This is a genomic window from Ruegeria sp. C8 (assembly GCF_056537565.1).
The window spans coordinates 1-57,671 of sequence record NZ_JBQFRV010000019.1; the positions used below are offsets into that span (position 1 = coordinate 1).

At 58.2% G+C, this 57,671-nt stretch carries 54 protein-coding genes and 1 tRNA gene (1 of these 55 running past the window's edge); 26 read left to right on the forward strand and 29 right to left on the reverse strand.

Annotation, left to right across the window (positions count from 1 at the left end):
- Positions 1-248 precede the first annotated feature (248 nt).
- Positions 249-1,250, reverse strand: a complete 1,002-nt coding sequence (locus tag ACR0KL_RS19500; protein WP_480777405.1) for a molybdopterin-binding protein — start codon at positions 1,248-1,250, stop codon at positions 249-251.
- A complete protein-coding gene (locus ACR0KL_RS19505; RefSeq protein ID WP_480777406.1) occupies positions 1,247-2,215 on the reverse strand; it encodes an XdhC family protein in 969 nt (322 codons plus the stop codon). The genes ACR0KL_RS19500 and ACR0KL_RS19505 overlap by 4 nt, the downstream gene beginning before the upstream one ends.
- 225 nt (positions 2,216-2,440) lie before the next feature.
- Between ACR0KL_RS19505 and ACR0KL_RS19510 the strand changes: the two genes are divergently transcribed.
- Positions 2,441-2,941 carry a hypothetical protein gene (locus tag ACR0KL_RS19510; RefSeq protein WP_480539830.1) on the forward strand — a complete coding sequence of 167 codons (501 nt, stop codon included), beginning with the start codon at positions 2,441-2,443 and terminating at the stop codon, positions 2,939-2,941.
- Positions 2,942-2,944: 3 nt separating this feature from the next.
- On the opposite strand, the gene ACR0KL_RS19515 is transcribed toward ACR0KL_RS19510, so the two are convergent.
- Together ACR0KL_RS19515 and ACR0KL_RS19520 are read right to left on the reverse strand one after the other, a co-directional pair.
- Positions 2,945-4,204, reverse strand: a complete 1,260-nt coding sequence (locus ACR0KL_RS19515) for a vWA domain-containing protein (RefSeq protein WP_480777407.1) — start codon at positions 4,202-4,204, stop codon at positions 2,945-2,947.
- A 58-nt stretch (positions 4,205-4,262) separates the two neighbouring features.
- Positions 4,263-5,171: an AAA family ATPase gene (locus tag ACR0KL_RS19520; RefSeq protein ID WP_480777408.1), complete on the reverse strand. Its 909-nt coding sequence runs from the start codon at positions 5,169-5,171 to the stop codon at positions 4,263-4,265.
- A gap of 135 nt (positions 5,172-5,306) precedes the next feature.
- On the opposite strand from ACR0KL_RS19520, the gene pyrC reads away from it, so the two are divergent.
- On the forward strand, positions 5,307-6,344 hold the full coding sequence (gene pyrC, locus ACR0KL_RS19525; protein ID WP_170677815.1) for a dihydroorotase: 1,038 nt from the start codon (positions 5,307-5,309) through the stop codon (positions 6,342-6,344).
- On the opposite strand, the gene ACR0KL_RS19530 is transcribed toward pyrC, so the two are convergent.
- Positions 6,341-7,636 carry an MmgE/PrpD family protein gene (locus ACR0KL_RS19530; protein WP_170677813.1) on the reverse strand — a complete coding sequence of 432 codons (1,296 nt, stop codon included), beginning with the start codon at positions 7,634-7,636 and terminating at the stop codon, positions 6,341-6,343. The genes pyrC and ACR0KL_RS19530 overlap by 4 nt on opposite strands.
- Positions 7,637-7,674: 38 nt before the next feature.
- Positions 7,675-8,121, reverse strand: a complete 447-nt coding sequence (locus ACR0KL_RS19535) for a type II toxin-antitoxin system RatA family toxin (RefSeq protein WP_170376815.1) — start codon at positions 8,119-8,121, stop codon at positions 7,675-7,677.
- A gap of 73 nt (positions 8,122-8,194) precedes the next feature.
- Between ACR0KL_RS19535 and hpt the strand changes: the two genes are divergently transcribed.
- A complete protein-coding gene (gene hpt, locus ACR0KL_RS19540) occupies positions 8,195-8,731 on the forward strand; it encodes a hypoxanthine phosphoribosyltransferase (protein WP_170376813.1) in 537 nt (178 codons plus the stop codon).
- An 8-nt stretch (positions 8,732-8,739) separates the two neighbouring features.
- Here hpt and ACR0KL_RS19545 read toward each other — a convergent pair whose 3' ends face one another.
- Positions 8,740-9,882: an amidohydrolase gene (locus tag ACR0KL_RS19545; RefSeq protein WP_170677811.1), complete on the reverse strand. Its 1,143-nt coding sequence runs from the start codon at positions 9,880-9,882 to the stop codon at positions 8,740-8,742.
- Positions 9,879-10,829, reverse strand: coding sequence for a lipoyl synthase (gene lipA, locus ACR0KL_RS19550; RefSeq protein WP_170551141.1), 951 nt, complete (start codon positions 10,827-10,829; stop codon positions 9,879-9,881). The genes ACR0KL_RS19545 and lipA overlap by 4 nt, the downstream gene beginning before the upstream one ends.
- A 262-nt stretch (positions 10,830-11,091) precedes the next feature.
- Between lipA and ACR0KL_RS19555 the strand changes: the two genes are divergently transcribed.
- Complete coding sequence (locus ACR0KL_RS19555; RefSeq protein ID WP_170660320.1) at positions 11,092-11,640, forward strand: peroxiredoxin; 549 nt, start codon at positions 11,092-11,094, stop codon at positions 11,638-11,640.
- Between the two features lie 47 nt (positions 11,641-11,687).
- On the opposite strand, the gene ACR0KL_RS19560 is transcribed toward ACR0KL_RS19555, so the two are convergent.
- Both ACR0KL_RS19560 and ACR0KL_RS19565 read right to left on the reverse strand, forming a co-directional pair.
- Positions 11,688-12,611 (reverse strand): LysR substrate-binding domain-containing protein, encoded by a 924-nt coding sequence (locus ACR0KL_RS19560; protein ID WP_170526544.1) that lies wholly within the window; start codon positions 12,609-12,611, stop codon positions 11,688-11,690.
- Between the two features lie 47 nt (positions 12,612-12,658).
- Positions 12,659-13,741 carry a DUF6456 domain-containing protein gene (locus ACR0KL_RS19565; RefSeq protein WP_170677859.1) on the reverse strand — a complete coding sequence of 361 codons (1,083 nt, stop codon included), beginning with the start codon at positions 13,739-13,741 and terminating at the stop codon, positions 12,659-12,661.
- A gap of 241 nt (positions 13,742-13,982) precedes the next feature.
- On the opposite strand from ACR0KL_RS19565, the gene ACR0KL_RS19570 reads away from it, so the two are divergent.
- Entirely contained in the window at positions 13,983-14,282 is a 300-nt protein-coding gene (locus tag ACR0KL_RS19570; protein WP_170677809.1) for a DUF6477 family protein, read from the forward strand.
- On the opposite strand, the gene ACR0KL_RS19575 is transcribed toward ACR0KL_RS19570, so the two are convergent.
- Together ACR0KL_RS19575 and ACR0KL_RS19580 are read right to left on the reverse strand one after the other, a co-directional pair.
- Complete coding sequence (locus ACR0KL_RS19575; RefSeq protein WP_170677807.1) at positions 14,283-15,827, reverse strand: trimethylamine methyltransferase family protein; 1,545 nt, start codon at positions 15,825-15,827, stop codon at positions 14,283-14,285.
- Positions 15,828-15,962: 135 nt separating this feature from the next.
- Entirely contained in the window at positions 15,963-16,661 is a 699-nt protein-coding gene (locus ACR0KL_RS19580; protein WP_170470543.1) for an MgtC/SapB family protein, read from the reverse strand.
- Positions 16,662-16,831: 170 nt separating this feature from the next.
- Between ACR0KL_RS19580 and guaA the strand changes: the two genes are divergently transcribed.
- The 9 genes from guaA (at position 16,832) to ACR0KL_RS19625 (ending at position 26,157) form a co-directional block, all read left to right on the forward strand.
- The gene (gene guaA / locus ACR0KL_RS19585; protein WP_480777409.1) at positions 16,832-18,391 is read left to right on the forward strand and encodes a glutamine-hydrolyzing GMP synthase; all 1,560 of its coding nucleotides are present in this window, start codon (positions 16,832-16,834) and stop codon (positions 18,389-18,391) included.
- Between the two features lie 97 nt (positions 18,392-18,488).
- A complete protein-coding gene (locus ACR0KL_RS19590) occupies positions 18,489-19,394 on the forward strand; it encodes a DMT family transporter (protein ID WP_480554548.1) in 906 nt (301 codons plus the stop codon).
- 220 nt (positions 19,395-19,614) lie between these two features.
- Entirely contained in the window at positions 19,615-20,688 is a 1,074-nt protein-coding gene (locus ACR0KL_RS19595; RefSeq protein WP_480554550.1) for an OmpP1/FadL family transporter, read from the forward strand.
- Positions 20,689-20,793: 105 nt separating this feature from the next.
- The gene (locus tag ACR0KL_RS19600; RefSeq protein WP_480777410.1) at positions 20,794-21,690 is read left to right on the forward strand and encodes a DMT family transporter; all 897 of its coding nucleotides are present in this window, start codon (positions 20,794-20,796) and stop codon (positions 21,688-21,690) included.
- A gap of 50 nt (positions 21,691-21,740) precedes the next feature.
- Positions 21,741-22,613, forward strand: coding sequence for an ATPase (locus tag ACR0KL_RS19605; protein ID WP_480777411.1), 873 nt, complete (start codon positions 21,741-21,743; stop codon positions 22,611-22,613).
- A 35-nt stretch (positions 22,614-22,648) separates the two neighbouring features.
- A complete protein-coding gene (gene metA / locus ACR0KL_RS19610) occupies positions 22,649-23,566 on the forward strand; it encodes a homoserine O-acetyltransferase MetA (RefSeq protein ID WP_170677801.1) in 918 nt (305 codons plus the stop codon).
- Complete coding sequence (locus ACR0KL_RS19615) at positions 23,556-24,509, forward strand: alpha/beta fold hydrolase (protein ID WP_170677799.1); 954 nt, start codon at positions 23,556-23,558, stop codon at positions 24,507-24,509. Before metA ends, ACR0KL_RS19615 begins: the two co-directional genes overlap by 11 nt.
- A 49-nt stretch (positions 24,510-24,558) precedes the next feature.
- Entirely contained in the window at positions 24,559-25,428 is an 870-nt protein-coding gene (ppk2, locus tag ACR0KL_RS19620; protein ID WP_170638853.1) for a polyphosphate kinase 2, read from the forward strand.
- Positions 25,429-25,539: 111 nt separating this feature from the next.
- Complete coding sequence (locus ACR0KL_RS19625) at positions 25,540-26,157, forward strand: TetR/AcrR family transcriptional regulator (RefSeq protein WP_170487400.1); 618 nt, start codon at positions 25,540-25,542, stop codon at positions 26,155-26,157.
- Between the two features lie 3 nt (positions 26,158-26,160).
- On the opposite strand, the gene ACR0KL_RS19630 is transcribed toward ACR0KL_RS19625, so the two are convergent.
- From ACR0KL_RS19630 to pyrH, 14 genes are all read right to left on the reverse strand, one after another.
- Positions 26,161-27,219, reverse strand: a complete 1,059-nt coding sequence (locus ACR0KL_RS19630; protein WP_170677797.1) for an adenylate/guanylate cyclase domain-containing protein — start codon at positions 27,217-27,219, stop codon at positions 26,161-26,163.
- Positions 27,216-27,584, reverse strand: coding sequence for a group I truncated hemoglobin (locus ACR0KL_RS19635; RefSeq protein WP_170677795.1), 369 nt, complete (start codon positions 27,582-27,584; stop codon positions 27,216-27,218). The genes ACR0KL_RS19630 and ACR0KL_RS19635 overlap by 4 nt, the downstream gene beginning before the upstream one ends.
- A gap of 125 nt (positions 27,585-27,709) precedes the next feature.
- The gene (locus tag ACR0KL_RS19640) at positions 27,710-28,549 is read right to left on the reverse strand and encodes a glycosyltransferase family 25 protein (RefSeq protein ID WP_170677793.1); all 840 of its coding nucleotides are present in this window, start codon (positions 28,547-28,549) and stop codon (positions 27,710-27,712) included.
- A 21-nt stretch (positions 28,550-28,570) separates the two neighbouring features.
- Positions 28,571-29,434: a DUF1989 domain-containing protein gene (locus tag ACR0KL_RS19645; protein WP_170677791.1), complete on the reverse strand. Its 864-nt coding sequence runs from the start codon at positions 29,432-29,434 to the stop codon at positions 28,571-28,573.
- A 102-nt stretch (positions 29,435-29,536) separates the two neighbouring features.
- Positions 29,537-30,127 (reverse strand): YrbL family protein, encoded by a 591-nt coding sequence (locus tag ACR0KL_RS19650; protein WP_170677789.1) that lies wholly within the window; start codon positions 30,125-30,127, stop codon positions 29,537-29,539.
- Positions 30,128-30,264: 137 nt separating this feature from the next.
- Positions 30,265-30,354: transfer RNA gene (locus ACR0KL_RS19655), tRNA-Ser, on the reverse strand.
- 108 nt (positions 30,355-30,462) lie between these two features.
- Positions 30,463-32,877 carry a DUF3772 domain-containing protein gene (locus ACR0KL_RS19660; protein WP_170677787.1) on the reverse strand — a complete coding sequence of 805 codons (2,415 nt, stop codon included), beginning with the start codon at positions 32,875-32,877 and terminating at the stop codon, positions 30,463-30,465.
- Complete coding sequence (locus ACR0KL_RS19665; RefSeq protein WP_170677785.1) at positions 32,877-33,911, reverse strand: cysteine synthase A; 1,035 nt, start codon at positions 33,909-33,911, stop codon at positions 32,877-32,879. The genes ACR0KL_RS19660 and ACR0KL_RS19665 overlap by 1 nt, the downstream gene beginning before the upstream one ends.
- Positions 33,912-33,979: 68 nt before the next feature.
- Positions 33,980-35,095 (reverse strand): NUDIX domain-containing protein, encoded by a 1,116-nt coding sequence (locus ACR0KL_RS19670; protein ID WP_480777412.1) that lies wholly within the window; start codon positions 35,093-35,095, stop codon positions 33,980-33,982.
- Positions 35,096-35,126: 31 nt separating this feature from the next.
- Positions 35,127-35,567 carry a TrgA family protein gene (locus ACR0KL_RS19675; protein WP_170469704.1) on the reverse strand — a complete coding sequence of 147 codons (441 nt, stop codon included), beginning with the start codon at positions 35,565-35,567 and terminating at the stop codon, positions 35,127-35,129.
- A 16-nt stretch (positions 35,568-35,583) separates the two neighbouring features.
- Complete coding sequence (locus ACR0KL_RS19680) at positions 35,584-36,792, reverse strand: class I SAM-dependent methyltransferase (RefSeq protein ID WP_475217642.1); 1,209 nt, start codon at positions 36,790-36,792, stop codon at positions 35,584-35,586.
- A gap of 69 nt (positions 36,793-36,861) precedes the next feature.
- Complete coding sequence (locus tag ACR0KL_RS19685) at positions 36,862-38,286, reverse strand: cryptochrome/photolyase family protein (RefSeq protein WP_480777413.1); 1,425 nt, start codon at positions 38,284-38,286, stop codon at positions 36,862-36,864.
- 48 nt (positions 38,287-38,334) lie between these two features.
- Complete coding sequence (locus ACR0KL_RS19690; RefSeq protein ID WP_480777414.1) at positions 38,335-39,561, reverse strand: aminotransferase class V-fold PLP-dependent enzyme; 1,227 nt, start codon at positions 39,559-39,561, stop codon at positions 38,335-38,337.
- Positions 39,562-39,611: 50 nt separating this feature from the next.
- Positions 39,612-40,355 carry a UMP kinase gene (gene pyrH, locus ACR0KL_RS19695; protein ID WP_170469717.1) on the reverse strand — a complete coding sequence of 248 codons (744 nt, stop codon included), beginning with the start codon at positions 40,353-40,355 and terminating at the stop codon, positions 39,612-39,614.
- 85 nt (positions 40,356-40,440) lie between these two features.
- On the opposite strand from pyrH, the gene miaA reads away from it, so the two are divergent.
- The 5 genes from miaA to ACR0KL_RS19720 all read left to right on the forward strand — a co-directional run bounded on the left by miaA (position 40,441) and on the right by ACR0KL_RS19720 (position 48,183).
- Positions 40,441-41,334 (forward strand): tRNA (adenosine(37)-N6)-dimethylallyltransferase MiaA, encoded by an 894-nt coding sequence (miaA, locus tag ACR0KL_RS19700; RefSeq protein ID WP_170677779.1) that lies wholly within the window; start codon positions 40,441-40,443, stop codon positions 41,332-41,334.
- Positions 41,335-41,685: 351 nt separating this feature from the next.
- A complete protein-coding gene (locus ACR0KL_RS19705) occupies positions 41,686-43,356 on the forward strand; it encodes an ABC transporter substrate-binding protein (RefSeq protein WP_170677778.1) in 1,671 nt (556 codons plus the stop codon).
- A gap of 122 nt (positions 43,357-43,478) precedes the next feature.
- Positions 43,479-44,525 (forward strand): ABC transporter permease, encoded by a 1,047-nt coding sequence (locus ACR0KL_RS19710; RefSeq protein ID WP_170376750.1) that lies wholly within the window; start codon positions 43,479-43,481, stop codon positions 44,523-44,525.
- 14 nt (positions 44,526-44,539) lie between these two features.
- Positions 44,540-46,003 (forward strand): ABC transporter permease, encoded by a 1,464-nt coding sequence (locus ACR0KL_RS19715; RefSeq protein WP_170469726.1) that lies wholly within the window; start codon positions 44,540-44,542, stop codon positions 46,001-46,003.
- Positions 46,004-46,095: 92 nt separating this feature from the next.
- Positions 46,096-48,183 (forward strand): dipeptide ABC transporter ATP-binding protein, encoded by a 2,088-nt coding sequence (locus tag ACR0KL_RS19720; RefSeq protein ID WP_170551194.1) that lies wholly within the window; start codon positions 46,096-46,098, stop codon positions 48,181-48,183.
- 81 nt (positions 48,184-48,264) lie between these two features.
- On the opposite strand, the gene ACR0KL_RS19725 is transcribed toward ACR0KL_RS19720, so the two are convergent.
- Positions 48,265-48,843 (reverse strand): lytic transglycosylase domain-containing protein, encoded by a 579-nt coding sequence (locus ACR0KL_RS19725; protein WP_170376744.1) that lies wholly within the window; start codon positions 48,841-48,843, stop codon positions 48,265-48,267.
- 203 nt (positions 48,844-49,046) lie between these two features.
- On the opposite strand from ACR0KL_RS19725, the gene ssb reads away from it, so the two are divergent.
- Positions 49,047-49,550, forward strand: a complete 504-nt coding sequence (gene ssb, locus ACR0KL_RS19730; protein ID WP_170677777.1) for a single-stranded DNA-binding protein — start codon at positions 49,047-49,049, stop codon at positions 49,548-49,550.
- A gap of 18 nt (positions 49,551-49,568) precedes the next feature.
- Positions 49,569-50,639: a site-2 protease family protein gene (locus ACR0KL_RS19735; RefSeq protein WP_480777415.1), complete on the forward strand. Its 1,071-nt coding sequence runs from the start codon at positions 49,569-49,571 to the stop codon at positions 50,637-50,639.
- Positions 50,640-50,648: 9 nt separating this feature from the next.
- On the opposite strand, the gene aroB is transcribed toward ACR0KL_RS19735, so the two are convergent.
- The gene (aroB, locus tag ACR0KL_RS19740; protein WP_170677773.1) at positions 50,649-51,761 is read right to left on the reverse strand and encodes a 3-dehydroquinate synthase; all 1,113 of its coding nucleotides are present in this window, start codon (positions 51,759-51,761) and stop codon (positions 50,649-50,651) included.
- Entirely contained in the window at positions 51,762-52,349 is a 588-nt protein-coding gene (locus tag ACR0KL_RS19745; protein WP_170677770.1) for a shikimate kinase, read from the reverse strand.
- Positions 52,350-52,428: 79 nt separating this feature from the next.
- Here ACR0KL_RS19745 and ACR0KL_RS19750 point away from each other — a divergent pair, with 79 nt between their 5' ends.
- The 5 genes from ACR0KL_RS19750 to ACR0KL_RS19770 all read left to right on the forward strand — a co-directional run.
- Positions 52,429-52,578: a hypothetical protein gene (locus tag ACR0KL_RS19750; RefSeq protein ID WP_170677768.1), complete on the forward strand. Its 150-nt coding sequence runs from the start codon at positions 52,429-52,431 to the stop codon at positions 52,576-52,578.
- Entirely contained in the window at positions 52,568-54,091 is a 1,524-nt protein-coding gene (locus ACR0KL_RS19755) for a hypothetical protein (protein WP_480777416.1), read from the forward strand. The genes ACR0KL_RS19750 and ACR0KL_RS19755 overlap by 11 nt, the downstream gene beginning before the upstream one ends.
- Positions 54,091-55,044 carry a tyrosine recombinase gene (locus tag ACR0KL_RS19760; RefSeq protein WP_480777417.1) on the forward strand — a complete coding sequence of 318 codons (954 nt, stop codon included), beginning with the start codon at positions 54,091-54,093 and terminating at the stop codon, positions 55,042-55,044. Before ACR0KL_RS19755 ends, ACR0KL_RS19760 begins: the two co-directional genes overlap by 1 nt.
- A 63-nt stretch (positions 55,045-55,107) precedes the next feature.
- Positions 55,108-56,415, forward strand: a complete 1,308-nt coding sequence (locus ACR0KL_RS19765) for an HlyC/CorC family transporter (protein WP_170376728.1) — start codon at positions 55,108-55,110, stop codon at positions 56,413-56,415.
- 356 nt (positions 56,416-56,771) lie between these two features.
- Positions 56,772-57,671, forward strand: the beginning of a protein-coding gene (locus ACR0KL_RS19770; protein WP_480777418.1) for a GcvT family protein. Its footprint extends 1,518 nt past the window's final position; the window shows 900 of its 2,418 coding nt (coding positions 1-900); its start codon is at positions 56,772-56,774; the stop codon falls past the right edge of the window.

The window sequence follows — 57,671 nt, forward strand, 5'->3', positions numbered from 1 at the left end:
TCAAAGACAAATGATCCCGCAAAAAACCAGACAATAACGTCCGACCCTCAACTTCACCGCTCACAGACATGCCATTCACAGTCAGCGATATATTTGGCATAAGACCTCCCCTTCTTTAGCTCATTCGCTTGGGGCGAGTTAAACACGGGAGGTCTGGCTTGAGAACAGGAATTTGTCGCTTTTTGACACCAGAGGGACTCAAAAGACCGATGCCATAAACTCATCGGCGCCGCCTGTAGGCCTCTGACCTACTTCTTCCGTTGCGCGCGAGGTTGCGGCCGGGTCGGGATTTCCTTGAGCAGACCACCCACACCCATCGCAGCAATATCAGCACCAGTGGTCTCAACCCCGCAGGCGACCCGCGACAAAACCCAATCAGCCCCGTTCAAAGCCGGAGAGCGCGCGCATCCCGGCAGGCCGATCACAGGTCTTGTGTCCAACGCCCCCAGAAACAGCAAATTGCCCGGATCCACCGGCATGCCGAACCGATCAACATCCCCGCCTGCGGCGCGCACGGCGGACGGGGCCACGTCGTTCACATCCGACGTGGCCGAGGCCGTCAGGATCATCAGCACATCGCCTTCGGAACGATCAATGGCCGATGCAAGTTGATCGGTTTTATGCGGGACGATCTGCACATCGCACAGGTCCATGCCAAGAGCTTCGACACGCCCGCGCATGGCTGCGATGCCCTTTTCATTGGGCGGTCCTCCGGCGATGTCCGTCACGATCAAACCCGCGCTGCGATAGACCGGCGCGACTAGGCGGACCGAGGCCTGCGCCAAGGCGGCCGCGCGTTGGACATCGGCTTTGGGAACGGCGTATGAGATCACCTTGATTGTCGCGACCATACCGCCCGCTGTCATCTGTTGATGCTGCGGGACCGTTGCGACGGTGATCATTGGATTGATGCGGTTGAATTGCTCGAGCGCGGCCACATCCAGCACCACCACGCCAGGTCCCTCAGCCAGAAGGTTCACACGGCCGGTAAACGCCTCGGTCAAGCGCAGGTTGGCGTCCGTGGGATCGGGGACCAGAGCTCGGGCCAGCAATTCGGCGGCCTCGTCCTCATGACAGTCGCCGGGTTCCAGACGGGCGACGATGACCTCGTCAAACCCAGCGCTGGACAATTGCGAGACATGCTCGGCAGTTAGCATGAGCCCTTTGCGCAGCTTTTGGTCCGAGACTTTGACGGAATGCGCGAGCATGGCTCCGGCGGCTTCGGTCACGGGCACAGGGCCGAATTTCATGCCTTACCTCGCAGAACGGCGGTCATCTGAGCCAGAATGGCCACGGCAATCTCGGATGGACCTGCCGCACCGATATCAAGACCGATCGGACCATGAATGCGCGCGATCTGAGTTTGGCTAAACCCCGCCTCGGTCATCCTCTCAACCCGTTTGGCATGGGTGCGGGTCGACCCAAGGGCGCCAATGTAGAACACATCCGCATCCAACGCGGCCTGCAGGGCCGGATCATCCAGCTTTGGATCGTGGGTCAACAGGACAATGGCCGTGCGCTGATCCAGACCCAGCTTGGCGACTGCTTCATCCGGCCAATCGGTCAACAAGGTCTCTCCGGGGAAGCGGCTGTCTGAGGCAAATGCCTCACGCGGGTCGATGACGGCCGGGTCGTAGCCCGCAATCCGCGCCATCGGCACCAAGGCCTGCGCGATGTGAACCGCACCGACGATGATCAACCGCAACGGCGGGTTGTGAACGGCGACGAAGGTCTTGCCGTCTTCCTCGAACCCAGACCGATCCATACGCAACCGATCCGCATAAGCATTCCGGCGCAAGGCCCTGTGTCCGCTGTCTGTATTCACTTCATAAGCAAGCGGTTCGCGGCGCGCACGGGCGGCTACCAACTCGGCCAGCATCGGCTCAGGCAGGACAGAACCGACCGGCTCGACTAAAACCCGGATGGTGCCACCACAGGCCAGACCGACGGCAAACGCATCTTCGTCGCTGACACCGAATTCAAGCAGGCGCGCCTCGCCCTCATCAATGGCTTCAATGGCTTCGACGATAACAGCGCCTTCGACGCAACCGCCCGAGACGGACCCTTCGATCCGCCCGTCCCTGCCGATCACCAGTTGAGACCCCACACGACGCGGTGCGCTGCCCCAGGTTTCGACAACAGTGGCCAGCGCGGCACCGCGGCTGCTACGGTGCCATTCCAAAGCGCGTTCCGGGCTGCTGTCGAATCGATCCATCGAATCCTCCTGGCTTGTTGCAAACCAACATAGGCAGCCTTGGGCCAATGAAAAGCGAACGTTAGTCGGAGACGGCAGACAATTCGCGACTATGTGGGCAGTAAAAGGCCGATTTGATATTCACACTCTCAAAGGATTGATTGCGAATACCCCACGTCTTAAGTTGAAACCGCGCCTGAATTTGGATTGGGCGCTCTCAATAAATTTCTCAACGGAGACGAAGAGTTGAAACGCATTCTTACACTGGGAACGGCGCTCGGCCTGTTGGCCTCGACCGCTGTATGGGCTGATACATTCGAACGCTACGGTGAGGTTGAAGGCTGGAAAGTCTTCATCGACAACGAAAAGAAATCCTGTCTGATTGAGGCCGTGGATGACGCGGAAAACGTTGTTCAGATGGGCCTGACCGAGGATCGCGGTGTGGGTTACGTTGGTGTTTTCACCAAGGCGGAAACCAATATCAAACGCGGTGAGAAAGAAGCCGTGGCAATCCTGCTGGGTGATAACCTTTATGTGGGTGAGGCCACTGGCATGAAGGGCAATATCACCAAGGGTTATTCCGGCGGTTATGTCCTGTCCGACGACCCACAATTTGCGGATGATTTGGCCAAGAAACAGGTCATGATCGTCTTCCCCGAAAAGGAATTTGCGTTCACCGTTGATCTGACTGGAACTTACAAGGCCATGGAAATGGCGCGTGAATGCAACGAAAAGCAGCTGGGCTAAACCCTAGCCGGAAAGCGCGGACATGAGCCGCGCTTTCTCTCCGACATCGTCCTGAGCAGAAATGACAGTGGCGAGGTCTTCCAGAGACGCAATCGAATGGCCCGCGCGGAAGCTGTCGACATGGGGCAGCATCGCCGCCACACCCTGCGCTTTGGGGGCGAACCCATCCCAACGCAGTAGCGGGTTCAGCCAGATCAAACGCCGGGCCGAAAGATGCAGACGCTCAGTCTCTTTCGCCAGGGCCTCGGACGCGCCGCGATCCAGCCCGTCCGAGATCAGCAGAACCACCGCACCCTGCCCCATGACGCGCCGCGACCAGTCCCGGTTGAAGGCGTGCAAGCAGTCTCCGATCCGCGTGCCCCCTTCCCAATCCTGCGCCTCGGCCCCGGCGGCAGCTAGGGCGGCATCTACATCGCGCTGGTGCAGGTGACGGGTGATATTGGTCAGTTGGGTGCCGAAGGTGAAGGCATAGACCTTGGCCCAGCCAGCCCCCTTGGCGTTCGAAACCGTGTGCAGAAAATGCAGGATCAGGCGGCTATACTGGCTCATCGAACCGGAGATATCGCAGAGCACGACCAGATTGGGCCAGCGCGGCCGGGGTTTTTGTTTCGCGATATCGTGCAGCTCTCCGCCCTGACGCATGGCGGCGCGCAGGGTTCTCGCCCGGTCGATCCGGTGGCCGATATGGCTGGCCTGGCTGCGGCGGCTTTCGATTGGTTTCACCGGCAGGCTGAGGCGCGACAGGAGGCGCTTGGCCTGCGCTATCTCATCAGTACTCATCTGTTCAAAATCCAGACTGCGCAGACGTTCCTCGGCCGAGGCGGTTTGCGAAGCGTCAATCTCAAGCTCGGTCTCGCCCAGCTGCTCCTCGGAGGTTTCAGGCTGATCGCGTTCAACCCCGTCAAGCAAGGCCTCAGCCGCGCGTTTTTCACCTGCGTCGGCTTTGCGTTCTTCCTGCACCCCACGAATGGCGGGCAGCATCATGGACATCATGTGTTCTAGATACCTTGGGTCGCGCCAATAGAGGCGAAAGACCTGCGCGAAGACGGTGCGATGTTCGGGGCGGTTCACGAAACAGGCGTGCAGGGTCCAGTAAAAATCCTGCTTTTCGGTGAAGCCTGCGGCCTCAACGGCCCGAATGGCATCCACCACACGACCGGTGCCGATCGGCAGCCCGGCTTTTCGAAGGGCGCGGGCGAAATGTGTGATGTTCTGCGCCAGCTTCGGGTTTTCGGGAATGTCGAGCGGGATCTGTTCGGCCATCAGCGTTCATGGGGGCTCTGCCCCCATACCCCCGAGGTATTTTCAAACAGAAGAAACATCAGGCCGGTTCTAAATCGGCCTTGGCTTCGTCAAGAATGCGTTTGGCCTCGGACCCTTGCAGTTTCTGGATATCGTCCTGGTATTTCAGGATCGCACCGAGGGTATCTCCGATCACTTCGGGGCTGAGGTTGATCACGTCCAGCGCAAGCAGGCATTTGGCCCAGTCTATGGTTTCGGCCACGCCGGGTTTCTTGAACAGGTCTTCGGTGCGCAGGCGCTGCACGAAGGCCACGACCTCGCGACTAAGCGATTGGGCCGCTTCGGGCGCGCGGGCGTTCAGGATTTCAATCTCCCGATCGAAATCCGGGTAGTCGACCCAGTGGTAAAGGCAGCGGCGTTTGAGGGCGTCATGTACCTCACGCGTGCGGTTGGAGGTGACAATCACCACTGGCGGTTCGGGAGCTTTTACGGTGCCGAGTTCCGGGATTGTGACCTGAAAATCACTGAGCGCCTCCAGCAGAAAGGCCTCGAATGGTTCATCCGTGCGGTCAAGCTCGTCGATCAGCAGCACCGGCGCGCCGTTTTCATCGGGCCTCATGGCTTGTAGCAAAGGGCGTTCGACGAGGTAGTCATCCGAGAACAGCTCGGTCTGCAGGGCAGAACGGTCTGCGCCGCCCGCAGCTTCGGCGGTTCGGATGGCGACCATTTGCGCAGGAAAGTTCCATTCATAGAGGGCAGAGGACGCGTCCAGCCCTTCGTAGCATTGCAGGCGGATCAGCCGGCGACCAAGCCCGGCGGCCAGCGCCTTGGCGATCTCGGTCTTACCGACACCGGCCTCGCCTTCCAGAAACAGCGGCCGGCCGAGTTTGAGCGACAGGAAGACGACCGTTGCCAGTGCACGGCCGCAAACATAGCCCTGTGCGCTTAGCATGGTTTGAACCGCGTCTATGGAATCTGACTGTGTCATGTGCTGAATTCTCCCTTGCCACAAAAGGTCATGGCCGCGCCTGTGCGTCAAGGCCATCACCCATTTCTGAGCTACGACGTTCGAACGAGTTGACAAGGGCTTTTCCGGCGGCGGCCTCTGTGCTAGCGGGGGCGCATGACCGATAGCATCACGATCCGCCGCCCCGACGATTGGCATCTGCACCTGCGCGATGGCGCGATGTTGCAGGCCGTCCTGCCCGAAACCGCCCGCCATTTTGGCCGTGCGATCATCATGCCCAATCTGGTGCCTCCGGTGGTGACCGGCGCGCACGCCGCCGCCTATCGCGAACGTATCATGGCTGCGCTGCCCGAAGGGATGACGTTCGAGCCGCTTATGACTCTGTATCTGACCGAAGATACGGATCCAGAAGACCTCGCCGCTGCACATGCAAGCGGGTTGGTCAAGGCGGTCAAGCTATACCCGGCAGGTGCAACGACCAATTCGCATTCGGGTGTTCGGAATTTCGACAATGTGCGTCCGGTGCTGGAGAGGATGGCCGAGATCGGCCTGCCCCTTTGTGTTCATGGCGAGGTCACCGATTCCGAGATCGACATTTTCGATCGTGAGGCTGTGTTCATCGACCGCGTTCTGGATCCAATCCGCAAGGCCACGCCGGGCCTGCGCGTTGTGATGGAGCATATTACGACCCGCGACGGGGTTCAGTATGTTGCCGCCAACGAGGCCGATCTAGGAGCGACGATCACGGCGCACCACCTGATCATTAACCGCAACCACATTCTGGTGGGCGGGATCAAACCTCACTACTACTGCCTGCCCGTCGCCAAACGTGAAGAACACCGGCTGGAGCTGCTGAAGGCCGCGACCTCGGGCGATCCGCGCTATTTCCTGGGCACGGACAGCGCACCGCATACGGATGACAACAAGGAAATGGCTTGTGGCTGTGCGGGCTGTTTCACGGCAACCAACACCATGTCCTTGGTGGCCGAGATGTTCGACCGCGAAGGTGCCTTGGACAAGCTGGAAGGGTTTGTGTCGTTGAATGGTCCGGCCTTCTATGGCTTGCCGGTGAACGAAAGCTCAATCACGTTGACCAAGGGAGACCCGGTCGAATACCCGTCGAAGATCGAAAGCGGCGATGGCCCTGTCACCGTATTCGACCCTGGCTTCCCGTTGCACTGGCGCGTGGTTTAACCCGCCAGTTTTGCAGCCAGATCGCGGGCGCGACCTCCGGTGCGCAGCATCGACCAGATCGCGTCCGCCTCGTCCCCTCCAATCAGTTTCGACGCTTTGGCCCGGACACGGTCTTCCCGATCCGCCAGAGACATCGGAGCCATCAGATCATGGGTAACCTCGCGTCGCACGCCGTCGCGCCGCAGCAGCTTCAGATGGGCCTGGGTCTCGGTCAGGGTCTCATCCGCCTCGACCGTGATACGGTCTCGCAAAGAGCGAATTCGAGGATCGGCGCAGACCTTTTCGGTGTAACTGCTTGGCAAAGCGGTGTCGTAGCCAAGCGCCTGCATAGCGATCACCGTGCGATAGGAAAACTTCGCCCCCAACCCCGTGGTCGGAGACATCTGGTTGCACACGCTCATCCAACGCGGATGGGTTTTGACCTTGATTTCAGCCACTTCGGGTTCGGCAATATCCAGACGCAGAGCAGCCTCAAGCGCGGCGTGTAAACCGTGGCAGCAGGCGTGGAACTTGTGGCTGACCGATTCGAACAGCCATTCCTCTCCTAACCCGTCCAGCGCCGCCGACGCATCCGCTGCGCCCTGATGGGTGGCGCCAAATCCGTACTGGCCCTCTAGCGCACTCGCATTGGGCTCAAAGCCCCGTTTAATCAGCAACGCGGCCTCGATCCCGGCCGATGCGCCCAATCCTGCGTTGTAGGGTTTGCCCATGGTGCCGAATTGAGCTTTCAGACCGGCCGCGCGCGTGGCCGTAAGGCCAAGAACTTCCTGAATCTGGTTGGCATCAAACCCAAGAACCCGACCCGACGCAACCGCCGCCCCAAAGGCCCCCGCAGTCGCCGTTTGGTGAAACCCGGCCTGATAGTGGTCTCGACCGAGCCAGAGGCCGATACGGATCGAAACCTCCATCCCGATCAGGGCCGCTTCCAACAGATCAACGAGGATACGGTCATCCCATTCCGAAACCGCCAAGGCCGCTGGTAGTATAGCAACCGACGGATGGCCGATATGGGCGAAATGGGTGTCGTCATAGTCCAGCGCGTGGGACACCGTTCCATTGACCAGTGCCGCCGCACGTAGAGGTGCTGCCCCGCCGCCGAACAGATGGGCCTGTGCTACGCCGCCCTCCTCCTGCACCATGTCCCGAACGGCGACTGACACGGGCTCGGGTACACCGGCACGACCCACGGCGATCCAGTCGAGAACGGACAGAGACGTAACAGCCCGCGCCCGCGCGGTTGTGTTGACGGGGCCAGCGGCAAAACTCGCGAGCGTTGAGGTAAGTCCAGACATAGCGCGCAGTCTAGCGCGCGTCGGTCGTTGGTAAAGCCTTAGCTGTAAAGCTCGGCGGCACGCGCCTCGAACGCGCGCACGATGCGCTGCATGGCCTCGTTGAAGACAACACCAATGATCCCTTGCAGGATGGCGTTCTTGAACTCGAAATCTACATGGAACGAAACGTTGCACCCACCTTCAGGGGCGTCTTCAAACTGCCAGTCCGATTTCATGTATTTGAACGGGCCGTCCAGATATTCGGTGTCTATCTTCTTTTGACCGGCAAACAAGGTCACCCGACTGCCAAACCTTTCGCGAAACACCTTGAACGAGATCACCAAATCCGCCTCCATCACCTCGGCCTCGCCAGCCGCATAGGTCTTGCGGATACGCGCGGCGGCACACCAAGGCAGGAACTTGGGATAGCTCGCCACGTCAGCAACCAGATCATACATCTGCTGGGCCGTGTAAGGCAGGTGACGCGTTTCCGAGTGGATAGGCATGGCAATCCGGCATTAGAAGGTGACAATGGCGCGTCATGTCGTATGTTGCGCGCCAAAGATCAAGGGGGCTGTGATGACTGACCGCGCTTATGTGATAGATGAGATGATCTCGGCCAAGGCAATTGCAGCCAGAATCGAAGAGCTTTGCCGCGAAATTACCGAAGAATTCGGCAATACCGACAAGCTAGTCGTCGTCGGCCTGCTGCGTGGCTCTTTCGTGTTCATCGCTGATCTGGTCCGTGAGTTGGACCTGCCGATCGAGGTGGATTTCCTTGAGGCCTCCTCTTACGGAGACGCGATGGAGAGCAGCAGAGAAGTGCGAATTCTCAAGGACTTGCGCGGCGCGATTGAGGGTCGCGATGTGCTGGTGGTCGAAGACATCGTTGACACGGGCCATACGCTGAACCACGTTACCAACCTGCTACGCAGTCGTAAGCCGAAACGACTGAAGTCCATTGCCCTGCTGGACAAACCCAGCCGGCGTGAGGTTGATTTTCGTTCAGATTGGATCGGGTTCGAAATCCCTGATGAGTTCGTGGTGGGCTACGGAATCGACTACGCGCAGCGCAATCGCAACTTGCCGTTCATCGGCAAGGTTCGGTTTACCTGAACGCGACCTCAGCCCAGCACCTGCCGGATCGCCGCTAAAAAGACGCCCGTACCAATTGGGATCAGCGCGTCCGGGAAATCATAGTCGGGATTGTGCAACTGGGGGTGATCTCGCCCTGCTCCCAACCAAAACATCGCCGATTTTGCGCCTTTGCCGAACTGGCCAAAATCTTCCGAGAACCTTTGCGGCTCGTCGCTCAGCTTGCACGCAACAGATTGATCCGCACAGGCCTCGGCCAAAATAGTCACCGCCTCGGAATTGTTGGTGCAGGCCTCGAAGACATCCTCATAGGTGATCTCGGCACTCAAGTTCTCGGACTTGGCGACCTGCTGAACCAAAGCCTCAGAATCGGCAATGAGCTTTGCCATCCGGTCGTCTGACACGGTACGCAATGTCACCCACAGCTCAGCTTGACCGGGAGCGACGCCAAAGGTCTGCGCTCCGAGGCTGGCATGCGTGATCGTGGTCAGCGCGTAGTCAGCGTTCAGGGCGCCTGCCGTGCCAAGCCGTGTGAGTTCTGGGATCAATGCGGACAACGCGCCCGCCGGAGAAACCCCGTCCTGCGGCGCGGCGGCATGCGAGGTCTTTCCGGTTAATGCAATCCGCATACCGCGAGAAGCGCAGTTGGTTGGCCCCTGACACAGCTCAACCTCGCCCAGTTTCAGCCCCGGCAAGTTATGAAGAGAAAACACGTAATCCGGCGCAAGCTTAGCGAATGCAGGATCGTCTCGGAACGCCTTGGCCCCCTGCCCGGTTTCTTCAGCGGGTTGGAAAATCAGAACCACCCGTCCGCGCGTCGGGCGCTGTTCCTGCAACGCAAGCGCCACACCGAGAACCATCGACATATGGCCGTCATGCCCGCACAGATGCCCTTTACCCGGCACCGTCGAGACATACGGCTGCTCCGAGAGTTCCTTGATCGGCAACCCATCCAGCTCACACCGAATGGCGACGGTGGGACCGGTTGTACCGCTGTCGAAGACCGCCGCAACTCCGTGCCCGCCGAGGTCGGTCAGCACGGTATCCGCCCCTGCGCGACGCAGCTCATCAGCTATGCGCGCGGCAGTTTCACGCTCTTGCCCAGAAAGTTCGGGATGTTGATGCAAACTATGGCGAAGCGCTGTCAGCTGCGCCAATCTATCAGGCGTCACGCTTGCCCCAGCTTCGCCTGCCGTGCCGCACGCAAGCGCGCGAAATCATCCCCCGCGTGGTAGGACGAACGCGTCAGCGGAGTGGCAGAGACCATCAGGAAACCCTTGCCATACGCGGCTTTTTCATAGGAGGCGAACTCTTCAGGCGTCACGAAACGGTCCACAGCGTGATGCTTAGGCGTCGGTTGCAGATACTGACCAATGGTCAGGAAATCTATGTCCGCAGCGCGCATGTCATCCATGACCTGACCGACTTGCTGCTTGTCCTCACCCAGACCGACCATGATGCCGGATTTGGTGAAGATCGACGGGTCCAGTTCCTTCACTCGCTGCAACAGGCGCAGCGAATGGAAATACCGCGCGCCGGGGCGCACCTCGGGATAGAGGCCCGGTACGGTTTCGAGGTTGTGGTTGAACACATCCGGCTTGGCCTCGACCACGGTCTCAAGCACTTCGGGCTCACATTTCAGGAAATCGGGCGTCAGAATCTCGATCGTGGTCTTGGGCGAGCGGTGGCGGACGGCGCGAATGGTCTGTGCGAAATGATCTGCTCCCCCATCTTTCAAATCGTCCCGGTCAACCGAGGTGATCACGACGTGGTTCAGACCCAATTTTTGCACCGCATGCGCCACACGACCCGGCTCAAACGCGTCCAGCGAGTCCGGACGTCCCGTGGCGATGTTGCAGAAGGTACACCCGCGGGTACAGATCTCGCCCATGATCATCATGGTGGCGTGACCCTGGCTCCAGCACTCACCCACATTGGGGCATCCGGCCTCTTCGCAAACCGTCACCAGATTGTTTTCACGCATGATCTTATGCGTCTCGGCATAGCCCTTGCCGCCTGGCGCCTTGACCCTGATCCATTTCGGCTTCTTAGGCTGGGCATTGTCCGGGCGATGCGCCTTTTCGGGGTGACGTTGTTCTGGGATTTTCAGATCGCGCACGGGCAGTTTTCCTAACTTTGGGTCAACTTTGTGTACCCATAACATAAAACACTCGCGCCTGTTACACCAGCGACGCATAGCCGCTATGCACATATCTCGCGAGCGTCAAATTAGTTCAAACTTAAACTATATTTTTCGCACGTAAAATCAATGGATAAGCCAATCAAACCTTTCTTGCAGATACAGCATTTCATGGATTGCATGCAATTTAGAACTGATTTAAATCGCCAGAAAGTCACAACTGAATCACAGGAACTTGAACATGAAGACCGGCGCAAAACTGCCCGATGTGACCTTCCATACGCGCGTCCGCGACGAGGCCGTCGAAGGCCCCAACCCGTTCCGCTGGGAAGACAAGACAACCGCCGATTATTTCGCTGGCAAACGAGTGATCCTGTTCTCGCTGCCCGGCGCTTTCACCCCCACATGTTCGACCTACCAGCTGCCCGGATTTGAAAACGGTTACGCCGATTTCACCGCCAAGGGTATCGACGAGATCTACTGCATGTCCGTCAATGACAGCTTTGTCATGAACAAATGGGCGCAGGATCAAGGCCTGCAGAACGTCAAGGTCATCCCTGATGGTTCGGGTGAGTTCACCCGCAAGATGGGGATGCTGGTCGACAAGGACAACCTTGGTTTTGGCATGCGCTCGTGGCGCTATGCTGCCATCATCAATGACGGCGTCGTCGAAGCATGGTTCGAAGAGCCCGGTCTGATGGATAACTGCCCCGAAGACCCGTATGGCGTGTCCTCGCCAGAGACTCTGATCCAGCATTTGGAAGCAGCCGCCGAACCCGCGCTGGCGTAAATCTGGAACTTAAGAGCTGAATACAGGCCCGCTTCTAGCGGGCCTTTTCATATCCGCGTGGCCGAAACGATCTGTTCCCCCACATCCCGGATTACCTGGGCCAAACGATCCACCCATCCGTCGTCTGTTGTTGATGCACGCCGAACAAGCCCCACCGTGCGCGCCGGTTGCGGGGCGCCGAAACGCAATAGCTTCATGCCCGGAACAGCTTCTGATTCCGATTTTGCGGCCAATTCGGGCATCAGGGTCAGGCCGAACCCCTCAGCAACCAATCGGGAAAGCGTCGCAAGCGAAGAGGCCCCCATGTTGATCTGTCCACTACCCCGATCCTGACCGCAGACCTCAAGCGCTTGATCCGTCAAGCAATGGCCATCCTCCAACAGCATCAATTGTGCTGATTGCAAATCCAGAGGGCGCAGCATCTCGGGGCTGGTGTTCACACGTTGCAGCCGCGCTGCGCTGCCTGCCAGCAGGAAGTGATCCTGGAACAACGGCGTTTCGCGGAATTCCGAGCCACCGGCTGGCAGGGCCAGAACCGCAGCGTCGATCTCGCCTTCGCGGAGCAAAGACAGCAACCGTTCGGTCCTCGCCTCGCGGATCTGCACGCGCAGCGAAACATCTGCGGCGCGTAGACCACCCAGAACGCCGGGCAGAAGATACGGCGCAATTGTCGGGATGATCCCGATCGACAACGACCGATGGCCGCCAGAATGATCCCGCGCGAACTGGTCCAGCCGCACAGCTGCCCCCAGCACCTGACGCGCATGTTCCAGAACGTCTCGCCCCAGTGGCGTCAGCAGGATGTCCCGCGCCTGACGCTCGAACAGTACACCACCCAGCGTTTCCTCAAGCGATTTGATCTGAACGGACAGCGCAGGTTGCGACACATTGCAGACCTGCGCAGCGCGGCCAAAATTGCGCTGCTCGGCCACGGCTTGAAAGTACTGCAACTGTTTCAGCGTAAAATTCATAGCCCTTGATTATCACCAAGGGCCAAAACCACAAGAGAGAGTTATCTCTAGCCGATCATGCGATCTTGGCCAGAGAGATCTTCATAGTGTCGTTTCAGGCGCTGCAACGCGATGCGCAGAACGATCTTGCCCGAACGCGCCGACCAGCCCATGCGCTTTTCGGCCAGCTCCAGCCCCTCAAGATAACAACAACAGCGCAGCGCGACGTCACTTAGCCCCGGACCAAGGTCCGACAACGCGCGCGCCACACGGTCTTTCGCGTCCGACGCCCCTCGCCCACCGTGAGATTCACTGTCGAAATTGCCGCGCCCGCCCCCAGTCAGAAAGCGATCCCAGTTCTGCGCAACCTGCGGGCCGATCTGCGCCAGTTCAAAGTCTTCGCGCAAACGCTCCCCGGCACGGACCAGCGTTTCATCGAGAAAGGGTTTACCGTCCCGGTCCCGCCGCCGCGCCAAGGCGATCAACGGGCTTTCCGCAGCACTATAACGCATGCGTTGGGCGCGTTCAGGGGCGTCTCCGTTTGACTTCGGTTGGAACGCTGCCTGTGCTTCGGCCATGCTGAACTCATTTCGCGACCGAGCCTTGTTTTCCACCTTGGCCACCAAACGGTTGAGCGCCGCGCGCCCCGATGTTGAGATCCGGTATCGGGAAATACGGCCCGGATTGTCACAGGAAATCCAGTCCTGCAAGGCAAGCGCCTGTGCGATCTTGCAGTCAACAACGGCCGTCCTAGTGGTTCCGGCCTCACCGGTGTCACGCACGACCACGGCCTTCTCCATATCCTCGGCCACCGCCAAAACCGATCCCGTCTCACATAGGCGTCTCAGCACACGCAGCGCTTCGCCCTCGAATGAGTCGTCTTCCTGGTTGTCCTGTCCGCCTGCGTCAAAGCGGCGCGTCCGATCAGAGACCGAGAAATGCGTCTCGGCCAGCGATTGCAGCGCCGCATCGACCAAAGGATCATCGCGGCGCATTTCGACCCGTCGGATTTGTCTGAGAATGGTCGAGGCATGGCACCCGGCCGATCTTGCGATATCCCGGATCGACTGACCGGTTTCCGTGTGCGCAAGGTAACGCTGTGCCCCCTCGGGAACCCATGCCGGAATAGTGAATGCCACGTTGTTTTCCATATTCATTTGCCCTCGTCGACAAAACAGACTGCCACTTTTGCCCCCCGAAATTAAAGTTAACCAAATCTAACTAGAGGTGGTTTCGTTACTCGTTCGTTAACCCCGGAGCGCAGCAACCAGATTTGATTCAAAAAGATAAACAGTCGTGAAACCAACGTTCGGGGCGACCCGTAAGGGCGCAACACCCGCTTAGGTTGTGTGACAAACAGGGCGTCAATTTTCCGAACAAGAGGCACCTGAAATGCGAGACCTGATGACCATGATCACGACCCTGCGCCGCCCTCGTCTATTGGCGCGCGCTGCAAAATTCGGGGCGCAGGATTACAACCGTGATCGGCATCTTCAGCGCATCCTTGGCTATGGTCGACTGCCGGGGAACGGGGCCGCTCTGATGCGGCTTATGGATATGGAGAGAGAGCAAGATACGCTTCGAAAAGAAGAGGACGCCGCCTATTCTCTGGTCAGGCATCTTGATCTTCTGATTGCGCTTTTGGGTGAGGCGCAGCTGTACCAAGCCAGCCGCGCCACACAGTTCGAGTGATCAGGTAAATGCGTCCGGCATCGAGGCTTTCTTGTCTGCGATATAAGCCTCCAGCGCCTCTTTGGTGGCCGGGTCCATCTGCGGCTGCTGGTAGTTGGCCAGCAGATGCTCGACCCGGGCCGAGGCCAGCTGACGCGTATCGCGTGAACCTTCATCCTGCCAGGTCTCGAACGGTTTGTAGTCCAGCACCTCGGTTTTCCAGAAGGCTTCCTTGAAGTTGGCCTGCGTGTGCTCGCAGCCAAGATAGTGACCGCCCGGTCCCACTTCGCGGATCGCACCCATCGCCTGTGCGTTCTCGTCATAGGCGACACCTTTGGCCAGACCGTGCAGAACACCAAGTTGATCGGCATCCATCACGAACTTCTCAAAGTCTGCAACCAGACCGCCTTCGAGCCAGCCGCACGAGTGCAGCATGAAGTTCACGCCCGACATCAAACCCATGTTCAGAGAGTTCGCGGTCTCATATGCCGCCTGCGCATCAGGCAGTTTCGAGCCACAGAACGACCCCGCAGAGCGGTAGGGCAAGTTGAGGCGGCGGGCCAGCTGACCTGCACCATAGGTGATATGCGCGGCCTCGGGTGTACCAAAGGTCGGCGCGCCCGAGTTCATGTCAATCGAAGTCACGAACGCACCAAAGATCACGGGTGCTCCCGGACGGATGATCTGGCTATAAGCGATACCTGCCAGCACCTCGGCCAGAACCTGCGTCAGCGTCCCTGCAACCGACACCGGCGCCATCGCACCACCGACGATGAAAGGCGAGACGATGCAAGCCTGATTGTTCTTCGCGTAAACCTCTAGCGACCCCATCATCACATCGTCAAAGGTCATCGGCGAGTTGATGTTGGTCAGCGAGGTCATCACGGTGTTGTTCTGAACGAATTCCTTGCCAAACAGAATCTCGCACATCTCAACCGAATCCTGTGCGCGGCTAGGGTCGGTCACGGAACCCATGAAGGGTTTGTCCGACAGTGTCATGTGCGCCATCAGCATATCGAGGTGGCGTTTGTTCACCGGAATATCGGTCGGTTCGCAAACGGTACCACCCGAGTGGTGCAGCCACTTGGACATGTAGGCCAGTTTCACAAACTTGTTGAAATCATCCATGGTCGCATAGCGACGACCACCCTGCGCATCACGCACGAACGGAGGGCCGTAGACAGGCGCCAGAACCATGTTGCGGCCGCCGATCACAACCGATTTCTCGTGGTTGCGGGCGTGCTGAGTGAACTGGCTCGGGGCCGTTTTGATCAGCTGGCGCGCCAGACCACGCGGGATGCGCACGCGTTCGCCATCAACATCCGCACCCGCATTGCGCCAACGCTCCAGCGCGGCGGGATTGTCGACAAAGTTGACGCCAACCTCTTCCAGAATCGTTTCGGCGTTGTGCTCGATGATCTCCAACGCTTCTTCGTTGAGGACCTCAAAGTTCGGAATGTTCCGCTCAATGTACTTTGCGGTGTCGATCCGAACCGCAGTGCGTTCTGCCCGGCGGGCGGCTCCGCCACCACCGCGACCTCGACGACGTGCTGATGCTTCAGCCATTTTTCCTCACCATACTTTGGATGTGTTGATTGGGGTTCTATCTAGCCCGCCAACACTCGCTACTATTGGAAGATAACGGCTATTGGCACATAAAAGCGACATTACGCCGCGACGTGACCCTTTAAAATAACGGTTTCAGGTCTCGTTCGCGTCTTCCCACTCAACACTCAGAATCCCCGGTTCAAGAATAAGTGGCGCTGCGATTTTGTGTTGCACGTTTTCGGGATGATCTTCGGTGGAAACGAGAATTTCCAGTGTTTGCAAACCTTTGTCGTCTGCATCTCCCTTTTGAAACCCGACAATGCGCACCCCGTTTTGCGCCAAAGCCTGCAGCGCCGCGGCACGGACCTCTGCCTGCGCATCTGCCGCGCACTGCACGAGGATGCGGAACTCTTGCGTCAAGGGAACCCCGGCACGTGTCGTTTTTTTCAACCATTTCACCAAAGGCCGCAGCCCCAGATTCACAAAAATGACAAAACCCGTCATCATGATCGCAAAGATCCAGGCACCACTGCCAGCCATCATCCCAACAGCCGCTGAACACCACAAGGTCGCCGCCGTGTTCAAGCCGTGAATGGTGAACCCGTGCCGAAAGATGATGCCAGCACCAAGAAACCCGATCCCCGATACGACCTGCGCGGCCACGCGTGTCGGACTCACCTCATCTGGGTAGAGCGCCGAGAACACCACAAAAGCCGCGGCGCTTAGGGCCACCAGCGCATTTGTGCGCAAACCTGCCATACGTTGGCGCACCTGACGCTCGGACCCGATCAACGCCCCGCAGAACATGGCCAAAGCCAGATTCAAAGCGGCAAGTTCAACAGCTATGGGCAAACGCATCTCTCCTATTCGGGTGTCCGCATGACGCAGACGGAAAAATCGTCATATTTTTGTTACAAAACTTTTACAATAGCCGAAACGCAGTTTCCCTGAAATGCGGGTATCCGCCCTTCAGCAAAGACCTTTCTCTTGCGAATTCGTCACGCTTGGCCTATGGCCCGCACATGAGTGATACATCCCACGACCGCCTTCTGATCATCGACTTCGGCAGCCAGGTAACGCAGCTGATTGCACGCCGTCTGCGCGAGCTGAATGTCTATTGCGAAATCCATCCCTACCAGAACGTCACCATGGAATTTGTGCGCGAAATGGCGCCCAAGGCGGTGATCTTTTCGGGTGGGCCGGACAGTGTCACGCGTGAGGGCTCTCCGCGCGCGCCGCAAGAGATTTTCGACTATGGCGTTCCGATCCTGGGCATCTGTTATGGCCAGCAGGTGATGATGCACCAACTGGGCGGCAAGGTCGAAAGCGGCCATGGCACTGCCGAGTTTGGCCGCGCCTTTGTCACTCCGAAAGGTCAGCTGGATATCCTGAAAGACTGGTTCGCGGATGGTGATGAACAAGTCTGGATGAGCCACGGCGACCATGTCAGCGAAATCGCTCCCGGGTTTGAGGTTTACGGCACCTCCGCCAACGCGCCGTTTGCCATCACGGCAGACAGCAAGCGCCATTTCTACGCTGTGCAGTTCCACCCCGAGGTGCATCACACGCCCAAGGGCGCGAAACTATACAAAAATTTTGTGAAGCTCGCCGGGTTCAGCGGCGACTGGACGATGGGTGCCTATCGCGAACAGATGATCGAGAAGATTCGCGAGCAGGTCGGCGACAAGAAAGTCATCTGTGGCTTGTCCGGCGGCGTCGACAGCTCGGTGGCCGCGATCCTGATCCACGAAGCGATCGGTGATCAACTCACCTGCGTCTTTGTTGACCACGGGCTGCTTCGCAAGAACGAGGCGCAGGAAGTCGTCGGCATGTTCCGCGACAACTACAACATTCAGCTGATCCATGCGGATGAAAGCGATCTGTTCCTGGGCGAGTTGGACGGTCAAAGCGACCCCGAGACCAAGCGCAAGATCATCGGCAAGCTGTTCATCGACGTGTTCCAGAAACACGCCGACACAATCGACGGCGCCGAGTTCCTGGCCCAAGGCACGCTCTACCCTGACGTCATCGAGTCCGTCTCGTTCAGCGGAGGCCCTTCGGTCACGATCAAGTCGCACCACAATGTTGGTGGCCTGCCCGAGAAGATGGGTCTGAAGCTGGTCGAACCCCTGCGTGAGCTGTTCAAAGATGAGGTCCGCGCGCTGGGTCGCGAGCTAGGTCTACCGGACAGCTTCATCGGCCGCCACCCATTCCCCGGACCGGGTCTGGCTATTCGCTGCCCCGGAGAGATTACCCGAGAGAAGCTGGAAATCCTGCGGGAAGCCGATGCAGTCTACATCGACCAGATTCGCAAACACGGGCTCTATGATGAAATCTGGCAGGCCTTTGTAGCGATTCTTCCCGTCCGCACCGTCGGCGTCATGGGCGATGGCCGCACATATGACTACGCCTGCGCGCTGCGTGCCGTGACGTCAGTTGATGGCATGACGGCCGACTATTACCCTTTCAGCCACGAATTCCTGGGCGAAACCGCCACTCGGATCATAAATGAGGTCAAGGGCATCAACCGATGCACCTATGACATCACCTCGAAACCTCCGGGAACGATTGAGTGGGAATGAGAAAAAAGCCGGGTTCTGACCCGGCTTTTTTGTTTCTCCGACACTGAGAAAAGTGATTTAAAGTCAGACATCTAAACCAATCGTTAAGAGGCGCAGCGTGCAGGGCGACAAAACGCAGTTTGGTAAGGCCGCTCTGTGGATGACCGGCGCCATTGCCTCGTTCTCCTCAATGGCCGTCGCTGGTCGAGAACTGAGCCTGCATCACGATACTTTCGAGATCATGATGTATCGCAGTTTTGTCGGCGTGCTCATCGTAGCGCTAGTACTGACGGCGACCCGCAAATGGCATCAGGTCACAACCGAGCGTCTTGGTTTGCACGCCCTTCGCAACACGTTCCATTTCACCGGCCAAAACCTTTGGTTCTACGCCGTCGGAGTGGCCCCTCTGGCGCAGGTTTTCGCGCTTGAATTCACCCAACCGATCTGGGTTATCCTGCTTTCTCCGCTTCTTTTGAAAGAGCGCCTGACCGCGATCCGCATGACATCGGCACTGATCGCGTTTGCTGGCGTCCTGATGGTGACAAGACCCGGAACCTCAAGCCTTTCTCCGGGCATTCTCATGGCTGCTGGAAGCGCGATTTTCTTCGCGTTTACAACAATCACGACGAAACAACTCACCCGCCATGCAAGTATCGGATGTATCGTGTTTTGGCTGACTGTGATGCAGGCGGTTCTGGGCACGATTGCGGCAGGGATAGACCAGCAAATCGCATTGCCAACGCTGCAGACTGCACCCTTTTTGTTGCTGGTTGGTCTGGCCGGTCTTTTGGCGCATTTCTGTATCACAAACGCGCTTGCAATCGCCCCGGCGACCGTGGTGGTGCCGTTCGACTTTGCCCGCCTGCCGACAATCGCGGTTGTCGGTATGCTTCTTTATCATGAACCACTGGATCACTGGACGCTGCTCGGAGCAGCCGTGATCTTTTCAGGTATCTTTCTGAATGTTTGGTCCGAAAATCGTAACAGTTTAGCAACAGTTCGTGCCGACACTCATAAGAAGTAACGCACGGTCACTAGTTGACGATAAAATAGACACCGAGACAGTATCGGGCATTCAAATCGAGCGGGTCGGCATCCGTACACTCACACGATGCCATACAGGCCTTCAAGGGACAGTAAGGGAGGAATACATGAGAAAGGCGCTACTATCAGCGTGCGCGCTTTGCGTGGGGACAACGGCTGGCCACGCTGGCGGCCTGGACCGAAGCGGTCAGGGCATAAACTTGATTTTCGAAGAAGGATCGGTAGTGCAGTTCCGGTTGGGATATACGAAGCCTAGGGTGAGCGGCTCACTACTTGATGCGAACCCCGGCAGCCCAACGCAGGGGCAGGTTATCGACTCTGGAAACGTAGCAAACGACTTCTTCACGCCACATCTCGGCTACAAAACTTCTCTAACCGAGAAGCTCGACTTTGCGATTATGTATGACGAGCCCTTCGGTGCCGATATCGCGTATGGCCCCAACTATCCTCTTTCTATCAACCCAATCCCGGGTGGACGAACAGGCGTACTAGAAGCGAAAGCGGATACCGAAGCAATTACGGCTTTGCTTCGCTACAAGTTTGATGGCGGCTTTAGTGCGATCGGCGGGGTCAGGGCCCAGCGAGTGAGCGCCAGCGTCACGGTCCCGGCCGCCGCAGGCTACGAAGTTAGTACTGATGCAGACGTGGCCTTTGGGTATGTCGTAGGCGTCGCTTGGGAAAAACCGGAAATTGCAGCGAGGGTTGCGCTTACCTACAACTCCAAGATCAGCCACGATTTGTCTCAAACAGAGTCGGTAAATCCAATTCCGGGCGCTGGTATTCCACCTGGAACAGTAGCGACCTTTGATACGGATTCTGAGGTCGAAACGCCACAGTCGATCAATCTGGATTTCCAAACCGGCGTAGCACCCAAAACACTGCTATTCGGCTCGATCAGGTGGGTTGATTGGCCGCAATTGGAGTATGATCCGCCAAACTATCCGCCGACCACTGCACTGGTTAGCTATGGCAATGCCACCTACACTTACACTCTAGGTTTGGGATACCAGTTCTCTGAAGAGTTTTCAGGCGCTGTGACGTTAGGCTATGAAACCGACGAAGGAGAACCGGTGACCAACCTGGGTCCCACAGACGGTTTCTGGAGCATCGGTCTTGGCGGCACCTACTCTCTGGAAAAAGCCAAAATCTCGGCGGGCGTTCGCTACACCGATATTGGTGACGCAACGGCTGACGGTGGGTTTGGTCAAACAGCTGACTTCTCTGGCAACAGCGCTTGGAGTGTCGGTTTCCAGATCACCTACGCACTGGACTAATCACCCCCACACAAAAACCAATCAGACCCCGCCGTTTCGGTGGGGTCTTTTTGTTTCCGCATCTTTCGGGTCGCCGCATGAACTCAAAGCTGCCACAACCTGTTCATGGAACAACAAAAACACCTATCCCCCCGCGCATGGGCTGAGCTTTCGCTGCTGGGTGCCATCTGGGGCGCATCTTTCGTTTCAATTCGGATTGCGCTGGACACGATACCAGTGATGACCTCGGTGCTGCATCGGACATTCTGGGCCATGTTGGCCTTGTGGTTGGTCGTTTGGCTCAAGGGCCTGAATGTTCCGACCTCATCACGCCTGTGGTTTGGTTTTCTGGTCATGGGACTGCTCAACAACGTGATTCCGTTCTCGCTGATGGCGTGGGGGCAGTTGTACATTGACACCGGCCTCACGGCGATTTTGAACGCGGCAACGGCTATCTTTGGCGTTCTCATTGCTGCCCTCTTCTTTTCCGACGAGAGGTTGACATCACCGCGCCTTCTCGGCGCAGGACTGGGCTTTTTCGGTGTCTCAATCGCAATTGGTATCAGCAACCTCACCAGCTTCAGCCTGCAAAACACAGCTCAACTTGCCATCCTCGCGGGCACTATATCCTACGCATTTGCCGGCGTTTGGGCTCGCAAACATCTAAGCTCCCTCCCCCCGATTGTCGCGGCTGCAGGGATGCTGACCGGCTCGACCCTTTTCATGATCCCGATTGCCCTCATGACAGACGGCATCCCAAGCTTCAGCCTGCCTGCGGTCACATGGGCGGCAATCGCGTATTATTCCCTGATTGCGACGGCGGGTGCTTATCTTCTCTACTACCGGGTCCTTGCGATGGCGGGCAGTGGCAATCTGTTGCTCGTGACCCTCATCATCCCACCTGTCGCGATCGTTTTGGGCGCCTTGCTGCGAGACGAGGCACTGGATCCACGCGCCTATGTCGGCTTTGCCGTGCTGGCCGCGGGACTATTGATCCTCAACCGAGCCGTCCCACGCGATTGACGCCGCCGCCTGCCCGATTTAGCAAAGGCAAAAACAAGGGACAGCGCAAGATGATCTACAGCTCGGCAAGAGATTGGCGTGGGGCTGCACGCAAGAAGGTGCTGTTTTTCGGCATGTCGGGGCTGGGCAAGACCTATGTATCCAACATCCTGCGGGACAGCGGTGGCTGGTTTCACTACTCGGTCGACTACCGGATCGGCACCCGCTACATGGGCGAATACATCGCCGATAACGCCAAGGCTGAGGCGATGAAAGTCCCATTCCTGAGGGAACTTCTGCTGTCGGATTCGATATATATCGGCTCGAACATCTCGTTCGAGAACCTGACCCCTGTCGCATCCTATCTTGGCAAACCCGGTAATCCGGCGCTTGGCGGATTGGAGATGTCCGAGTACCGCCGCCGACAGGAGCAATTCCGACTTGCCGAAATTCACGCCCTTCTGGACACCGAATATTTCGTGGATCGGGCAGAGCGTCTTTATGGATATCCGCATTTCATCTGCGACACCGGCGGGTCGATTTGCGAGTGGGTCGACCCGGATGATCCAGCGGATCAACTGATGTCCGAGTTGTCAAAACAGGCGCTGATGATCTGGCTGAAGGGTGACGAAGACCACACGGCCGAGTTGGTCCGACGCTTTGACAAGGCCCCCAAGCCGATGTCCTATCAGGCTGAATTCCTGACCCGCGTCTGGGCCGAATATCTGGATCAACACGGCTGCTCCGAGTCTGACGTAGACCCCGACGCGTTCATCCGGTGGACCTACGCTCAGGCGCTTGCCCATCGTCAGCCCCGGTACGAGGCGATGGCGAAAAACTGGGGCGTTACAATATCGGCCAAGGATATCGGAAAGGTGCGTGATGCGGCTGATTTCGATGAGTTGATCGAACGCACCCTTGAGACCAGGCGCGATCGCGCCTAACTACCTCCTCCTAACCTACTCAAAAGTCTGACCCGATGCCGATCAAAATCCCATCCGAACTGCCCGCCTTTGACGTCCTGACCCAGGAAGGCGTCATGGTCATGGCTGCGGATCAGGCAATGCGGCAAGACATTCGCCCCCTGCGGATCGGACTGCTGAATCTGATGCCCAAGAAGATCCAGACCGAGAACCAGTTCGCACGTCTGATCGGGGCCACTCCGCTGCAGATTGACCTGTCTCTGATCCGCATGACCGAGCATCGGACCAAGAACACCGCCGCTGCGCATATGGCCGAGTTCTATAAGCCGTTCAAGGACGTGAAGGACCAGAAGTTTGACGGCCTGATCATCACCGGTGCGCCGATCGAGCATCTGGAATTCGTTGATGTCACCTATTGGGAAGAACTCCGCGAGGTGTTTGAGTGGACCCAGACCAACGTCCATTCCACGTTCGGGGTGTGCTGGGGTGGTATGGCGATGATCAACCATTTCCACGGCGTGAAAAAACACATGCTGGACGCCAAGGCCTTTGGCTGTTTCCGGCATCGGAACCTACTCCCATCCTCTCCATTTTTGCGAGGATTCTCGGATGATTGCGTTATTCCCGTCAGTCGCTGGACCGAGATGAAACAGGCTGAGATCGACGCCGCGAACGGTCTCGTCACGTTGCTGGGCAGCGATGAAGCAGGTCCTTGCCTTGTCGAAGATCCGGCGCATCGTGCGCTCTATATCTTCAACCATTTCGAATATGACAGCGATACGTTGAAGCAGGAATATGATCGGGACATCGCCAATGGCACACCGATCAACGTGCCGATGAACTACTATCCGGATGATGATCCGACGAAAGCGCCGCAGAACCGGTGGCGCAGCCATGCGCATCTGCTCTATGGTAACTGGATCAATGAAATATATCAGTCCACACCATTCGATATGAGTGAAATTGGCAGCTAAGATCTGGATACTCCTGACGCTGGGCCTGATCGGCTTCTCAGCGTTTACCTTGTGGCGCGCCGCCCAGAGCGAGGCCCGCGCTGCGGAGGCGTTTCCACCCGAAGGCCAGATACTCGACGTGGATGGAATTGCCGTGCATGCGGTTGTCATGGGGGATGGCCCTGATGTGGTCTTGATCCACGGCTCCAGCGGAAATACCCGCGACATGACGTTCGCCTTGGCCCCTATTCTGGCCAAAGACTACCGCGTGATCGTGTTTGACCGTCCCGGCCTTGGCTATTCGGACAGTTTCAATCCCCAAGGCGAAACCATCCAGGAACAGGCGGATATCCTGCAACGCGCCGCTGCCCAACTTGGCGCAGAGAAACCCATCGTCGCCGGACAGAGTCTAGGAGGGTCAGTGGCGCTTGCTTGGGCAGTGACCCGGCCTGACAATCTCTCGGGCCTCGTGCTGATCGCCCCGGCCGCGATCCCGTGGGAGACGCCGCTGGACAATTTCAACCGATTGGCAGCAACCAACCTAGGAAGCGCGCTTGCCCTGCCCCTCATCACCTCTTATGTGCCGGAGTCTTATGTCGAAACGGCCCTCGACAAAGTGTTTGCTCCGCAAACTGCACCCGAAGGCTATGCCGAGCATTTCGGCCCCGCCCTGACGATGCGCCGCGCCTCAATGCATGCCAACGCAAAACAACGGGTCCGGCTGCTGGAAGAGATTGAGCGTCTGCAGCCCCGATACGGTGAAATCTCTGTGCCTACCGAAATCATTCACGGCACGGCAGATACGACGGTCAAGCTGGATTGGCACTCAACCCGCTTGATCGAACAAATCCCCGGTGCCGAGCTGATCGAGCTGCCGGGCATCGGCCATATGCCTCAGGTCGTCGCAGCCGATGAGGTCGCCGCCGCCATAGACCGCGCCGCACAACGGGCGGGTTTGCGTTAGGCCAGCACCTAATCCATAGTAAGATATGGATTTTATCGCGAGGTAGCTCATGGCCCGGTCAGAAAAAGGTGCAATCGAGAAGTATTACCGCAAGAAAGCGCCCGGTGACGTGCGCAAAATGATCGAAAAGGCTAACAAGGGCGACATCCTGAATCCAAGCTATCCTTACGCCGAAAAAATGAAGACCAAGGACTACGAGCAGCAGATCGAGGCGCTGCAAATCGAACTGGTTAAAATGCAATCCTGGGTCAAAGAAACCGGCCAACGGGTCGCGATCATCTTTGAAGGCAGAGATGCGGCGGGAAAAGGTGGCACCATCAAGCGGTTCCGCGAGAACCTGAACCCACGCGGGGCGCGGAATGTTGCGCTCAGCAAACCCTCGGATTCCGAGCGCAGCCAATGGTATTTCCAACGCTATATCCAGCACTTGCCCTCGGCCGGTGAGATCGTTTTTTTCGACCGCAGCTGGTACAACCGAGGCGTCGTGGAAAACGTCTTTGGGTTCTGTAATCAGGAGGAGCGCGAACGGTTCTTCCGTCAGGTGTTACCGCTGGAAACCGGGTTCGTGAACGACGGGATAAGCCTGTTCAAATTCTGGCTGAACGTCGGCCGTGCTGAACAGCTGAACCGCTTCTTGGCGCGTGAAACGGATCCGCTGAAACAGTGGAAACTCAGCCCGATTGATATCGCCGGTTTGGAAAAATGGGATGAATATACTCAGTCGATCTCTGAAACTCTGACCCGATCACATTCGGAAAACTGCCCATGGACGATCGTGCGATCAGACGACAAAAAACGTGCGCGCCTTGCTGCCATCCGGACGGTGCTGCTGGCTTTGGACTACGATGAAAAAGACGAAAAAGCCATCGGCGAGAATGATCCGAATATCTGCGGCGGGCCGGATGTCTGGGAGTCCTGACGTTAATAAAGGGCTGGGCAAGAATTGATCGCTTGGGCGTTGGACCATTGGCTGAAATTGGACTATCTCTTGGCACCCGAACACGTGAAAAACCAATAACCTGAGGCCGGAATGACGAAGCGCGGGTATCACCACGGAAACCTGAAGCAGGCCTTGATCGAGGCCGCGCTGTCGTTGATTGAAGAGAAAGGCCCCACTGGTTTCACCCTGTCCGAGGCCGCCAAGACCGCCGGGGTCACTCCTGCTGCCGTCTACCGGCACTATCACGGGCGTGAGGACCTGATTGCCGAAGCCGCCCGGCAAGGGTTCGAGATGTTCGCCGACCTGATGCAATATGCCTATGACGAGGGCCAGCCATCCGCTCTGGCCGCGTTTGAGGCCACCGGGCGCGCCTATCTGGCCTTTGCCCGCAAGCATCCCGGCCACTACATCGCCATGTTCGAAAGTGGGATTTCCCCGAACCGCACGCCCGAGCTGTCGTTAGCGTCAAACCGGGCCAAAACGGTTCTGGAGAAGGCCGCTGCGGACCTGTCTCAACATATCCCACCTGAAAAGCGGCCTCCCGCGTCCATGTTCTCGGCCCATATCTGGGCGATGAGTCACGGTGTGGTCGAACTCTATGCGCGCAACGCGACAGGTGCGACCTCCCCCTTTTCGCCCGAGGACCTTCTGGAAAGCGGGATTGGGATTTACCTGCGCGGGCTGGGTCTGGTGCCGCAGGACGACTGACCCTCAGAACAATCGGCTTCCTTGATTGGCACTGAGGCCCGATGAGACGTTGATCAGGTCCATCTCTCCCATCCCCTTGATCTCGACCCGCCCCAGATCTGAGACCTGAAACTCATCGATCAACGCGTATTTCATCGCCTCTGGCGCCACGATATTCATCGGGTTTGCAAAGACTTGTAGGCGAGCAGCGATGTTTACCGCTGGGCCAAACACGTCATAGACATATTTCTGAATGCCCACGACCGACCCAACAGCAGGCCCCATACCTAGACCGATCCGGGCCTGCCATTTATGCGGATGGCTTTCGTTTCGACGTTCCAAATACCGCAAGAAGCGCACCGCGCAATGGGCAACAGCGGTGGCATGGTCGGGCGTCGCATCCGGCATGCCAGAGACGGCCAGATAGGCGTCCCCTATCGTTTTGATCCGCTCGCAACCGTATTGCTCGACGATCCGGTCGAAGGCCGTGAAGATATCATTCAACTCGCTCAACGTGACCGTCGGGTCGGTTTTGGCAGCAAAATCCGTGAACCCGACGAAATCCAACATCACCACCGAGACTTGATCGAACAACTGAGGGGTCACGACGCCAAAAGTCTTGAACTCTTCATACACCGCGCGGGGCATCACGTTCAGCAAGAGGCGTTCAACCCTCTCCTTCTCGCGCTCCAATTCACGCGTGTTGCGCTCGACCATGGTAGAGTAGCTGTCGATCATGCTCTCAAGCTCGCGAATGCGCGTGATGTTCTGGCATTCCACGATCAGCACCTGTTCCGACAACCCACTGGCCAGTGAGACAGTGACTGCAAAGATCAGAGTCCGGCGCTTGGGTTTGATCTGAAGCTCGACCGAATACCGGAGGCCGGATTGCTTGACGTCTTCCAGCTCTCTCGCATCGAGGTCCGGCAGAATATCTAACAGAGACTGCTTTTTCTCGGGCTTGCCAAACCATTCGGCGAAGGGGCTGTTATGAAAGACGAATTTCAGATCCGACGCCCGCACAACGGCAACACCAACGCCGATGGCACGCAGCAGCTGTTCGTTGATGGCAAGGATGCTCATGCCGCGTCACGGCTGACGATGATCGAGCGTTTGCCTTCAATCGCGCCAAGGGCCGTTTTGATATCGCGCTCGGACATGCCATGCATCTCAAGCGCTTCGCCGAATAGCTCCGCCATGACATCAAAATGGTCATGAGAAATGCCAAGGTGGCGATGCACAGCCTCGATCCTATCGTCGCTGAACGCAGCAGGACCACCGACCAGGGAAGAGACGAACTTGGTCTGATGGTCAATCAGGCGCGGCATGTCGATATCTTCGAAGAAATGCCCGATGTCGTCGGACTCCAGCGCTATTTCGTAGAAACTCATCACCACACGGCTGATGGTTTTGAAGCCGCCGTATTTCTCGTAAAGCGTTTGTGACACCCCAACACCCAGTCAATAACTAGAAATAACGCCACAACCTTATATCAAATTGGTATTTTTGTTAATGCTTTTGAAAACTTGAGTTCTTCAGCCTCGGTTTTCCACCAGGGTGCTCGAAACAGGCTTCAGACAAGAAGGTCTGTATCAGTTGGAATGAACCCAACAAACCCACCCTGGTCGAGCAATTTTTTTTGCCCTCCAAAGCGCCAACCAAGCTTGCGTTTTGCCGCGAATAGCTCGCGCCGAGCCCGGAACCAGAACGGGCCTTTGTCCAAGCCGGTATTGGTGGATTGATCCCCTTCCCGCTCGCTGGTCTTGACCTGTTTAAGATCCTGCTGCTGCTTCGACCAGATCATCTGCACACCCACAGCCGGGAACACCTGATACATCCGCCAATCTGGCCGGGGGATCGATACGAAATCGTCCAGATGGTCCGAGTACTGCTGAGACCAAGCCAGCAGTTTGCGACACCCCTCCTGCGACAGAACATAGGCCGCAGCACTTGGGGCCATTTCCAGCATTGGGCGAACTGTAACTCTGCCTATCTCTTCCTCTGCTCCAAAACGCAGGCTGCGCGGCGAGTAGTCCAACTTTGCGAAATCGAACCTGTCCGCGTTCTCGACGAGGCTGTCGATCACCTGCCCCAGTCGGGACGACATCTCGACATCATCCTCGAAAATTGCGGCCGCCTTCAGATTTTGATCCACTGCTTGCTGCCAGACGGTGCGATGGCTTTCAAAACAGGCGATCTCGCTTTGCTTCAAACCCCAGCGAGAACCAACGCCCGGCACATACCCATTCCCCTCCAGAGCATCCGCCTGACGTGCGTCAACCGCGCTGAAGCGGATCGGTTCGATCACGCCAGCTTTTGCGAACTGCGCCTCCATAAACGCGCGGCGTTCGGGAACCCGGTCAAGGTTTATGTAGAACACAGCCGTCTCCAGCTGCTCATCCGCTTGCGTCACGCGCTTTCCTTTCGCTGTCTTCTATACGCCATGCGTCCGGTCATAGGCCGAGACACTGGGCTGCACATGCGACTGCCGCGCGGCTTCACCCGGATCGAAGACCTCGATCAGCAACGGATAGCACGCAGCGGTGTCCGAGGAATGCTCTGAGGAACAATCCCCACCAGGACAGGCTGAGAGGCCGACGATCAGGTCGATCTCGGCATGGAATTCAAGATAGTCACCTGGACGCACCGGGCTGGCCTTCATGAAGTACTGGCCGGTATCGCGCGTGAAACCGGTACACATGAAGACATTCAGAACGTCATGCACATAGGTCTCCGCCTCATGCAGAGGCAGATCGCAATGCTGCGCCAAGGCCCGGGTCAGGTTCGAATGACAGCAATAGTGGTAGTCATCCCCCGACAGCAACCGACCGGTATACGGGTCGCAGCGGGTGCCGATCACGTCATGAACGGAGCCCCCAAAAGCGTCAAAGCCGTACCAGTCCAGCGTATCAGCCGTGATCGTCGCCATGGGCCGCATATTTGGGAAGGTCGACCACATGCGGTCTCCGGTCGAAAGATGCGTACCGTGTAGGGCGCGGGTTTTACCGGAGTAGAACCGTTCGGTCAGATTGTGTTTGTTCCACAGGTTCAGATCGCCAACCTGCGCGCCTTCGACGGATGTGATGCGGAAAAAAGCACCAGCTGGCACGTCGATACAGGCGGCATCGCGCGGTGCGGCGGTGACCTCGGCAGTTTTCTCGGATGTGTCCCGCAAGCGGGTCAGCCCATCTAGATCAGGGCTGGGCAGAGTTTCAGGTGGATAACAGATGACAGGGCGGATAGCCTTGCGACCTTCAGCATCAGTTGGGGCCGGGAAATTTGGGGTTGAGAGTTTCACTTAGCACCTCCGCCAATTTGGGCTGTCTTGCACCTAACATCGCCAGACATAAAGCAAATACAGGACAGCGGCCAATGCTCAAATCGGTCCATTCTGACGTAACTAACCCGCCATGCGCGCACGCCGCCGCGCCATGGATTTGCGAAACGCCCAATCGCTGAACAGTGTCAGAGGCAACAGGACCCTCTCACCCAGCCCGTCAATGACGACGAGTTTGCCACCGCGCTCTTGCGCGCGCACGATGTTTCCTATCCCCATGTCACCGACGATGATGCGTCCGCGCTCCAGATCATCCAGCAACTCCAGCAAGTCGGCCCGCAGCTTCTGAAGCACATCGGGATCTCCATTCGCAGCCATCATCTCTGCATGCAGGGACGGGGCGAGATCCCCATCCGGGCCGGTCATCTTTTCCACAACGATTGCAGGCCCCCGCGAAGTTGGTGCATAGCCCATGAATTTCGCCAGACGCTCAATCTCGGGGCAGCCGCGATGCAGCGCGGCAAGGTATTCGTTCGCTTCGCGGTTCCACTGTCGCAAATTGCCATAACGCCATTCCGCATAACGCGGGATAAGGTGGTTTCGCTTCGGCTCATCCACGCGGACTTTCAACAGGGCGCCATCCATTTCTGGATGCTGGAAGATTTCATAATTCTGGCTTGTACGCAGAGGCACCCGCCCCGTCAGGTCAATCATGTTCGTCCGTCTGTCCTGTGCAGAAAATTCGCGTCGAACGGCACTATATGGCTGTCATGGAACTGATACAATGCAACCAGATCTCGCCACACAAAACGCTCATATCTAGGTGCGACATACACTGATCAGGGGGATTGTGGCGGAGAGACAGGGATTCGAACCCTGGAGACGGTTTCCCGCCTACACACTTTCCAGGCGTGCGCCTTCGACCACTCGGCCACCTCTCCGTGAGCGCGATATGTGACGCAATGCAAAAGGATTTGCAAGGCCCCAATTCCGTGAATTCACGCCCGTTTGCACATTAGTTTGCGGACCATTCCCAACGCGAGCAATGGTCAGACTTCGTCCCCAGCATCGCCGTCCAGATCTCCCTCGGTCATGGCTGCGGGTTCGGTGCTGGGTGCTCGTTGCTCCGGGGCTGGCGCGGTTGGGTCTTGTGCTTCAACGCGCAAGGCTTCGGGGTTACGAAGCCAAACGTCGCGTTGTGCAAACGGGATCTCGATACCCTCTTCCACGAACCGGCGATTGATTTCGTGGTTCATATCGGATTTTACCGACAGAACCCAATTCACGTCGCGCAGAATACCCCGGATTTCAAAGTCCAGCGAATCCGCACCGAACCCCTGAAACACCACACTAGGGGCTGGGTTTGCCAAGACCATGGGATGAGAATTCGCAATCTCGCCCAGAATGGTCTCGACCTTGCGCGTGTCAGTTCCGTAGGCCACGCCCACAGGCACGATCACCCGGCCAATCGTATTGCCACGCGTATAGTTGGTGACCACGCCGCTGATCAGATCCGAGTTCGGAACGATGACATCCGTCCGGTCAAAAGTCTCAATCCGCGTGGATCGGACCGAGATATCGCGGACATAGCCCATCATCCCGTTCACATCGATCCAATCCCCTTTCGAGATCGGCCGCTCAACCAGCAGGATGATCCCCGAAACGAAGTTCGAAACGATGGTCTGAAGGCCAAAACCAATACCAACAGACAAGGCACCGGCGACAATCGCGAGCGATGAGAGATCAAAGCCGGCGACCGTGATTGCAACCAGCGAGGCGAGGAAAATACCGACGTAGCCAGTGCCCGAAACGATCGCATTCTGCCCACCCGGATCGATGCTCGTCTTGGGCAGCAGCGAATTGCGCAAGCCCCCCTGCAACAACCTCGTCAAGCCATATCCGATGGCAAACACGGCAACAAAAGTCAGGAAATTGGACGGAGAGATCGTAACCCCGCCCAAGCTGAACCCTTGCAGGATCTGCGACCAGATCTCGCTAAGATCCGCTTCGCGCGCGCCCCAGAAAAGGGCCAGGATAGGGATCGAAACCAAGGCCAAGAAGAAACCCACCAGAACCGCGAACAGAGAATCGCGGGCGTTGTCCCCCTGTCCCGTAAACCAGCCGTAAAGCGAGCTGATAAAGCGCTGCACGATCACAAGAATGGCGATCAGGATCAGCGTATTGACTGCAGGAAACACAATCGCTTCGGCCGCGTTGGTGTAGCCCAACAAGGCCAGAACAGGCGCGCTGACACCAAGCAAAAGCACGATGCGCCGGACAACCTCGACAACCTGCGAAAATCCACTGGCACGTGGGATCTCGCCGCCCTCGGTCGCTGGATCTGATTGTCTGATCTGACGAATGCGCAGCAGAAGAAGTGAGGTGACGACAATGACCGGAAAGATCACAACAGCGCGGGTGGACTCCGCTATGTTCTCAATCCTCTCGAACAGGCCAACCATGTCGTGCAGGATCAGCATCACTGCCAGAATATCGACATAGATACGTATTTCGGTGATCTGCCCCGCCGAGAATCTTCGGAAATTCTGTGCCGCGGCCATCAGGTAGACCTGCCGTCCGACCCAGTCGAAAACAAGCACGATTGCCGCCCAATACGGCACCTGCTGCAGCAAAAGCGTACCGCGCAGACCAAGTACTCCGGTCAGGTCAATCGCAGCTGTCAGAGCCACCACGCCAATCCAGGGAAGGATGATGCGTAGAAGGGAAATCACAAAGGTCCACGCGCCGGTTCCGCGCCCACCGAAACGACGCAGATAGTCGCCTCCGCGTTCAGACCAACGGCGTCCGTAAACCAGTAAGATGACGGCTAGTGCCACCAAGGCCAGTATCGCAGGTGCCTGATTCTGAACGCGTTCTTTAGTTACGTCGGATGTCAGACTGGCCGTCGTCTCGTTGAACAGTCCGAACAGAGCCTCGCGGATATCGGACCACGCGGCGGGCCATGTCGACAGGTTCAGCGGCGATGGACCGCGTTCCAGAAACTGCTTTCTCTGACGTTCTCGCAGGATACGGTCAATTTCGCTGATCAGACCGTTGGCGCGGCTAAAGGCCTCCTCAGAGATAATCCGCGGCACCCGCAAGGCGTTGAGCTGTTCGTCCAGATGCTCGCGAAGTTGCGCGATATCCTCCGGCTCCGTGACCCCTTCTTCAGGTTTAGGACCCAGCGCATTTACCTGGCTTTCCAGTGTCTGGATGCGGTCGGCATTGGCATTGCGGGCCGTATTGAACGTATTGCGATAGCCGTCGATCTCGGTACGCAACTGCTCCATCGCGGCGTCCGACGCCCTGTCGGCTTCAACAACGCTTTCGGCACGGTCCGCAGTGCTAAGCCAGCCTTTGTAGAACTCGCTTTGCCGGTCGGTCAGCTGGGCCGAGGCCGCCCCCGCCAATCCGACAAAGATCAGCGCAGCGAGTGTCAGAAACAGGCGGACCTGTCGCAGCATCAGACGTCCTCGAATACGCCCGGTATCTTGCGCGGGGCGTCTGTCATCCAATCCGGTACCGGCAGTTCTTTTTCGCGCAGGAACTCGGGATTGAACAGTTTGGACTGATAGCGTGTGCCATAGTCACACAGGATGGTCACAATCGTATGCCCCGGCCCAAGGTCCTTGGCCAAACGCACCGCACCAGCCATGTTGATCGCGGTCGAACCACCCATGACCAGACCTTCTTCACGAAGCAGGTCAAAGATGTACGGCAGGGCTTCGTTGTCGGTCGCCTGATAGGTGTAGTCCGGCTTGAACCCTTCGAGGTTCTTGGTGATCCGCACCTGTCCGATACCTTCTGCGATCGAGCCGCCCTCCATCGCGATTTCGCCAGTTGTGTAATAGGAATACAGCCCCGCGCCCATCGGGTCGACCAGGCCTATCTTCACGCCTTTTGGCTGCAGCGCATCGGCCACGCCCGCCAGCGTTCCGCCAGAGCCGACCGCGCAGACAAAGCCATCGACCTTGCCGTCGGTCTGTTCCCAGATCTCGGGGCCGGTGGTTTCCACATGGGCCTGACGGTTGGCAACATTGTCGAACTGGTTTGCCCAGATCGCGCCATTGGGTTCAGTTTGCGCCAGTTCATCGGCCAGACGGCGGGAGTAGTGAACGAAGTTGTTGGGGTTGCGATACGGTGCCGCCGGAACCTGAACCAATTGCGCGCCTGCAAGACGCAGCATGTCTTTCTTCTCTTCTGACTGGGTTTCCGGGATAACGATCACCGTCTTGAACCCCATCGATGCACCGACCAGAGCCAGCCCGATGCCTGTATTGCCTGCGGTGCCTTCCACTATGGTGCCACCGGGCTTCAACTCACCCCGCGCAACTGCGTCGCGGATGATGTAGAGAGCAGCACGGTCCTTGACCGACTGGCCGGGGTTCATAAATTCCGCCTTGCCGAGGATCTCGCACCCGGTTTCTTCACTGATGCGCTTCAACCGGATCAGCGGCGTTTTTCCGACTGCGTCGGCAAGATCTCGTGCAATGCGCATGGCACCCTCATTTCATTACGTAACACTGCAGATTTACAGCCGCTCTGCGCCAACCACAAGCGCGATAGTCACCCACGCAGGCGGTCGCGGTGACGCGCCAGCCAATGGGCCAGGGTCAGCAGCGGTAAGTCTTTGAATTCACTGCGATCCACCATGGCGATAAACGTCTCAAACGGTAGAACACGAGAGCGTATATCCTCACCTTCGGAGGACAGCCCTGCGGTTATTGCAGGATCTGTCAAATCACCAAGCCCGACATAGAGATAGACGTACTCGGTCGACGACCCACTTGAGGAATAGCCTCCGCCTGCGCTGTGCAGAGCATCGAAAGCGATGCCGGCCTCCTCCATTCCTTCACGATGTGCGGCTTGCTCTGGCGTTTCGCCAGGGTCGATCATGCCTGCAACCGGCTCCCACATCCAAGGTTCGGGATCATCGATCAGATAGATTGGGGCGCGGAACTGCTCGACAAGCAACACGGTATCTCGCACCGGATCATAGGGGAGAACGATTACCGCGCTGCCTTGCACCAGCGCGCTTCGGTTCAGCGTCGGCCCCATGGTTCCATCGTATTGACGGTGTTGCAGGTCAATCTCTTCCATCGCGAAGTAGTTGACATGGGCGCGGTGATGTCGATGCACGATCACGTCCTTGGACACATCGCGCGCATCCCCAGTTAGGCGCTGCCGCGCGAAGAGTTTCGCCCAGGCCCGCGTCTGAATCGCCGGCATGCTGCGCGCCACATCCGACGGCTCAACACGCCCGAAATAGCTCATCTCTTCCACGGCGGCGAGCGCGGTGACTTCTCCGAGACGTTCAACCCACGCGTCCAGAGACCAAGGGCCATCCGGCACCCACACCGCAGGTTCGGGAAAAAATACCTGAGCCTGCGTTTCGGTTCCATCCCCTAGCGTTACAGTCAACGGCCTCAGATCATAGTCGAACCCACCCTCGTAATAGGCCAGTCGATCCAGATCCGATTGCGACAGGCCTTGCACAAACAGTCCCGCGGACTGCTCACCATCTGCTTGTTGGATCATCGGGAAATCCTGCCCCTGAACCGCAGAAACGATGTGGTCTGGCAAGGCGGCAGGCGTCAGCGACAGCTCAGACGACGAGCGCCCCAGAACGGCCTCCAACAGCGGCACATGCCGCAGGGTTCCATAGAAGAACAAATCGGACACGAGAGGCTAGACTTTCGCTAAGTGTTCACATTCAACGCCAGCGACGGCTTGCTATTTCAGTCAGCAAGCCGGTGGCAACGGCCCCAACACCCAAGGTGATCAGGATTTCCGGCGCGAGCAACTGCTCCCCGAATTCGACGCCAATCTTGAAGATGGCAATCAGCGCCTCGAAAGGGCCGTCATAGCGGTGGCGCATGGCCAGTCGGAACATTTCATAAGTGCCCTGAACGAAAAGGCCCCAAAACACCAGTGAAGCCACGCCGGTCAGGCCGTTATTGATCCCGGCCGTCCAGCCTCGGCCAGCGCGCTTGCCCATGATCTTCCAACCACAAATCCAACCCAAGGCTATGTTGACCACAGTAAAATACCCGTAGTCCTTACCCTCTTCTCCGTTTGCGATAACCATGCTGGACACGATGAACGCCAACACCACAAGACAAGCGGCGGCGACAAGGCGACTGGCGGTGGGCATGTATGAATTCCGTTCGTTAACTAGGCTTTGCTATGGTGATCTGTGTCACATCGCAATTGCCCGTGTCAAAGGCTGCGCCGCAGGCCGTCAAATAATAATTCCACATGCGGCGGAAACGCTCATCAAATCCCATCTCCGAGATCTGGTCCCACTTGTCGTTGAACGTATCGAACCAACGCCGCAAGGTCAGGTCATAGCTCTTGCCGAACTCCTTCGAACGCACGACATTCAGCCCCGCCTGATCAATCTGCTGTCGCAAGATCGTAGGCGATGGCAGCATTCCCCCCGGAAAGATGTATTTCTGAATGAAATCAACGCCGTTCTTGTAGTAATCCCAGCGATGATCTCCCACGGTGATGATCTGCAACGTGGCTTGCGCCCCCGGCTTCAACCGATCCCGCACAGTATCGAAATAGACCGGCCAGTATTTCTGACCCACGGCCTCAAACATCTCGATCGAGGCGATGCCGTCATATTGCCCTTGTTCGTCGCGATAGTCTTGCAACTTCAGATCAACTAAATCCGATATGCCTGCTTTCTCAATGCGTTCCTGCGCGAACTTCAACTGTTCTTGGCTGATCGTAAGACCCGTTACACGCAGGCCACGCTCTTTCGCGGCATATTCGGCGAAGCCGCCCCAGCCACAGCCGATCTCAAGCACATGATCGCCGGGTTTGACGCCCATCTCATCGACCATGCTAGCGTATTTGGCAGTCTGCGCCTTCTCGAGGCTTTCCTGCCCTGTCTCGAAAATGGCGCTGGAGTAAGTCATCGTATCGTCAAGCCAGAGCGCGTAAAAATCGTTCCCCAGATCGTAGTGATACGAGATATTCTTCTTGGCCTGTCTACGATTGTTCCGATGCAGCCAAAACCGCAGACGCTCATAGGCCTGCACGAGAAACTTGCCTGTGAAGCCATCGTAGGCCGTCTCACTGCCCATATGGACCAAATCCATGAAGGCGCGCAGATCAGGCGTGCTCCAATGCCCTTCCAGATATGCGTCGGAGAAGCCAAGCTCACCTTCCCGGATCAGGCGGGCAAACACGTCGGGATCGTGAATTTCGACCTCGGCAACCGGGCCTGGCTTTGTGCCCTCAACACGGAAGGTCCGGCCGTCGGACAAAGTGATGTCCAAGCGCCCGGCTTCCATTTTGCTCAGCATCTTGAACACCTGCGCGAAATATCTGGGCAGACCTTTCTGGCCTTCGGTCGTTGTCAAGATCATCCGCTCTCCCCTCTGCGGTGGTTGATGCAGGCTAGGACGCAATTGTGTTTGTGGCAAGTTTTCAGTTCCTTACTGGTTTTTTCGGCTTTCATACGCGGCCAGCGCGCGGGTGCGCCCTGTTGGCAAATCGACCACCGGTGGCGGGTAATCTGCCTTCGGGTTCAAACCCCAAGAACGGGGTGTGGCTGCAAAGTAGGACAAAGCCGTCTCAGACGGGTTTGGCGTGCCCTCGGCAATCCACTGTTTTAAGTAGGCACCCTTGGGGTCGAATTTTTCCTGCTGTGTAACGGGATTGAAAATGCGGAAGAATGGAGACGCATCCGGTCCGGACCCCGCGACCCATTGCCAGCCCATCGCATTGCAGGCCGGGTCCCAATCGATCAGGCAATCCTCGAACCACTCCATCCCAATTTTCCAATGGATCATCAGATGCTTGGTCAGGTAACTTGCAACAATCATCCGGGCACGATTGTGCATCCGCCCAGTCACATACATTTGCCGCAGACCCGCATCCACAACCGGAATGCCGGTTCTGGCTTGCAGCCAAGCTTGCACCTCGGGCGCATCTCGGGCCTCGTTCCACGGAAAAGCGTCCCATTCCGGCTTCCAGTTGCCCGACACCAGCTGAGGCGTGTGGTACATTAGATGATAGGCGAACTCGCGCCAGACAAGCTGTCGCAGAAATGAACCGGTGCCTTGGGTCCCTTCGAAAGCCGCACGTTGTACGCGATGCCAGGCGGTACGCGGGCCGATTTCACCCAATGAGAGGTACTCGGACAGGTTCGAGGTACCGTCCAAATCCAGCCTGTCACGGTCAGCGCCGTAATTCGCGATCCGGTTCAGGAACACCTCCAGCTGATCAAGCGCTGCTTGTTCGCCGGGTTGCACATAATGTCTGACGACCGCCGCCCCTCGGTTCATCGCCGCGCCAAAGTGCCAGGTCGCCAGATCGTCAGAGGCAGGCCAGTGCTCGGGGGCGGTCAACCGGGTCGGGGCTGCCTCGGGCGGAGGGACCTCGCGCCCCTGCACAGCGCGCCACATCGGGGTGAAGACGCGAAACGGCTGACCGGCCTTGGTCGCAACAGTCCAGGGTTCGAACAGAAGGTGACCGGCAAAGGATTTGGCCTCGATCCCCTTCCCTTTCAGCGCCGATTTGATCTTTGTGTCCCGCGCAATTGAGGCGGGATCGTAGGCGCGCGACCAATACACGTCCGTCGCGCCGGTTTCCGCGATAAGCCGCTGCAACCGTGCCAACGCATCGCCCCGTCGCAAGATTAGACGGCTGCCAATGTCGTTCAGTGCGCGGCTAAAGACCTCAAGCCCCAGCCCAAGCCGCCATTTCGGGGCCGCGCCAAGGGTTTGCACCAGATCATCGCACAGAAAAACCGGCACCACAGGGCGACCGGTCGCGGCCGCCGCGGCAAGCGCCGGATGATCGCTTAGCCGCAGGTCACGCCTGAACCACAAAATGATCGGAGGTTGCCCATCTTCCATATTCGCCCCGCAGTTTTCTTTCCACTACGGAGCATATCGAAAACTGGATCACAAAACCCGGTCAAGTGCATTCAATAACTGATCAATTTCCTGTTGGGACGTGTAATGCGTAAAGCTGACCCGCAAAACGCCTTGATCCGGATCGACCCCCATCGCCTGCAAGGCGCGTACAGCGTAGAAGTCACCACCGCCGGCCATCACGCCATGCTCCGCCAGTTCAGCCGCCACAGCTTCGGCCGGTCGCCTCAAAGCCAAGGCGACGGTGGGCGCGCGTCGAGTGGCATCAGACGGGCCAAGCAGTCGCACCGCGTTTCGGCTTTTGACAACATCAAGCACCGGTTGCAGCAGCGCAACCTCGTGATTGCGCATCAGGTCATGGGCGAAAGCGCCTTGCGCCGCGGCACCCTCAGTTGGGCCGCCATGGTGGGTGCTGAGCAGCGAGATGTAATCCGCCATTCCCGCGCTGGCAGCGATTTGCGCATGGTCCGGCCCTGCCGGGGTGAACCGTTTGTACAGAGTATCGCCATTGAAATAATGCGCCTGATTGGGCAGCAACTCACCCAGAGCACGCCGGATGACCATGCAACCCTGATGTGGGCCGTAGGTCTTGTAGGCCGAGAAAAGATAGATATCCGGCCCCAGATCACCCACATTCGGAAACCCGTGCGGCGCGTAGGATACGCCGTCCACGCACACAAAAGCGCCAGCAGCATGGGCAATGGCGGTGATCTCGGTCACCGGGTTGATCTCACCCACCACGTTCGAGCAATGCGGGAAGCAGACCAGCCGAGTTTTTTCATCCAGCAGGTTTTCCAGATCCTGCGGGTTCAGAGATCCCGTTTCGGGATCAATCTTCCACTCGCGCACTTCGATCCCGGCCTCGACAAGGCGTCTCCACGGGCCGGAATTGGCCTCATGATCCTGATTGGTGACAATGATCGCTTCGCCGGGGCTCATCCATTGACGGAAAGCCTGCGCAAGAACATAGGTGTTCTGGGTGGTCGAGGGACCAAAACTCAGTTCGTCAGTCTCAACCCCCAGAATAGCGGCCATCCGGGCGCGGGCTTCATCCATCTCGGCACCCGCAAGACGGCTGGCCTCGTAGGGCGCGTATGGCTGCACCTTTCGCTGAGTGTAAAACCGCGTCAGCCGGTCGATCACTGGCTGGCAGGAGTAGGAGCCACCTGCGTTCTCGAAAAAGGCCTGACCCTGAAGGCTGGGTTCGGCAAAGGCCGGGAACTGAGCCCGAACGAAATCAATATCCAACGCTGTCATGGCCAAGCCTTTCGATGAGTAGAGTGAACGGTAATTGCTGAGCGCGCGCCTCAGCCTTCAACCTTGGTATAGGTCCCCTCACCGGCTAGAATGCCCCGGAAGCCGCCCGGCTCATCCAGACCGAACACGATCAGCGGCAGGTTGTTGTCACGCGCCAGCGCAATGGCCGAAGCATCCATGACCCGCAGCCGTTTGGCCAGTACGTCGTCGTAAGAAACCGTGTCGTACCTCTTTGCATCGGCATGTTCTTTCGGGTCCTTGTCATACACCCCGTCCACGCCGTTTTTGCCCATGAAGATCGCCTGACAGGCCATCTCATTCGCGCGCAGGGTCGCGGCCGTATCAGTGGTAAAATACGGGTTGCCCGTACCAGCGGCAAAGATACAAACCCGTTTCTTTTCAAGGTGGCGCACGGCGCGGCGGCGGATATACGGCTCGCAGACCTCATCCATACGGATGGCCGAGATCACGCGGGTAAATACCCCGATCTCTTCCAACGCCGACTGCATCCCGAGCGCGTTCATCACGGTCGCCAGCATCCCCATATAGTCGGCCGTGGTCCGCTCCATCCCCTGGGCCGAGCCGCTGAGGCCGCGGAAGATATTGCCGCCCCCAATCACCATGCAAATCTCGACGCCCAGATCATGGACCGATTTCACCTCCTGCGCGATGCGCTGGACGGTCGGCGGATGCAGGCCGAATCCCTGATCACCCATCAACGCCTCGCCGGAAATCTTCAGCATCACGCGATCATACTTGGGCTTTTGGGTGTTGGGGGACGAGGTCAGGCTCATATTGCGCTCCGGGCTGGCACGGGTTTATTTTCCGGCGCAAAATGAAGCAAAACGACCGCAGGTTCAATGCGGATACTGAGGGACCATGACCAATCACCCCACCGCATCGATTTGGGACCGGCTCCCCGAGATACCGGATGACAAGCCGGTTCTGATCGCTGGCCCGACAGCCTCGGGCAAGTCCGAGCTGGCGCTGCGCATCGCTGAAAGGTTCGGAGGGGTGATCGTCAACGCCGACGCTAGTCAGGTTTACGACTGCTGGCAGGTGATTTCGGCCCGCCCCTCACCGGACGAGGAAGCCCGCGCGCCGCATCGCCTTTATGGTCACGTCGCATTTGATCAGGATTATTCCACCGGCCACTGGCTGCGTGAGGTCACACCGCTGCTGACGGGCAGCCAGCGCCCGATCATCGTTGGTGGAACCGGGCTGTATTTCACTGCTCTGACGGAAGGAATGGCAGAGATACCACCGCCCCCTCAGCATGTGCGTCAGGATGCCGATCAGATGGACTTGGCTCAGCTGATGGCTGGCGTGGATGCCGAGACCCTGACCCGGCTGGACACCCAAAACCGCGCCCGCGTTCAGCGCGCGTGGGAGGTTCAGCAGGCAACCGGACGCAGCCTTGCCTCCTGGCAGGACGACACTCCGCCGCCTGTGCTGCCCCTGCAGGACGCGGTGCCCATCGTCTTTGACGTCGACAAATCATGGCTGCTGGACCGCATCACCCGTCGGTTCGATCAAATGTTAGAGAGCGGCGCTCTGGACGAGGTTGCGGCCATGCGGGACCGCTATGATCCGTCGCTACCCGCCTGCAAGGCCATCGGCGTGCCGGAACTCATGGCCTATCTTGATGGCTCAATGACATTGGAGCAAGCACGCGAACGGGCCACGATCTCGACCCGTCAGTTTGCCAAACGCCAGCGCACATGGTTCCGGGCGCGCATGAAGGCGTGGAATCACCTCGATTTATCAAACTGATACGAAACGCGGTTGATTCCCCGTAACCAATCTGGCTGCCAGTCGGAATGAACCAATATTTCCAGTACTTACGGCGCTCGGCTTCCATGAGTTGGCGTCATGCCCCGCGTTGGGAATGGGTAAGAAGCACAGGGCACGTGATGCGCAACAACCGCCCAGACATGTCGTTTTTTTGCTCTTCATGCCGCATTCGAACATTGACGTCCTTCGGATTCTGTTGCCGAATACCGACATGGGGAATTCCAACGTTCAAAAAACCGAACCCTTCGACCTTCGCCTTGGCCTGAAAAACGCCGGCTAGGTTCGTTTATTCCATGCAAAAAAACAAATATGTCACAGGGAGAGACATTCATGACTAACCATACAACAAAGGGAACGTCGGTGCACTGGGCCGCAGAGATGCACGCCCAGGAATACCGCGACGGCAATCTGAGCCGCCGCGAGTTTCTGGCCCGCGTCACCGCACTGGGTGTTGCCGCTCCGGTTGCCTACGGCATGATCGGTCTGCAATCACCCGCAGCCGCAGCTGAGCCGCAGCAAGGCGGCACCATCCGATATCAGATGGAAGTCCGCGCACTCAAAGACCCGCGCACCTATGACTGGACGCAGATTGCGACCTTCACGGCGGGCTGGTTGGAGTATCTTGTCGAGTACAACAACGACGGTACGTTCAAGCCCATGTTGCTGGAAAGCTGGGAAGCCAATGACGACGCCACTGAATACACGCTGAACGTCCGCAAGGGCGTCAAGTGGAACAACGGTGACGATTTCACTGCCGAAGACGTGGCTCGCAACATCGAAGGCTGGTGCGATGCGTCGCTGGAAGGCAACTCGATGGCCTCGCGCATGGCGTCGCTGGTCGATGAGAGCACCCAGAAAGCCTCTGATGGCGCCATTACCGTTATCGATTCGCACACCGTTAAACTGAAGTGCAACACGCCGGACATCACCATCATCCCCGGCATGGCAGACTATCCGGGTGCTATCGTCCACAGCAGCTTTGACCCGAATGACATGCTGTCGAACCCGGTTGGCACAGGCTTCATGATTCCCGAAAGCCACGAGGTCGGCGTGAAGGGCGTTCTGGTCCGCAACGAAGGCTTCGACTGGTGGGGCTACGAAGCGGGCAAAGGCGGCTACATAGATCGGATCGAATTCATCGACTATGGCACCGACCCTGCCGCCTTCCTGGCCGCTTATGAGGCCGAAGAGATCGACATGAACTGGGAGTCGGTCGGTGAATTCGTCGACATCTTCGACGGCATCGGTCTTGTCCGCTCGGAAATCCCGTCGGGCTTTACCATCGTGATCCGCCCGAACCAGCTGGCAGAAGATGCGGACGGCAACAAGATCTACGGCGACAAGCGGGTCCGTCAGGCCCTCGCCATGGCGGTGGATAACGAGGTTTGCCTTGAACTCGGCATGTCCGGTTACGGCATTCCGGCAGAAAACAGCCATGTCGGCCCGATGCATCCGGAATATGACTCGTCGATCACCCGCATCCCCTACGATCCGGCCGGAGCAAAGGCCCTGATGGAAGAAGCAGGCATGGCTGACTTCGAGCACGAAGTGCAGTCCATCGACGATGACTGGCGCCGAAATACCACTGCGGCAGTTGTGGCTCAATTGAACGACGCGGGCATCAAGGCCAAACACACTGTTCTGCCGGGCTCGACCTTCTGGAACGACTGGACCAAGTACCCATATTCCTCGACCAACTGGAACCACCGCCCGCTGGGTACGCAAATCCTGGCGCTGGCCTACAAATCTGGCGTCGCTTGGAACGAGTCCGGTTTCTCCAACGAAGAGTTCGACACGCTGCTGGCCGAGGCGAACTCGCTCGCTGATGTCGACATGCGCCGCGAGGTGATGGCGAAACTGCAGGCGATCATGATCGAAGAAGGTGTTGTCATTCAGCCTTATTGGCGGACTGCAATGCGCCACCATCGCGACAACATGGTCGGTGTCGAAAAGCACATCGCGGACCTGCCGCAGCTTTACAAGTTCGGCCTGACCTCCTGACCCAAAACACAAAAAGGGCCGCGCCGCACTGGCGCGGCCCTTCGTCCTCAATACGGCGACCATAAGAATAGCAACGCGTGAGGCGGAATGCCGTCCACGCCAGCCGACCAACAGGGGCTAACATGGGACTTTTCATTTTAAGGCGTGTGGGGATTATGCTGCTGACAGCATTGTGCCTGACATTCCTGGTTTTTTTCCTCACCAATCTCTACCCGAACCTGGAAAAGCTAGCGAAAACGCAGGGCAATTTCCGGATGTCGGATGAACAGGTCGAGAGCTTTTTGGAAAAAGGCGGATATCTTCAGTCGACGCCCATAAAATACGGTGAATGGCTGGGCGTTCTGCCCTCATACCGGCACACGAATGAAGACGGCACTGTTCAGGGCCGATGCATTCTACCCGGCAAAACCGCCGAAGAGTCTCCTAATTTCTGCGGCATCCTTCAGGGCTACTGGGGGTATTCGACGGTCTTCAAAGAAGAAGTCGGGACAGTCGTCGGCACCCGGCTGGCTTTGACAGGCCGACTGATGTTCTGGGTGATGCTGTTGATGGTTCCCTCGGCGCTGATCCTTGGCATTCTGGCTGGGATGAAAGAAGGGTCGGCCACGGACCGGACGTTGTCTACCTTTGCCATTACAACGACCGCGACGCCGGAATATGTCTCGGGTGTGATCTTCATCGCGATCTTCACGTCATCCGCTGTGGGCCTGAAATGGTTCAAGGGCACGGCGACGCAAGCGATGGAGAACCCGACGTTCGAGAACTTCTTCTTACCGGTGCTAACGATCGCGCTTTACGGGATGGGCTATATCGCCCGCATGACCCGCGCCTCGATGACCGAGGTGATGACGGCGCAATATATCCGCACCGCGCGCCTCAAAGGTGTCTCGTTCCCGAATATCGTCATGAAACACGCGCTGCGGAACGCTCTGATCGCGCCGTTCACCGTCATCATGTTGCAGTTCCCATGGCTGCTGAATGGCGTGGTGATCGTCGAGACCCTGTTCAACTACAAGGGCTTTGGCTGGGCACTGGTGCAGGCGGCGGGGAACAATGACATCCAGCTCTTGCTGGCGATCTCGGTCGTGTCGGTCTTCGTGGTTCTGGTGACGCAGCTGATCTCGGATATCGGCTATGTCTACCTCAACCCGCGCATTCGCATTTCTTAAGGGAGGGTCAGATCATGGAACCACTTACCTGGACCGGCTCTATCGCCTTCCTCAACCCGTTACTCGCGCTGGCACTGGGTGTCATGGCCCTGTCCATCGTCGTCTGGATGCTGGCCAGCATTGTGCTGCCCGAGGATCAGATGACGGTGAACCCTGACGGAACATTGACGTCAAGCTCGGGCCTGCGAAACATGATCCAAGCCGCGCTGCGCTATAGCTTTATGGCCAGCGTTGCGATCGCGGTCGCCTATGTCGTGCTGGGCATCCTGATGGGTACCAGCGCCGGGATCATTGGTGCGATTTCGCAGCAATTTCTACCAGTCTGGCTGTCGCTTATCATCCTGTATGCGATGTCAATCGCGTTCAAACGCAAGCTGGGTCTTTACGGCAAGCTTTTCGACAGCCCAATCGGCATGATCGGCTTTGGCCTTGTGATGTTCTGGGTCTTTACCGGCATCTTCGGCGCGCTTGATCTGATCGTGACACATGACCCGCTGGCACAGATCTCGGGGATGAAAAACAAGGTGCCCGGTACGCCGTTGCCCAATCTGGAGGACGGCCAATACGCCTGGTACCTTTTGGGCGGAGACAATCTGGCCCGCGACGTATTCAGCCGGATGGTCAAGGGAGCGTGGATCGTGGTGCAGATCGCTCCGCTTGCCACGATGTTTGCCTTTATGGTTGGGATCACACTTGGCCTGCCTGCCGGGTACTATGGTGGTCGCCTGGATACGCTGTTGTCGTTCCTTGCAAACCTGATCCTCGCCTTCCCTGTGATCCTGCTGTTCTACCTGTTGGTGACACCCGAGATCGTGGCCACCGGTGTGCCGAATTATATGGCGGCAATACTGTTTGTCTTCCCGATCATCTTCCTCGGTGTCCTGCTGAATTCGCGCTACTACACGCGTCCGAATTTCCGAACACCTCTGCTGATCGGGGTCCTAGGCGTGGCGCTGTGGTTCTACTTGTCGCTGATTTCGACCGGAGGCTACATCATCAGCACAGACAGCTACCGCGTCTGGGGTCTGCCGACCTATCTGGATTTGTTCGACATTCCGGGCGGTATTCTGGTCGTGTTCGTTTCGGTGGTCTTCGTGAACTCTCCCACGGTGTTCCGCATCGTGCGCGGGTTGGCGCTGGATATCAAAACCCGCGACTACGTCGCTGCGGCCCAGACGCGTGGTGAGGGTCCGTGGTACATCATGCTTTGGGAGATTCTGCCCAACGCGCGTGGTCCGCTGATCGTCGATTTCTGTCTTCGGATTGGCTATACAACCATCCTTCTGGGGACCTTGGGTTTCTTCGGGCTGGGCTTGCCGCCCGAAAGCCCGGACTGGGGCTCGACGATCAACGAAGGGCGCAAGCTGCTCTCGATCTACCTGCACCCTGCCCTTCCGCCTGCTTTGGCACTGTTGTCCCTGGTTCTGGGTTTGAACCTGCTGGCAGACGGTCTGCGCGAAGAAAGTCTGAAGGACTGATGTGATCTAGGCCGGGGGTTCTGCCCCCGGACCCCCGAGGTATTTTTAGCCAGATGAAGGGGATCCCCCGGACTCTCGCGAGGAGTAACAAGATGAACAAACTGGCGGACTATGACGGGCCTATTCTAGAGATCGACAAACTTTCGATTTCGTTTTTCACCCGGCTGAGAGAAATTCCCGCCGTTATGGATTTCTCGGTCAGTGTGCAACCTGGTGAGGCTGTCGGATTGGTTGGTGAATCCGGCTGCGGCAAGTCTACGGTGGCGCTGGGTGTCATGCAGGATCTGGGCAAGAACGGGCGCATCGTCGGCGGCTCGATCAAGTTCAAGGGGCGCGATCTCGGTGAGATGACTACCGAGGAACTGCGCGACATTCGCGGCAATGAGATCGCAATGATCTATCAGGAGCCCATGGCATCCCTGAACCCGGCAATGAAGATCGGCAAGCAGTTGATGGAAGTGCCGATGATCCATGAAGGCGTCGGTCAGGAAGAGGCTTATGCGCGTGCGCTGGAGGTGGTCACCGATGTGCGCCTGCCAGACCCTGAACGGATGCTGAACTCATTCCCGCACCAGTTGTCGGGCGGTCAGCAGCAGCGGATCGTCATTGCGATGGCGTTGATGTCGAAGCCTGCCCTTTTGATTTTGGACGAACCCACCACAGCGCTCGACGTGACCGTTGAGGCGGCCGTGGTCGAACTGGTTAAAGATCTGGGCAAGAAATACGGCACCTCGATGCTGTTTATCTCGCACAACCTTGGGCTGGTTCTGGAAACCTGCGACCGCTTGTGCGTGATGTATTCGGGCGAAGCGGTCGAGCGCGGGTCGATCCACGATGTGTTCGACGAGATGCAGCACCCTTATACACAGGCGCTGTTCCGGTCGATCCCCCTGCCTGGTGCCGACAAGAACGCGCGCCCGCTGGTGGCTATTCCAGGGAACTTCCCTCTGCCGCATGAACGTCCGCCGGGATGTAACTTTGGCCCGCGTTGCGACTATTTCGAAGAAGGCCGCTGTGACGCTCAGAACATCCTCATGGAGGCGGTGCCGGGCAATGATCGCCACCACACGCGCTGTCTGAAGTTCCAAGAGATCGACTGGAACGCGCCGATCACCGTTGGCGAGCAAAAGGAAAAGGGCGAGATCGGGCGGACCGTTCTGAAGATGGACAACCTCAAGAAATACTATGAGGTGGCGGCCAATGCCCTGTTCGGAGGCGGGACAACCAAAGTGGTCAAGGCCAACGAGACCCTGAGTTTTGAGGCTCATGAATCCGAGACCCTGGCCATCGTCGGCGAATCCGGTTGCGGTAAGTCCACCTTCGCCAAAGTTCTGATGGGGCTTGAAACGGCGACCGACGGGCAAATCCTGTTGGACAACCGCAATATCGAGGCCGTGCCGATCGAGGAACGCGACGCCAAGACCGTGGGTGAAGTGCAGATGGTGTTCCAGAACCCGTTTGACACTCTGAACCCCTCCATGACTGTCGGGCGACAGATCATCCGCGCGCTTGAGATCTTCGGGGTCGGCAATTCCGAGGCTGAGCGCAAGAAGCGCATGCTAGAACTGCTGGATCTAGTGAAACTGCCCCGCGCTTTCGCGGACCGGATGCCGCGACAGCTCTCGGGCGGTCAGAAACAGCGTGTCGGAATCGCGCGCGCCTTTGCGGGTGATGCACGGATCGTGGTGGCGGATGAGCCGGTCTCGGCCTTGGATGTGTCGGTGCAGGCGGCCGTGACCGATCTGCTGATGGAGATCCAGCGCGAACACAAGACCACCTTGCTGTTCATCAGCCATGATCTGTCGATCGTGCGCTATCTCAGCGACCGTGTGATGGTGATGTATCTCGGCCACGTGGTCGAACTGGGAACGACCGATCAGGTCTTCTCGCCCCCGTATCACCCCTACACCGAAGCGCTGCTGAGCGCGGTTCCGATTGCAGATACCTCGATCGAGAAACAGCATATCGTGCTGGAGGGCGATATTCCGTCGGCCATGAACCCACCGCCGGGTTGCCCGTTTCAGACGCGTTGCCGGTGGAAATCCGAGGTGCCGGACGGGCGTTGTGAATCCGATGTCCCGCCTGTGAAGACTCTGGCCGATGGCCATCAGGTCAAATGCCATCTGGCCGAGGATGTTCTGGCCCGAATGGAGCCCGTAATCAAAATCGCTGCGGAATAGGCGCTTGTACGAACTTGAAAGGCCGGTCAATGACCGGCCTTTTTCGTTGAATACTACTGTCAAATTGCGGCGTTCTGCGCCTTATCCGCCCCAGATCACCTTCACGTAATTCTGGGTTTCCGCGTAAGGCGGAATGCCGCCGTGTTTCTCAACGGCCTTTGGACCTGCATTGTAAGCCGCCAGCGCCAAGGGCCACGACTTGAACTTGCGGTATTGCCATGACAGGTACCGCGCGCCGCCTTCCAAGTTCTGCTTGGGGTCATGCGGGTTTACACCCAAAAGCTGGGCCGTCTGCGGCATTAGCTGCGCCAGACCAAGGGCCCCTTTGTGAGATTTCGCTGTGGGGTTCCAGCCACTTTCCTGCTGCACCAGGCGCAAAAACAGCTCTTCCGGGATGTTGTGTTGGCGGGCGGCTTGGCGGGCAAGCTTCAGGTATTCTCCCCGATATTTCCCTGTATAGCGCTTGTCGAACCGCCCCTGCGCCACTTTCGGCTTGAGCCGCTCGGACCCGCGATATTGCGTCGCCGCGCGCGAATCCAACACTTTGGATTGCTTGAGGAAAATGTCTTTTCTATTCTTGGTAGACAGTGTCTGGGCCTGCACCGGGGCCGTGGTCAGCAGCAGACACACACCGACAAAACCTAAAACCAAAGACCGCATAAATGCCTATCCTGCCCGATCCAAAAACAAGCGGAGTATATGGTCCCGCCGCTTGAATTAAAAGCGTGCAGAACGGGGCAAGCAGATTCTTGTCCGACACTGTGTCATCAACGTGTTTTCACCCTGATGCAGGCCGTATAGGGTCTCTGGCATATTCAGCGCCAGATTCGGCGCATGCAGATCAATACAGAACGGGGAACTACATGGCGGGTTCAGTTAACAAGGTCATTCTGATCGGCAATCTTGGTGCCGACCCTGAGGTGCGGTCGTTCCAGAATGGCGGGAAAGTGTGCAACCTGCGCGTTGCAACATCCGAGACATGGAAAGATCGCAACACCGGTGAACGCCGGGACCGCACGCAATGGCATCAGGTCGCCATCTTTTCTGAACCGCTGGTTCGGGTGGCAGAACAATACCTGCGCAAAGGCAGCAAGGTTTACATCGAAGGCCAGCTTGAAACCCGCAAGTGGCAGGATCAGTCGGGCCAGGATCGATACACGACCGAAGTTGCCCTGCGTCCCTATCGCAGCGAACTGACGATGCTGGACAGCCGCGGCGAAGGCAGTGGCGGCGGCTATGGTGGCGGTCAGTCGGGCGGCTATAGCGGTGGTCAAGCCGGTGGCGGCTATGGCGATCCTTATGGCGCACCGTCCAGCTCTCCTGCCCCTGCATCCGGCGGAATCGACGACGACGAGATTCCGTTCTAAACGAAACGGAGACACAACATGGCATGGTCCTTCGCTCTCGGCCGACTTCTCGGGTCCGAACTGAGGGTCCATGTCACCTTTTTCCTGTTGTTGGCCTGGGTCGGATTTGCGGCCTATTCCAGCGGAGGTTGGCCCGCTGCGATCGAGAACCTGATTTTCGTGCTGGCCCTGTTCGCCTGTGTCGTGGCGCATGAGTTCGGTCACGCCCTGATGGCGCGCCGCTTCGGCATCAAAACCCCTGACATCACCCTGTTGCCCATCGGCGGTCTGGCCCGGTTGGAGCGTATGCCGGAAAAACCGATGCAAGAGGTCTGGGTGGCTCTTGCCGGTCCGGCAGTGAACGTCGCGATCTGGTTGGTTCTGGTGGGGTTTGGTGCGGGGATGCCCTTTGAGACGATTAGCCAGATAGAATCCGCAAATATCGGGATGCTGGATCGTCTCGCCTATATCAATCTTCTGCTTGCCGCGTTCAACATGATCCCCGCCTTCCCGATGGATGGTGGTCGCGTTTTCCGAGCCCTCCTCTGCCTTCGTCTGGACCGGGTCACAGCCACGCGCGTCGCTGCGCTAAGCGGTCAGATGCTTGCCGTAGGGCTCGGGTTTTACGGGCTTAGCTCGGGCAACCCGATCCTCGTTGTGATTGCGGTTTTTGTGTTCTTCGCGGCCAATGCGGAAAGTCAGGATGTTGCGCTGCGCTCGGCCACGCGGCATGTTTTGGCGCGCGATGCGATGATCACCGAATTCCACGCGCTGTCACCTCAGGACACGTTGAATACTGCCGCGCAGGCCGTGATCCATACAACGCAACATGAGTTTCCGGTTCTGGACGACAACGGCCACCTTCAGGGCTTCGTGACCCGCGACCACCTGTTCAAGGCGCTGGCCGGCGACCACCCACGCTCTGACCCCACCGTTTCGATCATGGAGCGTAACATCCCGCAGGTCGGCTTGACCGCTGGATTGGCAAAGGTTTTGGACGGGTTGCACAAAGGCGCGCCGGCGGTCGCCGTGATCAATCGCACCGGGCTTATGATCGGCTATATTACCCGCGAAAACATCGGTGAGTTGATGGTGATCCGAGGACGCTGACCGCCCTCGTCAGACGGTTGCCAACGCATCTTCCAGCACCGATAGGACGGCCTCACGCGGGACATCCGAGGTGACAAAGGCCTGACCGATCCCTCGCGCCAAAATGAAACGCAACTGACCGTCGATCACCTTTTTATCCTGCGCCATCAGGTCCACCAAGGCCTCGGCTCCGGGAAGATCACCGGGAATATCGGCCAGATCGGTTTTCATCCCCATGGTCTTCAAATGCGCCCGAACACGGCTTGGGTCTTCCTGCGAACACAGGCCTAGCCGTGCCGACAATTCAAAGGCCAGCGCACAACCGATGGCCACGCCTTCGCCATGCAGCAGCCGGTCGGAATAGCCCGTCGCGGCCTCCAACGCGTGGCAGAATGTGTGCCCGAGGTTCAAAAGCGCGCGATCGCCCTGCTCGGTCTCGTCGCGTGCGACAATGTCAGCTTTCATCTGAACCGAGCGTGTCACGGCACGCACCCGCGCGGCCATATCGCCTGAGGAGACATCGGTCCCATTCCCTTCAAGCCATTCGAAGAAATCGGCGTCGCCCAGCAGCCCGTATTTGACCACCTCTCCATAGCCAGACAGGAAATCACGCTGGGTCATCGTGCCCAGAACCGAGGTGTCAGCCAGCACCAAGGAGGGTTGATGAAACGCTCCGATCAGGTTCTTGCCCTGCGGCGCGTTGATCCCGGTTTTACCTCCGACCGAACTGTCGACTTGCGCCAGCAACGAGGTCGGGATTTGAACGAAACGCACGCCACGGCGCAGCACAGCGGCAGCGAAACCTGCGAGGTCCCCGATCACTCCTCCACCAAGGGCGATGACGATGTCCCGCCGTTCGACCTTTTCGGCCAGAAGCCATTCAACCGCGCGTTCAAAATGCGGCCAGCTTTTGGTCGCCTCACCTGCGGGCAAAGCCAGTGAGGACATCTCGATCCCCGCGGCCGCAAGCCCGTCGCGCAGGGCCTCAAGATGCAAGGCCGCGACGTTCTCGTCAGTCAGAACCGCAACCTTCGGACGGTGCAGCAAAGGTGCGATCCGCGCGCCGGATTGCGCCAGCAAATCTGGGCCAATCTCGACATCATACGAGCGTTCGCCCAATTCCACATGTACGGTTTGATGCATCTAATTTCGTTCCAAAACATCGGGTCGCGCCAACAGGGCGTCGACCACGCGGTCTACCATATTGTCGATCGAGGTCTCCCCGTCCGAGGCCACCGTCAGATCAGCCTCGGCATAGACCGGCACACGTGCCTCGTACAGCGCCTTCAACGTCGCATAGGGATCGTCCGTCCTCAGCAATGGGCGGGTATCCTTGTGCCGCACCCGGTTCCACAACACATCCAGATCGGCCCGCAACCAAACCGAGGCACCCCGTTCGGTGATCATGTCGCGGTTGCCCTCGGACAGAAACGCGCCGCCACCCGTTGATAGAATACCTTTCTGCTCATCCAGCAAGCGACCGATAACCTGGGTTTCCTTGGCGCGAAAAAACGGCTCTCCGTCGCGCTGGAAAATCTCGGGGATGGTCATATTGGCGGCTGATTCGATCTCGGCGTCGCTATCGAGGAAAGGAACACCCAGCCGCACGGCCAATGCGCGACCCACAGCCGTCTTTCCGGCCCCCATCATGCCCACAAGAACAACGGTTTTGTGCAGATCAAACCGGCCCTGTGTGCCTGCCGCGTGTGTGTTATGCTTAATTTCGCTCATTTAACCGTGAATGACGTGATCTTAAGAAAAATGCCAGTTATAACTTGGTCAAAACCAAAAATTGAGGCAGCGTGGCGCCATGGGCCGTCTGATCAAGTTCCTGATATATATTGTTTGCCTGGCCTTCATCGGGCTGGTGACCTACGCCTACGTGGGTCCTTATTTCGGCGCCGATTTCTCGGCCCCGCAAAGCGAAATCCGTGAACCGGTCACGTTGGATGTCGATTAAGCAAGTGTTGGTCGCGCTGTCTCTGGCCGGAGCAGCGCAAGCGCAGCAGCCGCTGACTGCGATTGATTGGCTGAACGACCCGCCCGAGAACCTGCCGGGAACTGTGCTGCTGGAACCTCCGGTCGCACAGAACGGAGGCCAGCCCGTGGTTGAGGTCACGCCTCTGGACGCGCTGTCGCAGCCGATCGGTCTGGTGTCGTCGAGTGTAACCGGGCTACCCGTCGACCTCTGGCATGGCAGCGACCCCGAGCGGATTTCAGAACTGATTGCTCGCATCCCGGTCAAGCACAACCCGGCCATGCAGCGCCTGCTGTTCACCCTTCTTCTGTCCGAGGCCCGCGCGCCCGGCGGTGCGTCTGGGGAAGAAACACTATTGCTGGCGCGTCTGGACCGACTGATGCAGCTCGGCGCGGCGGACCCGGCGCAGTCACTGGTACAACTCGCCGGTCCAACGGACACGCAGGCCCGGTTCGAACGCTGGTTTGATGCAACGCTTTTGACTGGAGACGAAGATCGCAGCTGCACGGCGCTGATTGCCCAGCCCAACCTATCCAAGGACTATGCGGCCCAGATCTTCTGCAAGGCCCGCCGGGGGGATTGGCCTTCTGCCGCTTTGACGCTTGAGGCCGCCCACGCGCTAGAGCTGTTGCCGCCTGAGGAACTGGACCTCCTCGACCGTTTCCTCAACCCCGACATTTTTGAGGACGCGCCTTACCTGCCGCAACCCGAGGACCCGGATCCGCTGAGCTTCAGGCTGTTTGAGGCCATTGGGGAGCGTTTGCCCTCAACCCCTCTGCCGCGGGCCTTTGCCAATGCTGATCTGCGCGATGTGGCAGGCTGGAAGGCGCAGATCGAAGCCGCTGAACGCCTGACCCGCATTGGCGCGCTGACTCCAAACCAGTTGCTTGGTCTTTACACCGAGCGTTCTCCGGCGGCATCAGGTGCCGTCTGGGATCGGGTGGCCGCTGTGCAGCAGTTCGAAACCGCCCTTGAAACCGGCAATATCGAGGCGATCAGCAAGACCCTCCCCCTCGTCTGGAAACAAATGCGCAGCGTCGGGCTTGAAGTACCTTTTGCAGATCTTTTCGCCGAACGCCTCTATAGGGTCGAATTGCAGGGGGCCGATGTGGAAGCCCTGCGCTGGCGTATCCTGATGCTCTCGGATTTCTATGAACGCGCCGCGATGCAAGCGCCGGACACAGCAGTTGAGACGCAGTTCCTGGCGGCCTTGGCGCAGGGTGATCCGGGCCGCGCTGTCTCGCCGTCGCCTTTGGCAGATGCGGTCGCTCAAGGGTTCGCCTGGGCCGCTCCGGTGCCGTCGGATATCGAGGCCTTACTGGACAATGGCCAACTCGGCGAGGCGATTTTGGAGGCGATGCAGCTGTTTGCCCACGGCGCGCGCGGCAATCTGGTGGACATGACTGCAGCCATCGCGGCCTTCCGTCGTGTCGGGCTAGAGGAAACCGCCCGCCGCGCTGCGCTGAACCTACTGATCCTGAACGAGCGTGGATGATGAGCGGTCCAGCATCAGATGAGCTGTGGATTTCGACTTTCCTGCAAGCGCAGGCCGCCGAATTGGGCGCGGCCACCAATACTCTCCTGGCCTATGGTCGCGACCTGAAGGATTTCGCCGCGTGGCTGGAGCATCGAAAAACCAGTTTCGAGCAGGCCGATCGTGACAGGATCGAAGCCTATCTGATCGATTGCGATGCGCAGGGTCTGTCCCGCGCGACCCGCGCCCGGCGGTTGTCGGCGATCAAACAACTCTACCGGTTCGCGTTCGAAGAAGGCTGGCGCGAGGCCAACCCGGCCATTCAGATCAAAGGCCCGGGCCGAAAGAAGCAGCTGCCCAAGACGCTGGACGTCCCCGAAGTCGACCGCTTGCTCGAGGCTGCCCGCCAGACCGGACGCAGCCCGGCCGACCGTATCCGTAACACCTGCCTGATGGAGCTTCTCTACGCGACCGGAATGCGGGTGACGGAGTTGGTCTCCCTGCCCGTCTCGTCGGCGCGTGGTGATCCCCGCATGTTGCTGGTTCTAGGCAAGGGCGGCAAAGAGAGGATGGTTCCGCTATCCCCCCCGGCCCGCGATGCGCTGGCCGTTTGGCTTGAAGAGCGGGACAAGGCCGAGGATGCAACTGTTGAAAAAGGTGGCACCCGATCAAAATTCCTGTTCCCGTCGCGGGGCAAATCCGGGCACCTGACCCGGCACAGGTTTTTTTTGCTGGTCAAAGAACTGGCGGTTCAGGGCGGTGTCTCGCCCGAAAAGGTCACGCCGCATACGTTGCGCCATGCCTTCGCCACCCATCTGCTGGCCAACGGGGCCGACCTGCGCTCAATCCAGACTCTACTGGGTCACGCAGACATCGCGACGACCGAGATCTACACCCATGTGCTGGATGAACGGCTGTCGGAACTGGTGCTGGAACATCACCCGCTCGCGAAAGACAGGGGTAGCAAGGGCTAACCCCTTGATTGCAAGGGTGCGCATCCCCATAACGGGTGCAGAAACACGAACAACCAAGGACCGATGGAACCCACATCCTCTCTGATCGACGGCGCATTCTGGTTTACCACTGGCGCTATCCTGCTTTTGCTTGTCCTTTCGGGCTTTTTCTCAGGCTCAGAAACAGCGCTGACCGCATCGTCCCGAGGAAAGCTGAGGGCGCAGGCCGACAAAGGCTCTCGCGGGGCGCAAAAGGCGCTCGATATCACCGATGACAATGAGAGGCTGATCGGCTCGGTCCTGCTAGGCAACAACCTGGTTAACATCCTCGCGGCCTCGTTGGCGACGGCCCTGTTCACCCGACTGTTCGGCGAAAGCGGCGTGGCGTTGGCGACGCTAGTCATGACCCTACTGGTTCTGATCTTTGCCGAAGTTCTGCCCAAGACCTATGCCATCACCAATTCGGAAAAAGCCGCCTCTGCCGTGGCCCCGATCATCAGCGTCGTCGTCACCGTGTTCTCGCCCATCGTGGCTGCGGTACGCCTGTTGGTCCGCGGCGTCTTGCGCATTTTCGGTGTCCAGATCGACCCCGATAGCAACATCCTCGCCGTGCGCGAGGAAATCGCCGGCGCGTTGCAGCTGGGCCATTCCGAAGGCGTGGTCGAGAAAGAAGACCGCGACCGAATTCTAGGCGCGCTTGATCTGGGCGACCGTGCGGTTGAAGAGATCATGCTCCACCGCTCGAACATCGAGATGATCGATGCCGATGCAGAGCCAGATGCCATTCTGGAGCAATGCCTGCAAAGCCGCCACACCCGCCTGCCCGTCTTCCGTGACGAGCCCGAGAACATCATTGGCGTGGTTCACGCCAAAGATCTGTTCCGCGCGATGTATGCGCAGGTCGGCGGATCCGAGAGTAACTCGGACCGTTTGGCCGGGTTCGACATCACCAAAGTCGCCAACGATCCTTATTTCGTGCCGGAAACCACCACTCTGGACGACCAGATGCGAGAGTTCCTGCGCATTCGCAGCCACTTTGCCCTAGTGGTCGACGAATACGGATCGCTGCGCGGCCTGATCACTCTCGAGGACATTCTGGAAGAAATCGTTGGTGAAATCGCCGACGAGTTCGACATCGAGGAAGAGGTTCCCGTCACCCGCACCGAGGATGGCCAGTTTCTGGTCGAAGGCGCCATGACCATCCGCGACGTCAACCGCGCCCTCGACTGGTCCCTGCCAGATGAAGAGGCGAACACCGTCGCTGGCCTTGTGATACATGAGGCGCAGATGATCCCCGTGGTCGGTCAGGTGTTTTCCTTCCATGGGTTCCGGTTCGAGGTCACCGCGCGCGAGGGCAACCGGGTGACGGAGCTGAAGATCAGACCTCTCTAGGGTCAGGACCCATTCATCTTGCACCACTGGTTTGACTGATTTTGGTTCTGACGAGGCACTTCTCTGAAGGAATAGTGGTTCTATTTCAAAGGGAAGTAACGCAGCTCAGAAGCAAAATCAGTCAAATCCTTCGGACGTGCAAACCGCTGCAAAGCAGCGGCTTTGACCGCTTGGAATTGACGTCGCCAGTCCCGGCGCGATCAAAACCACTGCTTTTTTGCCGTTCACACGCCAGAGGCCCAAGATGAATGGGTCCTGACCCTAGCGCCGGACGACGTGCACGACATTTTTTGTCGTTTTTATACTTGCGCCTCCGGAGCCTCCGGTCAGACTTCCAGAAAATCTGGGAGTCTTTCATGAAACTGCAAACCCGCGTGGCGGTCATTGGGGGCGGCGTTGTTGGCTGCTCGGTTCTGTATCACCTGACCAAACTGGGGTGGTCCGACGTCATGCTGCTGGAACGGTCCGAACTGACCTCGGGCTCGACCTGGCACGCGGCGGGCGGGTTTCACACGCTGAACGGCGACACCAACATGGCGGCGCTGCAGGGCTATACGATCCGTCTGTACAAAGAGCTGGAAGAAATCACCGGCATGTCCTGCGGGTTACACCATGTTGGCGGGGTGACGCTGGCCGACAATCAGGATCGGTTCGACATGCTGCTAGCCGAACGCGCCAAGCATCGCTTCATGGGGCTGGAAACCGAAATCGTCGGCCCGGATGAGATCAAGAAAATCGCGCCGATCACCAATACCGACGGCATTATCGGCGCGCTTTACGATCCGCTGGATGGGCATCTGGACCCATCGGGCACCACCCATGCCTATGCCAAGGCAGCCCGCATGGGTGGAGCGACGATCGAAACCCATTGCATGGTGCACGAAACCAACCAACGCGCGGATGGCACCTGGGATGTGGTCACCGACAAGGGCACGATCCACGCCGAACATATCGTCAACGCAGGCGGTCTCTGGGCGCGTGAGGTCGGTGCAATGGCGGGCATCTATTTCCCTCTGCACCCGATGGAGCATCAATACTTGGTCACCGACTCGATCCCTCAGATCGAGGCCATCATAGACGCGGGTGGAGAGCATCCGCATGTGATGGATCCTGCCGGCGAGAGCTATCTGCGGCAGGAGGGGCGTGGCCTGTGCATCGGGTTCTACGAACAACCCTGCAAGCCTTGGGCCGTCGACGGAACTCCGTGGGAGTTCGGGCATGAGCTGCTGCCCGATGATTTTGACAAGATCACCGAC

Excerpts from the sequence above, each read along its gene's own strand:
- ACR0KL_RS19500 (WP_480777405.1), bottom strand. The coding sequence starts at position 1,250 with ATGAAATTCGGCCCTGTGCCCGTGACCGAAGCCGCCGGAGCCATGCTC.
- ACR0KL_RS19505 (WP_480777406.1), bottom strand. The coding sequence starts at position 2,215 with ATGGATCGATTCGACAGCAGCCCGGAACGCGCTTTGGAATGGCACCGT.
- ACR0KL_RS19515 (WP_480777407.1), bottom strand. The coding sequence starts at position 4,204 with ATGGCCGAACAGATCCCGCTCGACATTCCCGAAAACCCGAAGCTGGCG.
- ACR0KL_RS19520 (WP_480777408.1), bottom strand. The coding sequence starts at position 5,171 with ATGACACAGTCAGATTCCATAGACGCGGTTCAAACCATGCTAAGCGCA.
- pyrC (WP_170677815.1), top strand. The coding sequence starts at position 5,307 with ATGACCGATAGCATCACGATCCGCCGCCCCGACGATTGGCATCTGCAC.
- ACR0KL_RS19530 (WP_170677813.1), bottom strand. The coding sequence starts at position 7,636 with ATGTCTGGACTTACCTCAACGCTCGCGAGTTTTGCCGCTGGCCCCGTC.
- ACR0KL_RS19535 (WP_170376815.1), bottom strand. The coding sequence starts at position 8,121 with ATGCCTATCCACTCGGAAACGCGTCACCTGCCTTACACGGCCCAGCAG.
- hpt (WP_170376813.1), top strand. The coding sequence starts at position 8,195 with ATGACTGACCGCGCTTATGTGATAGATGAGATGATCTCGGCCAAGGCA.
- ACR0KL_RS19555 (WP_170660320.1), top strand. The coding sequence starts at position 11,092 with ATGAAGACCGGCGCAAAACTGCCCGATGTGACCTTCCATACGCGCGTC.
- ACR0KL_RS19560 (WP_170526544.1), bottom strand. The coding sequence starts at position 12,611 with ATGAATTTTACGCTGAAACAGTTGCAGTACTTTCAAGCCGTGGCCGAG.
- ACR0KL_RS19565 (WP_170677859.1), bottom strand. The coding sequence starts at position 13,741 with ATGGAAAACAACGTGGCATTCACTATTCCGGCATGGGTTCCCGAGGGG.
- ACR0KL_RS19570 (WP_170677809.1), top strand. The coding sequence starts at position 13,983 with ATGCGAGACCTGATGACCATGATCACGACCCTGCGCCGCCCTCGTCTA.
- ACR0KL_RS19575 (WP_170677807.1), bottom strand. The coding sequence starts at position 15,827 with ATGGCTGAAGCATCAGCACGTCGTCGAGGTCGCGGTGGTGGCGGAGCC.
- guaA (WP_480777409.1), top strand. The coding sequence starts at position 16,832 with ATGAGTGATACATCCCACGACCGCCTTCTGATCATCGACTTCGGCAGC.
- ACR0KL_RS19600 (WP_480777410.1), top strand. The coding sequence starts at position 20,794 with ATGGAACAACAAAAACACCTATCCCCCCGCGCATGGGCTGAGCTTTCG.
- ACR0KL_RS19605 (WP_480777411.1), top strand. The coding sequence starts at position 21,741 with ATGATCTACAGCTCGGCAAGAGATTGGCGTGGGGCTGCACGCAAGAAG.
- metA (WP_170677801.1), top strand. The coding sequence starts at position 22,649 with ATGCCGATCAAAATCCCATCCGAACTGCCCGCCTTTGACGTCCTGACC.
- ppk2 (WP_170638853.1), top strand. The coding sequence starts at position 24,559 with ATGGCCCGGTCAGAAAAAGGTGCAATCGAGAAGTATTACCGCAAGAAA.
- ACR0KL_RS19625 (WP_170487400.1), top strand. The coding sequence starts at position 25,540 with ATGACGAAGCGCGGGTATCACCACGGAAACCTGAAGCAGGCCTTGATC.
- ACR0KL_RS19630 (WP_170677797.1), bottom strand. The coding sequence starts at position 27,219 with ATGAGCATCCTTGCCATCAACGAACAGCTGCTGCGTGCCATCGGCGTT.
- ACR0KL_RS19650 (WP_170677789.1), bottom strand. The coding sequence starts at position 30,127 with ATGATTGACCTGACGGGGCGGGTGCCTCTGCGTACAAGCCAGAATTAT.
- ACR0KL_RS19660 (WP_170677787.1), bottom strand. The coding sequence starts at position 32,877 with ATGCTGCGACAGGTCCGCCTGTTTCTGACACTCGCTGCGCTGATCTTT.
- ACR0KL_RS19665 (WP_170677785.1), bottom strand. The coding sequence starts at position 33,911 with ATGCGCATTGCACGAGATCTTGCCGACGCAGTCGGAAAAACGCCGCTG.
- ACR0KL_RS19675 (WP_170469704.1), bottom strand. The coding sequence starts at position 35,567 with ATGCCCACCGCCAGTCGCCTTGTCGCCGCCGCTTGTCTTGTGGTGTTG.
- ACR0KL_RS19680 (WP_475217642.1), bottom strand. The coding sequence starts at position 36,792 with ATGATCTTGACAACGACCGAAGGCCAGAAAGGTCTGCCCAGATATTTC.
- ACR0KL_RS19685 (WP_480777413.1), bottom strand. The coding sequence starts at position 38,286 with ATGGAAGATGGGCAACCTCCGATCATTTTGTGGTTCAGGCGTGACCTG.
- ACR0KL_RS19690 (WP_480777414.1), bottom strand. The coding sequence starts at position 39,561 with ATGACAGCGTTGGATATTGATTTCGTTCGGGCTCAGTTCCCGGCCTTT.
- pyrH (WP_170469717.1), bottom strand. The coding sequence starts at position 40,355 with ATGAGCCTGACCTCGTCCCCCAACACCCAAAAGCCCAAGTATGATCGC.
- miaA (WP_170677779.1), top strand. The coding sequence starts at position 40,441 with ATGACCAATCACCCCACCGCATCGATTTGGGACCGGCTCCCCGAGATA.
- ACR0KL_RS19705 (WP_170677778.1), top strand. The coding sequence starts at position 41,686 with ATGACTAACCATACAACAAAGGGAACGTCGGTGCACTGGGCCGCAGAG.
- ACR0KL_RS19710 (WP_170376750.1), top strand. The coding sequence starts at position 43,479 with ATGGGACTTTTCATTTTAAGGCGTGTGGGGATTATGCTGCTGACAGCA.
- ACR0KL_RS19715 (WP_170469726.1), top strand. The coding sequence starts at position 44,540 with ATGGAACCACTTACCTGGACCGGCTCTATCGCCTTCCTCAACCCGTTA.
- ACR0KL_RS19720 (WP_170551194.1), top strand. The coding sequence starts at position 46,096 with ATGAACAAACTGGCGGACTATGACGGGCCTATTCTAGAGATCGACAAA.
- ACR0KL_RS19725 (WP_170376744.1), bottom strand. The coding sequence starts at position 48,843 with ATGCGGTCTTTGGTTTTAGGTTTTGTCGGTGTGTGTCTGCTGCTGACC.
- ssb (WP_170677777.1), top strand. The coding sequence starts at position 49,047 with ATGGCGGGTTCAGTTAACAAGGTCATTCTGATCGGCAATCTTGGTGCC.
- ACR0KL_RS19735 (WP_480777415.1), top strand. The coding sequence starts at position 49,569 with ATGGCATGGTCCTTCGCTCTCGGCCGACTTCTCGGGTCCGAACTGAGG.
- aroB (WP_170677773.1), bottom strand. The coding sequence starts at position 51,761 with ATGCATCAAACCGTACATGTGGAATTGGGCGAACGCTCGTATGATGTC.
- ACR0KL_RS19745 (WP_170677770.1), bottom strand. The coding sequence starts at position 52,349 with ATGAGCGAAATTAAGCATAACACACACGCGGCAGGCACACAGGGCCGG.
- ACR0KL_RS19750 (WP_170677768.1), top strand. The coding sequence starts at position 52,429 with ATGGGCCGTCTGATCAAGTTCCTGATATATATTGTTTGCCTGGCCTTC.
- ACR0KL_RS19755 (WP_480777416.1), top strand. The coding sequence starts at position 52,568 with ATGTCGATTAAGCAAGTGTTGGTCGCGCTGTCTCTGGCCGGAGCAGCG.
- ACR0KL_RS19760 (WP_480777417.1), top strand. The coding sequence starts at position 54,091 with ATGAGCGGTCCAGCATCAGATGAGCTGTGGATTTCGACTTTCCTGCAA.
- ACR0KL_RS19765 (WP_170376728.1), top strand. The coding sequence starts at position 55,108 with ATGGAACCCACATCCTCTCTGATCGACGGCGCATTCTGGTTTACCACT.